This is a genomic window from Ruegeria alba, assembly GCF_022321465.1.
Lineage (GTDB): Bacteria > Pseudomonadota > Alphaproteobacteria > Rhodobacterales > Rhodobacteraceae > Ruegeria_B > Ruegeria_B alba.
This window is the reverse complement of the sequence record NZ_JAKOEM010000001.1, coordinates 675,497-732,192: the sequence shown is the minus strand read 5'-3', so window position 1 is coordinate 732,192 and position 56,696 is coordinate 675,497. Positions and strand designations below refer to the sequence as shown.

Genomic DNA, 56,696 nt, shown 5'->3' with positions numbered 1-56,696 from the left:
TTCTGAAAGAGAGAGGCCTCAGGCACCTTCGGGCTTGTGCGCCGGGGCGGCTGCGGCCGGGTTCGCGCCGGGCTTTGCTGCGCGACCGGGGTTCAGCGGATCGTCCTGACGCTGTACCGAACCTTCGAAATGAGCACCGCTCTCGATCGCGATGGTCTTGTGGATGATGTCGCCTTCGACCCGTGCGGTCGAGGTCAGGCGCACCTTGAGGCCCCGAACCCGGCCCACGATCCGGCCATTGATCACCACGTCGTCGGCGGTCACTTCCCCCTTGATGGTGGCGGTCTCACCGATGGTCAGCAGATGCGCGCGGATATCGCCCTCGACCGAGCCTTCGACCTGGATGTCACCAGAGGTCTTGATATTGCCGGTGATATGCAGATCCGAGGAGAGGATCGAGGCCGGTGGCTTGGGCTTGGGCGCAGCTGCCTTGTAATCGCTCGGAGCGGGTGCGGCAGGAGCCACAGGCGCAGCGGGTTTGGCCGCCTCGGGGGCCTTGGGGGCGGGCTCGTTGATTTTGCTCTTAGAAAACATTGCGTGAAGCCTTGATGTAAGTCATGGGGTTAACGGGTCTTCCGTTGACATGCACCTCGTAGTGCAGATGCGTCCCGGTGGACCGACCGGTGCTACCCATATCAGCAATATGATCCCCGCGCGAGACCCTTTGGCCGACCTTTACACGGAGTTGCGAGTTATGGGCGTAATAGGTCTCGATCCCGAAGGCGTGGCGGATCTTGATCAGCTTGCCAAACCCCGACTGCCAGCCCGCATGGGTGACCACGCCATCGGCGGTCGCATGGATGTCGGTGCCGTGCTTGCCCGCGAAATCCGACCCGTTATGCATGCGTTTGCCGCCTGTCTTGGGGTCGCGCCGATAGCCGTAACCGCTGGTAAAACGCACCGCGGCGCGGACCGGCGACGCAAAGGGCGCCTGCTCGGCTGCGATCCGGTAAAGGTTCAGCTGATCCATCTGCTGAAGCAGTTCATTCGCGCGAAGTTCGTCGGCTGAGGGTTCCTCACCGCGCGTGCTGAAGGACAAAGGGGTAAGCGGCCCGCCCTGGCCGCTATAGCCGCGCCGCACTTCTTCGATAATGCGGTCGGTGGGCATGCCGGCGCTGCGGAACATCTTGTCCAGCGGCTCCAGCGAAATCGTCATTGCCTCTTCAAGCTGGCGGAAGATCTGGTCGTTGCGCTCTTCCATCAACTTGATTTCAAGCTCCAGCTCGGCACGCGCATCAAGCGCCGACTGCGCGTCGGCGCGAATCCTGTCGCGTTCTTCGGCGGTGCGTTCCAGTGCGGCGGCCATGAAATCCATCTGCGCGGGCACTTCGGCGGCCACCTGCTGCACGGCGGCTGACCCTTCGGTGTTTGCGTGCAGCCGCTTCAACTCTGCCCGCGCGACCTCGCGTTGTTTCATCGTCGAGCGCAGTGTGGTCTGGATCACTTCGACACCGGTTTCCAACTCGCGCCGACGGTTCTCCGAGGCGAGCAGCTCTGTCTGCATCGCCGAAATCTGGGTCAGCGCCGCGTTGAACCGTTGTTGTGCGGCGACTGCCTCCTCGGCGCGGGCGTCACGTTCGCGCGACAGCTCGTTCAGGCGCTCCTGATACGTAGCCTGGTCGCGCTTGGCTTGTTCGCGGAAATTTCCCGCGCCGATACTGTCCATCAGCAGGATCGCGGTGGCGACAATCGTCCAGGCCACCAGCAGCGTTGCGCCGCCAAAGGCGATCAACTGAGTTTCAGGCCGGAGCCTTATGAACCGTGTGTCGGTGTCGGATTTCAGAAAGACACGGCGTTCAGGAAATCTTTTTTCCAGAAACGAGTGGATTTTGATCGCCAGACGTGTTCGCACGCGCCCATCCCTTGTTGCCCCTAAGCGAGCCCCGGCAAATGAGTGAGTGGTGTCGGGGCCATAGCCCGTGTGAATACCGGCGTGGTGCCGATCGGGCAAGTTTCTTTACCAGATGAGGGGAAAGCGCGCCCATCGCGGTCCGGTTTCGGCGAAAAACCGCCGAAACCATGCGTTTGCATGGGGTAATCCGGCTAGATACCCCGTTCGCGCTGGGGTGTTTCCTCGGCCAGCGGCCAGTAGAAATCGGGCGGGAGTCCCGCCTCGGCGCGTTTTTCCTCGTTGAAGGGGGGCTTCAGCGCGCCGTGGAAATAGCGCCGGACAAGCGCGTGGAACGCGTCCTTGGGATCGGTATTCTCGCGCCCGCACAGGAAGTGGAACCATTTCGAGCCATAGGCCACATGACCCACTTCCTCGGCATAGATCACCTCGAGCGCGGCGACCGCCTGCGTCAGCCCGGCCTTGCGGAAAATGTCGATCATCCCCGGCGTCACATCCAGCCCGCGCGCTTCGAGCACCATGGGCACCACCGCCAGCCGGCCCATCAGATCCTCGGCGGTATCCTCGGCGGCGCGCCACATGCCGGCATGGGCCGGAAGGGCGCCATAATGGCTGCCGATATTCTCAAGAACATCGCAGACCATATTGAAATGCTTGGATTCCTCGTCCGCGCATTTCACCCAGTCGTCGTAGAACCCAACCGGCATCGGTACATGGCCGAAGCGCGCGATGATGTCCCAGTGCAGATCGACCGCGTTCAGTTCGATATGCGCGACCGCATGCAACAGTGCGATGCGCCCGGCCTCGGACCCCGGACGCCTGCGGGGCACGTCGCGGGGGCTGAGCAGTTCGGGCCGCTCGGGCCGGGCGGGATGCAGCGGCGGGTGCGCAGTGCCCACCGCGATCGGGTCGGCTTCACCCTTACGGGCGGCAAACCAGGCGCTCGCGTGGCGGCGCGACAGCTCGGTCTTGGCGCGTCCGTCGGCGGTGGTCAGCACCTCGACGGCCATTTCGGTCAGGGTCAGGCTCACAGGGCGCGCACCGCGTCCAGCACCTCGTCCACATGACCGGCAACCTTGACCTTGCGCCAGACGCGCGCGATCCGGCCCTCGGCGTCGATCAGAAAGGTCGACCGTTCGATCCCCATGGATTTCTTGCCATACATGTTCTTTTCCACCCAAACGCCGTAGCGCTCGCAAACATCGCTTTCGGCATCGGACAGCAGCGGCGTGGTCAGCCCGTGCTTGGCGACGAATTTGTCATGTTTGGCCACCGTATCGCGCGAAATGCCCAACACCTGAGCACCGGCATCGGCAAAGGCCTGCAAATTCTCGGAAAAGCCGATGGATTCCTTGGTGCAGCCCGGAGTATCATCGCGGGGATAGAAGAACAGAACAACCGCGCGACCGCGCAGGTCGGACAGGCTGATCGCGCCGCCGCCATCGCGGGGAAGCGTGAATTCGGGGGCAATATCTGTGACGTCGGGCATCTGGGCACTCCGGCTGGGTTTCATGACTAGGTTACGCGCATAATAGGTCGCGGCGGAGAAGTTGGAAGACATCGACAAGACCTCGGGCGGGGACAAACCCGGAAAACCACGCCGCAGCCGGCGTCGGGTGACGTTGCTGTGGGCGATGCGCGGCACCGTGCTGCTGGTGTTTCTGGCGGTCTTTTCCGGGTTGATGCTGTTGGGCCAGACCCTTCAGGCGCCACCCTGGCTGCAAGCGCGGGTCGAGACGCGGCTGACCCAGGCGCTGGACGGGGTCAGCATCCGGTTTGGCGGCGTCTACTTCGTGATCAACAAAGGCTGGCGTCCGCGTCTGCGCCTGCGCGATCTCGAACTTTCCGATGCGGGTGGCCGGGTGATCGCCCGGCTTGCGGATGCCGAGGCCAGTCTGGCGATGCGGCCCTTGTTGCGCGGTCAGGTCCAGCCCAAGCGGATCGTGCTGAATGGCGCCTCGGCCGCGCTGCGGCGCGATGCCCAGGGACAGTTCTCGCTGTCGCTGGGCGGGCAGGGTGGCGGTTCGGTGGGACAGGCGCCGACATTCGGGCAATTGCTGGAATCCTTCGATGCCGTGTTCCTGCTCCCGCAGCTTGACGCGCTCAGCTCGGTTGAGCTGACGGCAGTGTCGCTCGACTACGAAGACTTGCGCCAGGGGCGCGGCTGGACGCTGGATGGCGGCCAGGTTCTGGTTACCCGAGGTGGCGGCGACCTGCGCATCGCCACCGAGTTCTCGCTGCTCAGCGGGCGCGACTATGCCAGCCGGTTCGAGGCCAACTATACCAGCACGCTGGGTGAACCCTCGGCCAGTTTCGGTGTTTCGATCGAGGATCTGGCCGCCGCCGATATCGCGGCCCAGGCGCCCGCGCTGGCCTGGTTGCAGGTGCTGGACGCGCCGATCTCGGGCGCCTTGCGCGGTGGCTTCGACGCGGCGGGTGCGCTGACGCCGATTTCGGCCACGCTCCAGATCGGGCGCGGGGCGCTGCAACCCAACCCGAACACTCGGCCGATTCCCTTCGCCTCGGCGCGCACCTATTTCACCTATGACCCGGCCGATCAGCGGCTGAGCTTTGCCGAGGTGGCGGTGGACAGCGCCTGGGGCGCGGCCCAGGCGGATGGGGTCGCTTATCTCGATGGGGTGGAGCATGGGCGGCTCGACCGGCTGGTGGGACAGTTCGGCCTGCATGGTCTGCGGGTCAATCCCGCCGGGGTCTATCCCGAACCGCTGACAGTCGACCGGGCCGAGGTCGATTTCCAGATGACCCTCAACCCGTTCCGCCTGCGGATCGGGCGAATGGATGTGATCGACGATGGCCGGACCCTGCGGCTGGACGGAGATCTGGGGGCCGCGCCCGAGGGCTGGCAACTGGCGCTCGACGCGCAACTGGACGCGATCACCCCGGCGCAGGTCCTGTCCTATTGGCCGGAAACCGTTGCGCCGAAACCGCGCGAATGGGTGTCCGATAACCTGGTCGAGGCGCAGCTGAGCGATCTCGACCTCGCGCTCAGGCTCCGGCCCGGGGCGCCGCCTGACCTCTACGCCGATTTCGACTTTGCCGAAGCGCAGATCCGCTATGCCAAGACGCTGCCGCCGTTGACCCGGGCGCGGGGTCAGGCCAGCCTGCTGGGTGGCCGTTTCGCGGTGACCGCCGATGCGGGCGTGGTGGTGACCGCCGAGGGGGGCGAGATCGACGCCACCGGCACCTCGTTCATCATTCCTGATATCGGCATTCGCAAATCGGCGCCGGGCATTGCCCGGATCACGGCGAGCGGGCCGGTCACGGCCGCACTGTCGCTGTTGAACGAGCCGCCGCTCAGCATCCTCGACAAGGCCAATCTGCCCGTCGATCTGGCGCAGGGGCACACGCGCCTGTCGGGAACTTTGGCGCTGCCGCTCAAGGACAGGGTCACGATCGCCGATATGGAGTTTCACCTTGCCGGTGTGCTCGAGGACGTGGCGAGCGAGGTTCTGGTGCCCGGCACGCCCGTTTCGGCGCCCCGGCTGGAACTGACAGGGGACCAGACCAGAATCGCGCTTCAGGGGTCGGGTCTTTTCGGTACGGTCCCGGTGTCGATGCGCTGGCAGCAGCCGTTGGGGCAGGGCCAGCGCAGCAACCTGACCGGACGCATTGCGCTGACCCCCGATCTGGTGCGCGAGCAACGGCTGGGCCTGCCCGATGGCATGGTGGCAGGGGCTGGCGAGGCGCAGTTCAACCTTGGCATCGGCGGCGGCGAGCCGCTGCGGCTTGAGGCGCAGTCGGACCTGGCGGGGGTGCGCCTGTCACTGCCGGAACTGGGCTGGTCGAAACCTCCCGGCAGCACGGGCCGGATGGCGCTGGTCGCGACGCTCGGGCAGGGCGGACAGGTCGAAGCGATCGAGCTAGAGGCCGCCGGCTTGCGCATGCGGGGCAGCGTCGAGTTCAAGCCCGACCGCAGTTTCGAGCGCGCCCGTTTTACCTCTTTCGAGCTTGGCGACTGGTTGGCTGTGCCGGTCGAACTCATCGGTCGCGGTTCCGGGGCAGCACCCGACATCTCGGTGCAGGGTGGCACGCTGGACCTGCGCCGCGCCCGGTTCGGCAGCGGATCGTCGGGTGGTGCCGGCGGCGGCGCGGCACCGGCGGTGAATCTCGTTCTCGACCGGTTGCAGGTCTCCGACAGCATGACGCTGACCGGTATGCGCGGCAGTTTCTCTACCGGCGGCGGGCTGAACGGTCGGTTCACCGGGGCGCTGAACGGGCAGGTGCCGATCACGGGGCAGATGATCGGGCGCGGTGCCCGCAGCGCGGTGTTCCTTCAGGCCGAGGATGCGGGCGCGGTGTTTCGCGCTGCCGGGATCCTCGACCAGGCGCATGGCGGCAGCTTTCAACTGGCGCTGGAGCCGGTCGGGGGCGAAGGCAATTACGACGCGCAACTCAGGGTGCGCAACACGCGGGTGCGCGACGCCCCCGCCATGGCCGCGCTCTTGAACGCGGTGTCGCTGGTGGGGTTGCTTGACGAAATGTCGGGGCAGGGCATCCTGTTTGGCGAAATTGACGGCAAGATGCGGCTGACGCCCAGAACGCTGACGATTCTCGAAGGCAGCGCCGTCGGCCCGTCAATCGGGGTGTCGATCAACGGGACCGTGGATACGGAAAACCGGGTTCTGGACCTGCGCGGCGTGGTCTCGCCCATCTATCTGCTCAATGCGATCGGCAGCGTGCTGACCCGCAAGGGAGAGGGGCTGATCGGGTTCAACTATACCCTGACCGGGCCGATGCAGCGGCCTCAGGTCTTTGTCAATCCGCTCTCGGGGCTGACGCCCGGCTTTCTGCGCGACATGATCCGCGCGCCCGCGCCCAGCCTGCCGGCGGTGCCCGAGGAAAATGCCGCCCCCGCGCCCACCGCCCCTGCGGGCACGCCCGCCCCCGCGCCGCAACCCGCCCCGGCGCCGCGACCCGCGCCGTCGCACGGCGGCGATCGCTAGAGCGGTCGTCGGCATGACAGACGAATTGCCTGTGGTCAAAGCACGTGGCGCGCTCTATAGGCGCGGGCCATGAAGCTCAGCGATTTCGATTTCGACCTGCCCGACGACCTGATTGCCACGCGGCCCGCCCAGCCGCGATCCTCTGCGCGCCTGCTGGTGGCGCGGGGCGCTGCGATCACCGATGCGGTGGTGCGCGATCTGCCCGACTGGCTGCGTCCGGGCGACCGGCTGGTGCTCAATGACACGCGGGTGATCCCCGCACGGCTGAGCGGCACCCGCCAGCGCCAGAGCGCGCAAGGGCCGGTCACGGCCCGGATCGAGGTGACCTTGCTGGAACCGCGCGCCGATGGTGGCTGGAGCGCGTTGGCGAAACCTCTGCGCAAGTTGCGTGAGGGGGAAACCATCAGCTTTTCCAGCGAGCTGTCGGCGGATGTTGAAGTGATCAAGGACGGGCAGGCGCATCTGCGGTTCAACCTGACCGGCCCCGATTTCGACGCCGCGCTGGCCCAGGCGGGTGCGATGCCGTTGCCGCCCTATATCGCCGCAAAACGCCCTGCCGACGAGCAGGACAAGACCGATTACCAGACCGTCTGGGCCCGCCATTCCGGCGCGGTGGCAGCGCCCACCGCCTCGTTGCATTTCGACGAGGCGCTGCTGGCGGCGCTGGCCGCGCGCGGCGTCACCTTTACTCACGTTACCCTGCATGTGGGCGCGGGTACCTTCCTGCCGGTCAAGGTCGAGGACGTGACCACCCACAAGATGCATGCCGAATGGGGCCGGGTCAGTGCCGAGGCCGCGGCCGAGATCGCCGCCACCAAGGCGGCGGGCGGGCGGGTGATTCCGGTTGGCACCACCGCGCTGCGCCTGATCGAAAGCGCCGCGCGCGGCGGCCGGATCGCGCCCTGGGAGGGCGAGACCGATATCTTTATCTATCCCGGCTTTGCGTTCCGCGTCGCCGACGGGCTGATGACCAATTTTCACCTGCCCAAATCGACGCTGCTGATGCTGGTCTCGGCCCTGATGGGGCAGGATCGCATACGCGAAATCTATGCCCATGCGGTGGCACATCGCTATCGGTTCTTCTCTTATGGGGATGCGTCGCTTTTGCTGCCGGGCTAGGCGATAACGGATGAGACCCGGACCCGTTTGTCATGGACAAGCAGAGGTTCGACCCTTGATACTTTGGGCCGAGAGCCCGCAACCGCACAAAGGCAATCACGATGCTTCAGGTTCTTTCCAGCGCATGGGCGCTGCTTTTGGGCATTGGCCTGTTGATGGTAGGCAACGGTCTGCAGGGTACCCTCTTGGGTGTGCGGGGCGAGATCGAGGGGTTTTCCACCTTCGAGATGTCGCTGGTGATGTCGGCCTATTTCGTCGGTTTCCTGGGCGGCTCGCGCATGGCGCCCGAGATGATCCGCCGGGTCGGGCATGTGCGGGTGTTCGCGGCGCTGGCCTCGTTCATCTCGGCGGTGATGATCCTCTATCCCGCCTTTGCCAATACCTATGTCTGGATGCTGGGGCGGGTGATCATCGGGTTCTGTTTTTCGGGCGTTTATGTCACGGCCGAAAGCTGGCTGAACAATGCCGCCGACAACACCAACCGGGGCAAGGCGCTGTCGCTCTACATGATCGTGCAGATGACCGGCATCATCGTGGCCCAGGGGCTGATCCAGGTGGGTGACCCGGGCGGTTACGAGGCATTCATCATCGCCTCGATCGTGGTTTCGATCTCGTTTGGACCGATCCTGCTGTCGATCTCGCCGACGCCGGCCTTTGACAGCACCAAACCGATGAGCCTGAAGGCACTGATGCAGACCTCTCCGCTGGGCTGTGTCGGCATGTTCCTGCTGGGGGGCGTGTTCTCGGCCCAATTCGGGATGAGCGCGGTCTATGCCGCCAATGTGGGGCTGACGCTGTCGCAACTGTCAATCTTTGTCGCCACCTTTTACGTGGGCGCACTGGTGGTGCAGTACCCGCTGGGCTGGCTGTCGGACCGGATGGACCGGAGGGTGCTGATCCTGTTTGTGGCGCTGGTCGGGGGCGGTGGCGCCATGCTGGGCGCGGTGATGGGGGGGCGGTTCGAGTTCCTGCTGCTGGCGGCGCTGATCATCGGTGGGCTGTCCAACCCGCTTTATTCTCTGCTGATCGCCTATACCAACGACTATCTCGACTATGACGATATGCCGGCGGCCTCGGGCGGGCTGGTGTTCATCAACGGTCTGGGCGCCATCGCCGGTCCGGTCACCACCGGCTGGTTGATGTCGGACGGGGTGTTCGGTCCGCCGGGCTTTTTCTTCTTCATCGCGGCGCTGATGTTCGCCACAGCCGCATATGCCGCTTATCGCGCGACTCAGCGACCCTCGACCCCGGTCGAGGAGACCAGTTCGATGGCGTACATGTATCCAACCGCCTCGCCAGTGGCGATCGAGATGGCGCAAGAAGTGGCATTCGAGGCCGATCAGGGCGGGGAAGAGGAGAAATAGGCGATTTTTCCCCTTGCTTCGTGACGCATTGTTGCAAATCGTTACTGTTACAGAATTTTAAAAAAGCGTTTAATCCCCATTAACCTGGGGACAAAGGAGAGTGGAGACAGACCGATGGTCGGCCCCGAAGACGTATTGAAATTCTGGCTGGACGAGGTGGGTCCGGCTGGATGGTATATTCAGGACGAGGCGCTTGACGCCCGGATCCGGGACAAGTTCCAGACCACGTGGGACGCAGCGGCAGAGGGCAGGTTCTCGCTGTGGCTCACCTATCCCAGCGGGGTTCTGGCCTATATCATCCTCACCGATCAGTTCCCCCGCAACATGTTCCGTGGATCGGGACAGGCCTTTGCAACCGACCGGGCGGCATTGATGGCGGCCAAATGTGCGGTGGACAAGAGCTGGGATCTGAAGATCGACGAACCGGCGCGGCAATTCTTCTACCTGCCGATGATGCATTCCGAAAACCTGTGCGATCAGGAACGCTGTGTGCGGCTGATGTGCCAGCGGATGCCCGAATCAGGTGCATCGAACCTGTTGCATGCACGCGCCCATCGCGAGGTGATCCGCAAGTTCGGACGTTTCCCCTATCGCAATCAGGCGCTTGACCGGGCCAGCACCCAGAGCGAGGCCGACTATGTCTCGCATGGCGGATATGGCGCCACGGTGCAGCAGTTGCAGCGCAAGGCGAGCTAGGTTCAGGCGCCGTCCGACGCCGGCTGACAGCCGCGAAGTTCCGAGAGGCCGCGCACCAGACGGTCGGCGGCGGTTTCAAAGGCGCGATCCAGCAATTGATCGGGCAGGGTGGCCAGATTGGTCATCCGCGCCTGCATCCCCTCCAGGCGTGTTTCCAGCCCATCGAGGCGGTTTTTAAGCCGCTCTGCCGCCTCGGTGCCCTGTGCGGCGCCCAGATCGGCGCGGAGGCCGGAAAGCTCGGCCCGGACCCCGGCGACCTCATCCCGCAGCGGTGCCAGCTCGGCGATCCCGGCGGAAACGCGCTCACTCACCGTGTCCACGGTCGCCATCATCCGCCAGCCCAGGAACAGGCAAAGCGCCACCAGGATCAGCGTTGCATTCAGAAATGCCAGAAACAGGTCCTTGAGGGTTTTCTTCACGTCCGCTCTCCACATCGCCGGTCCTGCCCTCGGTTCTAGCGCAAAGACCGGTGCCGGTATAGGCTGGCATGGCGGGTGTATCGCCGCTGTCCCTGCGTCACATTTGTCGCGGAGGAGGACTGTTGATGTGTGCAAAAAATTAGTTTAATGGTAAACTAGTTTTCAGAGCGGGTCTGGCCGAGGGAAGAACATGGCTGAAAAATCCTATGACGTGATCGTAATCGGTGCCGGGCCGGGGGGCTATGTGGCCGCCATCCGTGCAGCGCAGCTGGGGCTCAAGACCTGTGTGGTCGAGCGCGAGCATCTGGGCGGCATCTGCCTCAACTGGGGCTGTATCCCGACCAAGGCGCTGCTGCGCTCGTCCGAAGTGTTCCATCTCATGGAGCGCGCGAAGGAGTTCGGGCTGAAGGCCGACAATATCGGCTATGACCTCGACGCGGTGGTGAAACGCTCGCGCGGGGTGGCCAAGCAGCTTTCGGGCGGCATCGGCCACCTGATGAAGAAGAACAAGATCGACGTGGTGATGGGCGAGGCTACGATCCCGGCCAAGGGCAAGGTGTCGGTCAAGACCGACAAGGGCGCGCAGGATCTGACCGCCAAGAACATCGTTCTGGCCACCGGCGCCCGCGCACGCGAGTTGCCGGGGCTCGAGGCGGACGGCGATCTGGTCTGGACCTACAAGCACGCGCTGCAACCGGTGCGGATGCCCAAGAAACTGCTGGTGATCGGCTCGGGCGCCATCGGCATCGAATTCGCCAGCTTCTACAACACGCTGGGCGCCGACACGACCGTGGTCGAGGTGATGGACCGTGTTCTGCCGGTGGAAGACGCCGAAATCAGCGCCTTTGCCAAGAAGAGCTTTGTCAAGCAAGGGATGAAGATCATGGAGAAATCCATGGTCAAGCAGCTCGACCGCACCAAGGGCAAGGTGACCGCCCATATCGAGACTGGCGGCAAGGTCGAGAAGATGGAGTTCGACACCGTGATTTCTGCCGTGGGCATCGTCGGTAACGTGGAAAACCTCGGGCTCGAAGCGCTGGGGGTCAAGATCGACCGCACCCATGTGGTGACCGACGCCTATTGCCGCACCGGGGTCGAGGGGCTTTATGCCATCGGCGATATCGCCGGCGCACCCTGGCTGGCGCACAAGGCGTCTCACGAGGGCGTCATGGTGGCCGAACTGATTGCGGGCAAGCACGCCCACCCGGTCAAACCCGAAAGCATCGCGGGCTGCACCTATTGCCACCCGCAGGTGGCATCGGTCGGCTATACCGAGGCCAAGGCCAAGGAGCTGGGATACGACATCAAGGTCGGCCGCTTCCCCTTCATCGGCAATGGCAAGGCGATTGCCCTGGGTGAGGCCGAAGGCATGGTCAAGACCATCTTCGACGCCAAGACCGGCGAGCTGTTGGGGGCCCATATGGTCGGCGCCGAGGTGACCGAGATGATCCAGGGCTATGTTGTGGGCCGACAGCTGGAGACCACCGAGGAGGACCTGATGCACACGGTCTTCCCGCACCCGACGCTGAGCGAGATGATGCACGAAAGCGTTCTCGACGCATACGGTCGCGTCATTCACATGTAAGATCGATAATTTGTGAAACGAAATTGACCCTCTCCCAGTCACCTGGGAGAGGTTTTTTTGTTTCGTGATCGTGGTTTTGAGGTAGGCAATGATCTGACAGCCCAGAACCGAGGGAGACATGGAGCAGCGAGGGTGCGTCAGGTTCAACCAGAGGCATCTCGCAGAGTCCGATTTTCGGGGAGCGGGCCTGCCGATCCGATCAGACTCGTTCTATCCGGCCGCCAGCGCGAGCCCAGTGCGCCAAGCCTCCCAAGTTGTGCACCTCGGTAAATCCCAGAGACAACAACAGTTTGCGCGCCCGGGCGGAGCGCCCACCCGAGGCGCAATAAACCGCGATACGCTCTGCGCCCTCCAGCCGCGGTTCGAATTCCGGGTGGCGGCGATCGGCACGCGCGCTCAACTGCATAAGCGGAATATGCAGAGCACCGGCGGCCTTTCCGGTGGCGGCCAGCTCGCCCGTTTCGCGCACGTCGATCAGCAGCAGGTCACCGCGGCTGGCCGCCTCGACCGCCTCGCTGACGCTAAGGCCGGGCTGGGCGGGTTTGCGGAAAAAGAACATCTGGAATCTGTCCGAGTGATTGCGGGTTTTCGCCAATTTAACATTCAATCAATTGAATGCAATGTCAAAACCTTTGCATCTTACATTTGTTCCCTTTACGTTCTGTTAATCGGGTTGGAGACTCACGGCGCTTCGCCTATCTCTGTGGCATTGGGTCCGAGGGCAGTTCATGGCTGAGCAGAAGTTCATCGAGGTACGCGGCGCGCGCGAGCATAATCTCAAGGGGATCGACGTGGATATTCCGCGCGATCAGCTGGTGGTGATCACCGGCCTTTCCGGTTCGGGCAAGTCGAGCCTGGCCTTTGACACGATCTATGCCGAAGGGCAGCGGCGCTATGTCGAAAGCCTGTCGGCCTATGCGCGCCAGTTCCTGGACATGATGGAAAAGCCGGATGTGGACCATATCAGCGGTCTGTCCCCGGCGATTTCCATTGAGCAAAAGACCACCAGCAAGAACCCGCGGTCGACCGTCGGTACGGTGACCGAGATCTACGACTATATGCGTCTGTTGTTCGCGCGCGCGGGCACGCCCTATAGCCCGGCCACCGGCCTGCCCATCGAGGCGCAGCAGGTGCAGGACATGGTTGATCGCATCATGGCGATGGAGGAGGGCACGCGCGGCTATCTGCTGGCCCCCATCGTGCGCGATCGCAAGGGCGAATACCGCAAGGAATTCCTGGAGCTGCGCAAGCAGGGCTTTCAGCGGGTCAAGGTAGATGGTCAGTTCTACGAGCTGGACGAGCCGCCGACGCTGGACAAGAAATTCCGCCACGATATCGACGTGGTGGTCGACCGCATCGTGGTGCGCGAAGGGTTGGAAACCCGGCTGGCCGACAGCCTGCGCACCGCGCTCGACCTCGCCTCGGGCATTGCCATCCTGGAAACCGCACCCAGTGAGGGCGAGCCTGAGCGCATCACCTTTTCCGAGAATTTCGCCTGTCCGGTCTCAGGCTTTACCATCCCCGAGATCGAACCCCGCCTGTTCTCGTTCAACGCGCCTTATGGTGCCTGCCCGAAATGCGACGGTCTGGGGGTCGAGCTGTTCTTTGACGAACGCCTCGTGGTGCCCGATCAGAGCCTCAAGGTCTATGACGGTGCGCTGGCGCCCTGGCGCAAGGGCAAGTCGCCTTATTTCCTGCAAACCATCGAGGCCATCGCCCGCCATTACCAGTTCGACAAGAACACCCCTTGGAAGGATCTGCCCGAAAAGGTGCAGCAGGTGTTTTTGCGTGGCTCGGGCGACGAGGAAATCCAGTTCCGTTATGACGAGGGCGGCCGCGTCTATCAGGTCACCCGCAGTTTCGAAGGCGTCATTCCCAACATGGAGCGCCGCTATCGCGAGACCGACAGCAACTGGATCCGCGAGGAATTCGAGCAGTACCAGAACAACCGCCCCTGCGGTGCCTGCGGCGGCTTCCGGCTGAAACCCGAGGCGCTGGCGGTCAAGATCGCGGGCCTGCATGTGGGTGAGGTGGTGCAGATGTCGATCAAGGAGGCCTATGCCTGGATCGACACCGCACCCGCCGCGCTGAGCGCGCAAAAGAACGAGATCGCACGCGCCATCCTCAAGGAAATCCGCGAGCGGCTGGGTTTCCTGAATAACGTGGGTTTGGAATATCTTACGCTGTCGCGTTCAAGTGGCACCCTGTCGGGGGGCGAAAGTCAGCGCATCCGATTGGCCAGCCAGATCGGCTCGGGCCTCACCGGCGTGCTCTATGTTCTCGACGAGCCGTCCATCGGCTTGCACCAGCGCGACAATGACCGGCTGCTGACCACGCTCAAGAACCTGCGGGATCAGGGCAATACGGTGATCGTGGTGGAACACGACGAAGAGGCGATCCGCGAGGCGGATTACGTGTTCGACATCGGCCCCGGTGCGGGTGTGCATGGTGGGCAGGTGGTCAGCCACGGCACGCCCGTCCAGATCGCCGCCGATGCGGCCTCGGTCACCGGGCAATACTTGTCGGGCAGCCGCGAGATATCGGTCCCGGCCGAGCGCCGCCCGGGCAATGGTAAGAAGCTGACCGTGGTCAAGGCCACCGGCAACAACCTGCGCGAGGTCACCGCCGATTTCCCGCTGGGCAAGTTCGTCTGCGTCACCGGCGTGTCGGGCGGGGGCAAGTCGACGCTGACCATCGAGACCCTGTTCAAGACCGCCTCCATGCGCCTGAACGGTGCCCGCCAGACGCCCGCGCCCTGCGAGACCATCAAGGGGCTCGAATTCCTCGACAAGGTGATCGACATCGACCAGCGCCCCATCGGGCGCACCCCGCGGTCAAACCCCGCCACCTATACCGGCGCCTTCACGCCGATCCGCGACTGGTTCGCGGGCCTGCCCGAGGCCAAAGCGCGCGGCTACAAGCCGGGGCGGTTCAGCTTCAACGTCAAGGGCGGCCGGTGCGAGGCCTGCCAGGGTGACGGTGTCATCAAGATCGAGATGCATTTCCTGCCCGATGTCTATGTCACCTGCGAAACCTGCAAGGGCGCGCGCTATAACCGCGAGACGCTGGAGGTGAAGTTTAAGGGTAAGAGTATCGCCGATGTGCTTGATATGACTGTGGAAGATGCGCAGGAGTTCTTCAAGGCGGTGCCGTCGATCCGCGAGAAGATGGACGCGCTCTCCCGCGTTGGTCTGGGTTACATCAAGGTCGGACAGCAGGCCACGACCCTCTCGGGTGGCGAGGCGCAGCGGGTGAAGCTTAGCAAGGAACTCAGCCGCCGCTCGACGGGTCGTACGCTCTATATCCTCGACGAACCCACCACGGGCCTGCATTTCGAGGATGTGCGCAAACTGCTCGAAGTGCTGCATGAACTGGTCGAACAGGGCAACACGGTGGTGGTGATCGAACACAATCTGGACGTGGTCAAAACCGCCGACTGGATCATCGACATCGGCCCCGAGGGCGGCGATGGCGGTGGCATGATCGTGGCCGAGGGCACGCCCGAGGACGTGGCCAATGCCGAGCGCAGCCATACCGGGCGCTACCTGAAACCGATGCTGAACTCTGAGCGGGTGGCGGCGGAATAACCGCCGCCGGTCCTGACAGGCTCAGACGGGGTGCATCCGGGCCTGCCTTTCGCGCAGGTACAGAACCCGCGCCGCAAAGGCGCAAAGCCCGATACAGCCAGTGCAGAGCGTCAACACCAACCAGGGCGCTGGGGTCATCCCCAGCGCTCTTGCCTCGCGCGCAAGCAGGGCAAATCCGATGCCGACGGCGATCAGCAGGTCAAGCCAAACCTGCAGTCCCCACAGGTTCTGCACGTGGTTATCCCAGAACCCCAAAGGGCCTTCAGAGGCGACGGTCCAGAGCGAGTAGACCAGAAAGGCGGCGGACACGACCGCCGGTAGCCGCCACAGGCCGGGCAGGGGCCGGTCAAGTGGTTTCAGCACGGCAATGCCAAACAGGATAAGGGCAGTCGCCCCGGCGAGGGCGGCAAGGGAAAGCAGGTTCATCACGATCTCCAGTCTGTATCACGCCCGCACATTGCGTCCGACCGGCGTCGCAAAACAATTACCTGAGGGGTAAGTGAAATCCGCGCCCGATCCCCTATGCTGGGACAAGCGGAGGGCAGGGATGTCGGATTCATTCGGAGATGTGCTGCGGGAATGGCGCCAGCTGCGCCGGATGAGCCAGATGGAACTGGGCCTGTCGGCAGGTGTCTCACCGCGCCATGTCTCGTTTCTCGAAACCGGCCGCGCCCGGCCCAGTCGGGGGATGGTGCTGCGCCTCTGTGACGAGCTGGAGGTGCCCGGCAGCGCCCGCAACCGCTGGCTGACCTCGGCGGGGCTGGCGCCCGCCTATCACAGTCGGGCAGGCGATGCGCCCGAAATGGCGCCCCTGATCCAGGCGGTGGACTGGATGCTCAGCCGTCATGCGCCTTATCCGGCGATGGCAGTGGATCGGCACTGGTGCCTCAAGGCGATGAACAAACCCGCCCAGGCAATGTTCGCGGCCACCGGGCTGGGCGCGAGCGACAGCCTGATCGACGCGTTGCTGGACAATCCCGCCCTGGCGGCGGCACTGGAAAACCGGGCCGAGGTCGAACGGCTCAGCCTGACGCGTCTGCGCACCGAGCTGGCGCATTTTGGCCACGACCCGGTGCTGGAACGGGCAGTGGCGCGGCTGGCGGACAGGGTCGCGACCCAGCCCGGCACCGCAGGCGATCCGATGCCCGTTGTGATCCCGGCCCGCTACCGTCTGGGCGAGGCGGTGCTCTCCTTCTTCACCACGATCACCCAGTTCGGCGCCACCGGAGATATTGCCATGTCCGAACTCAGGATCGAGATGTTCTTTCCCGCCGATGACGCCACCCGGCACGCTGTACAGGTGCTCTGGGGGACTGCAACGCCCGGAGATTGAGACACGGCGCCTTTGCGCTATGATCTGAGCGGGGATCAGAGGAGGAAAGCCATGCGCAAGTTGCAGACCCAGGGCGTGCACCACATCACCCTGACCGGTGCCGACCGGCAGAGCACGATAGATTTCTGGGAGGGGGTGCTGGGCATGCCCTTTGTCTTTGACCAGCCCAATCTCGACAACCCGGACGAAGGCCATGTCTATTTCGATCCGGGCGACGGGCGGTTGATCACTGTCTTTACCAACGAGACGCGCAAGGGCACGCCCGACCGCACGCCCACCGATCCGGGTTGCGTGCATCACATCGCCTTCAACGTGTCACAGGCGACCTTCTGGCAGGCGGTCGAACGTCTGGACGAACGCGGCATCGAGCATTCCGGCCCGCGCGACCGGGGGTTCATGGATTCGATCTATTTCAAGGATCCGCTGGGCCTCCTGATCGAACTGGCCAGCTACCGGTTCGAGCCGCCGGTGGGTTGCACCCATGCCGATGTGCTGATCCGCGCGCACCGGATCCGGGTGGCGCGCGGTGACTACAATATCGACCGCATCCATCTGGCCGATGCAATCGAGGCGCTGGTGAGCGACCGGCAGGACAGCCTGTCCAAGGATCGGGGACCGAAAAACCCCTGGTAAGCTCGGGGGCGGTACGTCAATTTCCTTGCTGACACCGCCCCCTTTGGCGGTCCATGCTGTGTGCGATCGCTCCCGAGTTGAAAGGACGCCTGATGGCAACGCGGAAACGGCCCAACATCCTGCTGGTCATGGCCGATCAGATGACGCCCTTCATGCTCGAGGCCTGCGGCGGCACCGGTGCGCGCACCCGTCATCTGAGCCGGCTGGCCGACCGCGCGGTGCAGTTCACCAATGCCTATACGCCCAGCCCGATCTGTGTGCCGGCCCGATCCTGTTTCATGACCGGGCTCTATACCTCGACCACGGGCTGTTACGACAATGGCGACCCCTATCACAGTTTCCTTCCCACCTTTGCCCATTACCTGACCAATGCGGGCTATGAAACGGTGCTGTCGGGCAAGATGCATTTCATCGGCGCCGACCAGTTGCACGGGTTTCAGCGGCGTCTGAACCCCGATATCTACCCTTCGGGGTTCCTGTGGTCCTATCCGCTGCCGCCCGAAGGGGACTCCTCGTTCCAGGCCTTTGATTTCACGCCGCAATACCTGGCCGAGAATATCGGGCCCGGCTGGTCGAAAGAGCTGCAATACGACGAGGAGACCCAGTTTCGGGCGCTGGAATACCTGCGCCACGCCCCGGACAGTCCCTGGATGCTCACCGTCTCCTTTACCAACCCGCATCCGCCCTATGTGGTGCCGCGCGCCTATTGGGAGATGTACAAGGACGCCGATATCCCGCTGCCGGACTATCCGGGTGACATGGACGCGCGCTATTCCGAGTTCGATCACGCGCTGCGGCGCTGGCACGGCCTGCATCAGCGCGGCCACGAGATTCGCGACCCCCGGAACCTGATCGCCATGCGGCGCGGCTTTGCGGCGCTGGCCCATTATGTCGACGACAAGATCGGTGCGTTGCTCGAGGTGCTCGACGAGACCGGTCAGCGCGACGAGACGGTGATCATCGTCACTTCGGATCATGGCGAGATGCTCGGTGAAAAGGGGCTGATCCAGAAGCGCAGCCTTTACGAATGGTCGGCACGCATCCCGCTGATCATCGACCTGCCCGGCGCCACGCCCGGCCGGATCGACACGCCGGTGTCGCTGCTGGACCTGCCGGCCACGCTGATCGAGTTGGCCGGTCAGACACCGGTCGCGCCGCTCGAGGGGCGATCCCTGCTGGGCGCGGTGCTGGGGCAGGAGCTGGACACCGTGCCCATCGTCTCGGAATACCATGGCGAGGGCATCATGCGGCCCAGTTTCATGGTGCGGCTGGGGGACTGGAAATATCACTACTGCCACGGTTCGGCGCCGCAGCTCTACAATCTGGCCGAGGACCCGGGCGAATGGAACAACCGCGCCGGAGAGCGGGACCTTGCCGAAACCGAGGCGCGGCTCGACCGGGTGATCACCGGCGGCAATTTCGATCTGGAGCGGATCGCGCGCGAGGTCTGGGAGCGGCTGCCGCTCAAACAGGTGGTCAACGCCGCCATGCAGCGCAACGGCACCGCCTGGGATTATCGTCCCGACCCGGATACGGGCCGGAATTATGTTCGCTCTTAAAGGTCAGTTCAGGATGTCTGCCACAGCCCCGATCAGGTTCAGCACCTTGTGAGTGTCGCGATCGACCTGATAGACATAGTCGCCCGCCCGCACGTAATAGCCATTCTGCTTCAGACCATAGCGATAGGGGTCGTCGATGCGGAAATAGTCGCGCGAAATAAGGTCGCCGATGCCATAGCGCGCCTTCACCTGTCCCGGCGGCACACAAGGCACCGCCTTCTTTGCCAGGCCCGGCGGACAATGCACCGAGGCGCTCGGATTGGTGGGCTGGATCACCTTGACCTTGTTCCCGCCAGTCTGGCTGCCCTTGCCTTTGCCCTGACCATTGCCGTTCCCGGCCAGAACCGGTGCCGCCGACAGGGTCAGGCCCACGATCAGCATCACGGATGTCATTCGTTTCATGCGCTTCCCTTTCCGTTGCGACGGCAATCCTGCCTGTTCTGGATCCAAGATGGTGACTATGCCAGCCCGCCGCCAGCCGATACGCGAGAACCCGCCGGTGCAGACACCGACGGGTCTGGCTTCTTTCTGGTCCGAAATACTCCGGGGTGAATTGGCCGCAGGCCAAGAGGGGCAGCGCCCCTCAGCCACGCCCGCGTTTTTCGAACCGGGGCAGCATGGCGCTGAAATCCATACCCTTGCCATCCTCTTCCTCGACGAACCGGGCGTATAGCGCCTCGGCCAGCTGACCCATCGGCGTATCCGCATCGGCGCTGCCGGCGGCCTGCTGGCTCAGCCGCAGATCCTTGAGCATCAGTTCGGCGGCGAAACCGGGCTTGTAGTCGTTGTCGGCGGGCGATAGCGGCCCCACTCCCGGCGCCGGGCAATAGGCGTTCATCGTCCAGCTATAACCCGACGAGGTCGAAACCACGTCGAACATCTTCTGCCGGTCCAGCCCCAGCTTGTCGGCCAGCGCAAAGGCTTCGCAAGTGGCGATCATGGTGACGCCCAGGATCATGTTGTTGCAGATCTTGGCGGCCTGTCCGGCGCCTGCAACGCCGCAATGCACGGCCTTCTGTCCCATGATGTCGAACAGAGGCTTGGCCTTGTCGAACGCCGCCTCCGAGCCGCCCGCCATGAAGGTCAGCGTACCCGCCGCCGCGCCACCAATGCCGCCCGAGACCGGCGCGTCGACCGCCAGCAGTCCGGCCGCCTCGGCATCCGCCGCGACCGCGCGGGCGCTGTCCACGTCGACCGTCGAGCAATCGACCAGCGCCGCGCCCGCCGTCATCGCCGGGATCACCTCGGCCGCAACGGCGCGCAGGATCTGGCCGTTGGGCAACATGGTCACCACCACATCGGCGCCGCGCGCGGCCTCGGACGCGCTGGCCGCGCGGGTCACACCCGCCACCTCGACCGGCGCCATGTCGAACCCGGTCACCTCGTGACCTGCCTTGGCCAGGTTGGCCGCCATCGGCGCCCCCATATTGCCCAGACCGATAAAGCCGATTTTCATGCCTATTCCTCCTCGAATGTCAGCGCCTCGGCGCCCAGCGGCTGCAACATGGCCGATACCGCCACCGCAGGCACCGTCAGGTCGGCATATTGCCAGCGCGGATTGCGATCCTTGTCGATGATCTGGGCGCGGATCCCTTCCAGGAAATCGCCCTTTTCCATCGCACGATAGGTGAAGCGGTATTCCAGCTCCAGCGCCTTGCGGATGCTCAGCGTCGCGCCGCGCAACCGGTGCAGCATCTCCACCGTGCAGGCCATGGACAGCGGCGAGTTCCGCTCGAGGCCGGCGAGAATTTTCGTCGAAAATTCTCCGCCATCGCCCCTGAGCGAGGTCAGGATATCCCCCAGCGTTTCGCCGCCGAAATGGCGGTCGATCTCCGCCTGCATGGCGCGCAACTCACCCGGCGGCGGGGTTTGGGCATGCGTGGCCAGAACCGCCGGATCGCCCGAGGCCTCGAGCATCTCGATCAGCCCTTCCCAGTCACCTTGCGGGATGTAGAGATCGGCAAAACCCGCAAAAATCGCGTCATCCGGTCCCATCCGCCCGGCGGTGGTGCCCAGGTATTCGCCCAGCCGCCCCGGCGCCAGCGCCAGCATCAGCGTGCCGCCCACATCCGGCACCAGCCCGATGCCGCATTCGGGCATGGCGATCTTGCTGCTTTCGCCGACCACCCGGTGCGAGCCGTGACAGCCGATGCCGACACCGCCGCCCATGGTAAAGCCCTGCATGAAGCTGACCACCGGCTTGGGATACTCGAAGATCATCGCATTCATGCGATATTCGTCGCGCCAGAAGGTGCGCCCGTAACCGTAGTCACCTCGGGTGCCGGTATCATAGAGCTCGGCAATGTCGCCGCCCGCGCAAAACGCCTTGTCACCCTCGGCGTCGATGATCACCAGCGCGACGTCATCATCCTCGCGCCAGTTCCTCAGCGCCGCGTCGATCGCCATGCACATGTCATAGCTCATCGCGTTCAGCGCCTGCGGGCGGGTCAGCGTGATCCGCCCGGCGCGCCCCGTAACCCGGATGTCGATATCTGCCATCACTTCCTCAGCGGTTGGCCAGCATATGGCGGGCGGTGATCACCCGCATGATCTCGTTGGTGCCTTCCAGGATCTGGTGCACCCGCAGGTCACGCACCAGCTTCTCGATCCCGTAATCGGCAAGATAGCCGTAACCGCCATGCAGTTGCAGGCACTGATCCACCACTTTCGAACCGCTCTCGGTCACGAATTTCTTGGCCATCGCGCAGAACTTGGTGGCGTCAGGCGCCTTGTTGTCCAGCTTCCACGCCGCCTGTCGCAGGAAGGTGCGCGCCGCCTGCAACTCGATCTCCATATCCGCCAGCCGGAATTGCAGCGCCTGGAACTGGTCGATGGATTTGCCGAACGCCTTGCGCTCGCCCATATATTGCAGCGTCATGTTCAGCGCCGTCTGCGCCGCGCCCAGGCTGCATGAGGCGATATTCAGCCGCCCGCCATCCAGCCCCATCATCGCGTATTTGAACCCGTCGCCCTCGACCCCCACCAGGTTGCCCGCGGGCACCTTGCAATCGTCGAACTGCACCTGGGCGGTGGGCTGGCTCTTCCAGCCCATCTTCTGTTCCAGCGCGCCAAAGCTCAGGCCCGGCGTGCCGTCCTCGACATAGACGGTCGAGATGCCCTTGGGCCCGTCCTCGCCGGTGCGCACCATGCAGACATAGGCATCTGAATAGCCACCGCCCGAGATGAAGGCCTTGGTGCCGTTGAGCACATAACCCTCGTTGGTCTTCTCTGCCCGCGTCTTCAGCGCCGCCGCGTCCGAGCCGGACCCCGGTTCGGTCAGGCAATAGCTCAGCACCGTGTTGAGCGACAGCACATCCGGCATCACCCGCGCCTTCAACTCGTCACTGGCGAAATTGTCCAGCATCTTGGCGCACATGTTGTGGATCGACAGAAAGGCCGCGACCGACGGGCAGGCCATGCTGAGTGCCTCGAACACCAGTGTGGCATCCAGCCGGGTCAACCCGGCGCCGCCGGCCTCCTCGGACACGTAGAGCCCGCCAAAACCCAGCTCGCCCACCTGCGGCCACAGGTCCTTGGGAATGGTGCCCTCGGCCTCCCATTGCCGGGCATAGGGCGCGATATTGTCCTGCCCGAATGCGTGGGCCATGTCGAAAATCGCGGTCTGTTCCTCGGTCAGTGCAAAATCCATGACGTTTCCTCCATCGGCAGGACAGCAGAATTGAACAGTTGTTTATTTCTTACCGCCGCGCCGGTATCCGATCAAGCGTCAATGCCGCAAATACCCTATGCAGAAATGCAAAGCGCGCCGCCCCAGGCCCTTTCACTTTGCCTTAAATACTCCGGGGTGAATTGGCCGCAGGCCAAGAGGGGCAGCGCCCCTCCGCCTATAAATCCGCGTGGAACTCCTCGATCAGGTGGCGCACAACGGCACGCCCCGCATCCTCGCCCCGGGCCAGCGCCTCGGCATGGACCCGGCGTTGTCGGGTGGCCGAATTGCCATGTTCGGCGATCTGGCGCAGCCGGGCGATCTCGGGCAGGGTGCCCAGCGCCTCGGCATCCTCTGACAGCATGCCCATCAGCTCGTCCATCAGCACCGTCATCGGCTTGACCGAGCGATCGCCGAAATCGATCAGCCCTTCGCCCACACCATAACGCTGCGCGCGCCAGCGGTTCTCGCCCACCAGGAAACGGTCGTAATGGCGCCAGCGCAGGTTGCGCGCCTTCATCCGGCAGAGCATCCGCATCAGCGCCTGGTTCATCGCCGCCAGCGACAGCGCATGCTCCAGCCGGGGCTGCACATCCATGATCCGGGTTTCCAGCGTCGGGAACCGGTGCGAGGGGCGCAGGTCCCACCAGATCTTGGTGGTGTCTTCGATCACCCCCAGTTCCACCAGGATACCCGTGGTGCGCTCATACTCCGCCCAGCTTGCGAATGTGGGCGGCAGGCCGGTGCGCGGCAGGTTGTCGAAGATGGTCAGCCGGTAAGAGGACAGGCCGGTGTCTTCGCCATTCCAGAAGGGCGAGGAGGCCGACAGCGCCAGAAGATGCGGCAGGAAATAGCTGAGCTGCGGCATCAGATCGGCGCGCAGCGCCTTGTCCGCGACCCCGATATGCACATGCATGCCACAGATCAGCATCCGCCGCGCCACCCCGCCCAACGCATGTTGCAGCGCGTCATAGCGTTCCTTGCGAGTGTGGTGCTGGTCCTTCCAGCTGGCGAACGGGTGGCAGGAGACCGCGATCGGGGTCAGGTTATGCTCGGCCGCCCGTTGTGAGACGCAGGCGCGCAGACGTTTCAGGTCGTCGCGCGCGGCGGCAATGGTGGCATGGGGGCGGGTGCCGACCTCGATCTGGCATTGCAGGAATTCCGGGCTGACCTGGCCTTCGCAATCAGCCTGACAGGCCGTCATCAGCGCCTCGGGCGCCTCGGCCAGATGCAGGCTGTCGCGGTCGACCAGCAGATATTCCTCTTCGATGCCGAGTGTGAATTCCTTTTGCATGACCCCTCCACTGCCGGTTTCAGACCAGTGAACAGGCAACAGGTGGCTTTGCCAAGCAGGAATGGCGTTGGCCTGAGGGGCCGGGACGGGTAAGGAACGGGCCGGGACAGGCTGACAGAGCGGGGCGGCGGGATGAAGAAACGCAGATTTCCAAGGGTAAATGCATGGTTGTCACGCTGGGGCGTGGCGCTGAGCGATGCGCGCGAGGCGCAGGCGGAACAGGCCCGGCTGGCCGATTTCGAGGCGCGCGGCGGGTTGGAGACGGCGGCCTATGCGCTGAGCCCCGGGATGCGGACCTTCGATCTGGCGCCGCTGATCGAGGATTACGCCCAGCATGCCGACGCGCTGGCGGCGTTGCATGACCCGGCGCAGTGCCGCACCGGATACCGCAGCGGCAATGGCTATTACGACACCCCGGACGCCGAGGCGTTGTATCTGATGATCCGCCGCTATCAGCCGCGCCGGGTGATCGAGGTGGGCTGTGGCAACTCGACCCGGATCACGCGGCAGGCGGTGCTGGATGGCGGGCTGGAGACCGAGATCACCGCGATCGACCCCTGGCCGCGCGCCGATATCGCGGGTGTGGTGGACAGGTTTGAGCAAGCCCGGCTGGAAGAAGTGGATCCGGCACTGTTTGCCGGGCTCGAGGCCGACGATGTGCTGTTCATCGATTCAAGCCACCAGGTGCGGATGAGCAATGATGTGGCACATCTGTTCTGCCGCATCATCCCGGCGCTGGCGCCGGGCGTGGTCATTCATGTGCACGACGTGTTCCTGCCCTATGAATATCCCAAGCGCTTCTTTTACGACTGCCCGTCCTGGGGCGAGCAATATGTGTTGCATGCGCTGTTGCAGTCGGGCGGGTATGAGCTGCTCTGGCCCGGCTACTATCTGCAACGGGCGCGTCCCGATGCGGTCGCGGCGCTGCCGTTTCTGGCCCAGGGCCGGGCGCAGTCGCTGTGGATCCGCAAGCTATAGGGGTGAGTGCCCGGTTGTGACCAAAAGGCGCGCGCTTTGCGCGCACGCGTCTTGTTTGCGCTCGGGCCGCGCAGGCCCCGGGGCGCTGCCCCGGACCCCGGGATATTTGCGGCAAGAGGAAAGGGTCAGAGCAGGCGGACCTGGGTGCCGACCTGCACCAGTTCGTAGAGTTCCTCGACATGCTGGTTGTAGAGGCCGATACAGCCCGAGGAGCTTTGGCGTCCGATCTTGCGGGTGTCATGGGTGCCATGCACCAGATAGGCGGGCCAGGTCAGATACATGGCGCGGGTGCCCAGCGGGTTGCCGACCTCGCCGCCCTCGATCCGGACCGGCAGGGTCGGGTCGCGCTCGCGCATCGAGGCGGTGGGGGTCCAGCTGGGGTTGACGGTCTTGCGCACGACCTCGGTATATCCGCGGCGGGTCAGTTCCTCGGTCATCGGGACCGAGGAGGGATAGAGCTTGTAACTGCCATCGGCACCCCAGTAATGCACCGCGCGGCTGGTGATATCGGCCAGCAGGCAGCCGACGCCGAGTTTTTCGAAATGGTCCTGCCAGTTCTGTTGCGAGAAAGAGGAGATGTTGCGCCGCACGGGCACCTGATCGCGAATTGCGGTCTCGGTTGTCGGGAAAGCGTCGGTCGACTGCGCGCGGGCGAGCGCGGGCGCGGCAAGCGCTGCCGCGGCACCGAAAAGGGTTGCACGGCGGGTCATGCGGGTGGTGGACATGTGAAACTCCGGTTTTCCTGCCTGATTAGCCATAGGATATATTGCTGCAATCGGTGCAATGGAAAAGGGGGAAACCTGTATCCGATTGTGTCGAAACGCGGCTGCTCACGCGTTTGTCATAAGTCGAGAGCGACGGGAAGGGGGGTCCTGCGCTGGAAGGTTGGGCCGAGGCGCTCGGGGAATGGCCGCGACGCGTCGAACGCGGCGGGCCAGAGGTGGAAACGCCCCGGTCCGAAGGGGCCGGGGCGTTCCTTGTCCGGGCTTATTCCATCACGGGGATGGAAAATTCGCCGCCTTCCTTGATGCCCGAGGGCCAGCGGGCGGTGACGGTCTTGGTCCGGGTATAGAACTTGAACGCGTCGGGGCCGTGCTGGTTCAGATCGCCAAAGGCGGATTTCTTCCAGCCGCCGAAGGTGTGATAGGCCAGCGGCACCGGGATCGGCACGTTGACGCCGACCATGCCGATATTGATCCGGTTGGCGAAATCGCGCGCGGCGTCGCCGTCGCGGGTAAAGATCGCGGTACCGTTGCCGTATTCGTGGTCCATGGCAAGGCCAAGCGCCTCTTCATAGCTCTTGGCGCGCACGGTGCTGAGGACCGGGCCAAAGATCTCTTTCTTGTAGATGTCCATGTCGGGAGTGACATGGTCAAAGAGATGCGGGCCGACAAAGAAGCCGTCCTCGTAGCCCTGCAGGCTGAAATCGCGGCCATCGACCACCAGCTTGGCGCCCTGTTCCACGCCCGAGTTCACCAGGCGCAGGATGTTCTCCTTGGCGGCGGCGGTGACAACGGGGCCGTAGTCGACATCCTTGCCGGCGGTATAGGGGCCGACTTTCAGTTTTTCGATGCGGGGCACCAGTTTCTCGATCAGGCGGTCGGCGGTCTCATCGCCCACCGGCACGGCAACCGAAATGGCCATGCAGCGTTCGCCCGCGGCGCCGTAACCGGCGCCCACCAGCGCGTCGGCGGCCTGGTCCATATCGGCGTCGGGCATGATGATCATGTGGTTCTTGGCGCCGCCGAAACACTGCACGCGCTTGCCCTGGGCGCAGCCCGTGCCATAGATGTATTCGGCGATCGGGGTCGAGCCGACAAAACCGACCGACTGGATCACAGGGTTGTACAGGATCGCGTCCACCGCTTCCTTGTCGCCGTTGACGACCTGAAGGATGCCCTTGGGCAGTCCGGCCTCTTCCATCAGTTCGGCCAGCATCAGCGGCACCGACGGGTCGCGCTCGGACGGTTTCAGGATGAAGGCGTTGCCGCAGGCGATGGCGGGCGCGAACATCCACATCGGGATCATGGCGGGGAAGTTGAACGGCGTGATGCCGGCGGTCACACCCAGCGGCTGGCGCATCGAATACATGTCGATGCCGGGGCCGGCGCTGTCGGTGAACTCGCCCTTCAGCATGTGGGGGGCACCGATGCAGTATTCCACCACTTCCAGCCCGCGCTGCACGTCGCCTGCGGCGTCGGGCAGGGTCTTGCCGTGCTCGCGGCTCAGCGCCTCGGCCAGCTTGTCCATGTCGCGGTTCAGAAGGTCGACGAATTTCATCATCACCCGCGCCCGGCGCTGCGGGTTGACGGCGGCCCAGGCGGGCTGGGCAGCAGCGGCGATTTCAACCGCGCGGGCCATTTCCTCGGTCGAGGCGAGCGGGCATTTAGCCTGCACTTCGCCGGTGGCGGGGTTGAAGACATCGGCAAAGCGGCCCGAGGTGCCTTTGACATGTTCGCCGTTGATATAGTGGGTCAGTTCCTGCATGGGATCTCCTCCGGATTGGCTGGCGGCACTTTAGGCTTGCGAAAATCCCGAGAAAAGAGGCAAGATTTCAAAAGCGTTTTGCAAGAATGCAACGACGAGGGCGGGATGGATCCACATTGGGACGATATGAAGGTGTTTCTGGCGGTCGCGCGCGAGGAGAGCCTGTCGGGCGCGGGGCGTCAGCTGAAACTGGATCCCGCCACCGTCGGGCGCCGCATCGCTCGGCTGGAGGCCGCCTATGACACGCCGCTTTTTGCCAAATCGCCGCAGGGTTACACGCTGACCGCGGCGGGTGAGCGGCTGCTGTCGCATGGCGAACAGGCCGAGGCGGCGATGCGCAGCGCCTCCGAGGCGCTGGCCGGCACCACCGAGGGGCTGACCGGTCAGATCCGCATCGGTGCGCCCGATGGCAGTGCCAACTACCTTTTGCCGCAGGTCTGCGCCCAGATCAGTGACGAGAATCCGGATCTGGATATCCAGATCCTCGCCCTGCCGCGTGTCATCAACCTGTCGCGGCGCGAAGCGGACATGGCCGTCACCGTCAGCGCGCCAACGGCGGGGCATCTGCTGGTGCAGAGGATCACCGATTACCGGCTGCATATGGTGGCCTCGCGCCGCTACCTGCGCACGCATCCCCCGATCGAGACGCTGGCCGACCTGCGTGGTCACCGGATGATCGGATATATCCCCGACATGATCTTTGATCGCGAACTGGATTACCTCAACGATATCGGCATCGAGCGGGTGGCACTGGCCTCGAATTCGGTTTCGGTGCAACTGCGGCAGGCGGGGCATGGGTCGGGCATCTGCGTGGCGCATGATTTCACCCTGCCGTTCCATGGCAATCTGCGGCGCATCCTGACCGATCAGGTCAGTCTGACGCGCTCTTTCTATCTGGTCCGGCATCAGGGCGACCAGCGCAGCGAGCGGCTCAACCGCTTTGCCGAGGCGCTGACGCGTGGGATCCGCGACGAGGTAGCACGGCTTGAGGCCGACGCCACGTCTTGACAGGGCGACGCAATGGCGCAACGCTTTTGAATATGAAGAGATATTTCGGAGGTGTTGCATATGCTCGTTCAGGCCATTCTCAAGTCCAAGGCCAGTGACGGGGTCGTGACCGTCAGCGCCGCGGCCACCGTGGCTGAGGCCGCCGCGATTCTGGCAGAGAAGCGTATCGGCACCGTGGTCGTCTCGGACGATGGCGAGACGGCGCTGGGGATCCTCTCCGAGCGTGATATCGTGCGCGAACTGGCCGCCAGTGGCAGCGGTTGTCTGAGCGAAACGGTCAGCGCCTACATGACCAAGGATCTGGTGACATGTGGCCGTGATTCCAAGGTGCAGGATGTGCTGACCCAGATGACCGAGCGCCGCTTCCGCCACATGCCGGTGGTCGAGGAGGGCAAGCTGGTCGGCCTGGTCACCCTGGGCGACGTGGTCAAGGCGCAACTGGCTGAACTGGCGATGGAGAAGAACGCCCTCGAAGGCATGATCATGGGCCACTAATCGCAAACAACGCTTTCCCGCAGGTTGGAATGCTTGCACCTGCGGCAGAGATATGTTTGCTTGCGCAGCAAGATTGTTGCGCAGGAGGCCCAGATGAGAGTGGCTTTGTATCCCGGTACCTTTGATCCGATCACCCTGGGTCACGTCGATATCATCCGTCGCGCCGCTGCGCTGGTGGACAAACTGGTGATCGGGGTCGCGATCAACCGCGACAAGGGGCCGCTGTTCACGCTTGAAGAACGGGTCGCGATGATCGAGGCGGAATGCGCCGCGCTCAGCGCCGAGACCGGGACCGAGATCGTGGCGCATCCGTTCGAGAATCTGCTGATCGACTGCGCCCGCGACGTGGGCGCCCAGATCATCGTGCGCGGCCTGCGCGCGGTGGCGGATTTCGAATATGAATTCCAGATGGTCGGCATGAACCGCGCGCTGGATGACAGTGTCGAGACCGTGTTCCTGATGGCCGATGCCCGCCGCCAGGCGATTGCATCAAAGCTGGTGAAGGAAATCGCGCGGCTGGGTGGGGATGTGTCGAAATTCGTGCCTCCCCGGGTCAATGATGCCCTCAAGGAGCGGCTGGGCAGGGCGTAGGCGTTCCGCGCATTTCCACTTTGTCCTGATGATTTGAAGCGAAACGGCTGCAACCGGGCCAAACGGGCATCCGGATCGCAAAGCGGTTCGGCGCGCGCCCTATCGCCAGAAGGCCAGCCATTCGAGCAAATCGAAAAGCTTCTTGCCCAGAAACAGCATATGTTCGGTTCCGAACATGGCGAAATCCAGCATGACCGTGCCCAGCAGGATGACACCCAGCCATATGGAGATCTGATTTGTCATGATGTCCCGGCTCCGACAGAAACGCCCGCCCAGATAACCTGAGCGGGCGTCTTGTCTCAAGAGGGTCAGCGGAAATCAGCCCAGACGGCCCATCGCCACCGCCACATCGGCCATACGGACCGAGAAACCCCATTCGTTGTCGTACCAGGCCAGCACGCGCACCATGCGGTTTTCCACCACGCGGGTCTGGTCGGGGGCAAAGATCGAGCTTTCGGGGGTGTGGTTGAAATCGGTTGAGACCAGCGGCGCGGGCTCGTATCCCAGCACGCCCTTCATCGGGCCACTGGCGGCGGCCTGAACGGCGGCGTTCACCTCGTCGGCGGTCACGTCGCGCCCCGCGCGGAAGGTCAGGTCGACAGCCGAGACATTGGGCGTGGGCACCCGGATCGCCGATCCGTCCAGCCGCCCCTTGAGGTTCGGCAGCACCTCACCCAATGCCTTGGCGGCGCCGGTCGAGGTGGGGATCATCGACATCGCGGCGGCACGGGCGCGATAGAGGTCCTTGTGGCGGCGGTCCAGCGTCGGTTGGTCGCCGGTATAGGCGTGGATCGTGGTCATGATGCCGTGTTCGATGCCAAAGGCCTCGTCCAGCACCTTGGCCAGCGGCGCCAGGCAGTTGGTGGTGCAGGACCCATTCGAGATCATGGTGTCGGAGGCGGTCAGTTGGTCGTGGTTGACGCCATAGACAATGGTCTTGTCCACGTTCTTGCCGGGGGCGGACAGCAGCACCTTCTTGGCGCCGCGCTCCAGATGCACCTTGGCCTTGGCGCCATCGTTGAACTTGCCGGTGCATTCCAGCACCACGTCGCAGCCCGACCAGTCCAATTCGTTCAGGTCATAGGTCGAGAACATCTGCATGTCGCCCCGGCCCAGGTTCATGGTGCCGTCGCCGATGGTGACCTCACCCGGAAAACGACCATGCACGCTGTCATACTTGATCAGGTGGGCAGCGGTTTCCAGCGGACCGGTGGCGTTGACCTTGATCACCTCGATATCGTCGCGGCCCGAGGCTGCGATATGCGACAGGGTGCACCGACCGATACGGCCAAATCCGTTGATACCAACCTTGATGGTCATTCCGAAACTCCGACAGACGTGATTTTGACCCGCCATATAGACGGCGCGGCCAAGGGCAGAAAGGGCAAAACCGATTTATTTTTAGTGTGTTAGCGCAAACTTGGTCCGGTTGCGCTAACGCTTGCAGCCGACCGGCGATAAGATAGGGTGACCAGAACGCGGGCAGGATGAAAGGATGCAGGCATGAGCGGATTGCTGGCCCTTCTCGATGATGTGGCGGGAATTGCCAAGGTCGCGGCGGCCTCCGTCGACGATGTGGCGGCACAGGCGGCCAAGGCGGGCGCCAAGGCGGCGGGCGCGGTGATTGACGATGCGGCGGTGACGCCGAAATACGTGCACGGTTTTGCGCCCGCGCGCGAATTGCCGATCATCTGGAAGATCGCGCGCGGATCCATCCGCAACAAGTTGCTGATCCTGCTGCCTGCGGCGCTGATCCTCGCGAATTTCGCACCCTGGCTGATCGCGCCGCTGTTGATGCTGGGCGGGGCCTATCTGTGTTTCGAGGGGGCGGAAAAGGTCTATCACGTGCTGGTGCCGCATGACACCAGCCATGTGTTCAAGGAGGACGAGCCGGGCGACCCGCTGCATCTGGAGGAGGAAAAGGCCGCCGGGGCCATCAAGACCGATTTCATCCTGTCGGCCGAGATCATGACCATCATCCTCGCCGCGATTCCCGAAAGCGGTTTCTGGATGGAGGCGGCGACGCTTGCGGTGGCCGGGATCGGCATCACCGTGGCGGTCTATGGCTCGGTGGCACTGATCGTCAAGGCGGATGATGTCGGGCTTTATCTGGCTGAAAACGGTCGGCTTGGCCCCACCCGCGCCTTTGGTCGGGGGCTGGTGCGGGGGATGCCGGGCTTCATGCATCTGCTGACAGTGGTGGGCACGGCGGCGATGCTGTGGGTGGGCGGTTCGATCGTCATCCACGGGATGGAGGAACTGGGCTTTGGCTGGCTCGGCCACCATATCCATGACCTCGCCTATGCTGCCGGACATGCGGTGCCCGCAGGCTGGACCGGCGCGGTGGAATGGACCACCAAGGCGGCGCTGGACGGCATCTTTGGCCTGGCGCTTGGCTTTGTGCTGATCCCTCTGGCGACGCGTCTGATCGCGCCGCTCTGGCACGTGGTCACCGGCAAGGGAGTGGATGCCAAGGGGCACTGAGTGCCCCTTGGACAGGGTTCAGGCCATATCTTCGCCCGCCATGATCCGGGCATAGATCTCGGGGTCGGTGATCCCTTCGGAACCGATCAGCAGCACGCGGGCGCTTTCATCCAGCCCGAGCGCGGCGCTGAGCGATGCATCGCTGCGCGCGGCGATGAGCGCAGCCAGCCCGGCCACGGCGCTTTCCCCGGCTTCGACCGCCGGGTCGTTCCCCAGCGGATGCGCCAGCAGCCGCACGGTCGGCGCCACCAGCGTATCGGGGATGGTCAGGTAATCGCGGGCCTCTTCGGCCAGGATCGCCCAGGCCAGCGGCGAGGGTTCGCCGCAGGACAGGCCCGCCATGATGGTCTCTTCGGCGATTTCGACGGCGGTGGCCGCCCCGGCGCGCGCACTTTCATAAAGACAGGCGGCGCGGTCGGGTTCGACAACAACGACACGCGGCGCCGCCTCGCCCCAATGCTGCACCAGCGCGGCGGTCACCCCGGCAGCCAGCCCGCCGACACCGCCCTGAAGAAAGACATGGGTGGGCGCCCGGTCCATCTCGCGGCAGATCTCGCGCACCATCACGCCATAGCCCGCCATCACGTCGCGCGGCGGATCGGTATAGCCGGGCCACGAGGTGTCGGAGACCACGAACCAGCCATGCGCCTCGGCCTCGTCCTTGGCCCTGCGCACCGATGCGTCGTAATCGCCGTCGATGCGGATCACCTCGGCGCCCAGATCGCGCATCGCCTGCGCGCGGCCCTCGCTCACCTCGGCATGGATATAGATGCGACAGGGTGCGCCAAAGCGCTGACAGCCCCAGGCCAGCGAGCGGCCGTGGTTGCCATCGGTGGCGGAAACCAGTGTGATCCCGGCCACCGCGTCGCGATGCTTGCCCGCGCGGATATCGGCCAGTTCGACCTGCGCGCCGGTGCGGTGGGCAATCTCGCGTTGCAACACGCCGAGGGCGGCATAGGCACCGCCAAGCGCCTTGAAGCTGCCCAGGCCAAAGCGCGGGCCTTCGTGCTTGTAGCGGATCTCATCGACGCCGATCGCCCGTGCCAGCGCCGGCAGTGCCACCAGCGGGGTCGGGGCGTAACCGTCCCATTGGGTGATCTCGCCCTCGGCGGCGTCGAAATCCTGTGGCGACAGCACCCGGTGGGCGGCATCGCCCCGGGCGGGCGAACAAGAGACATGGCCCAGATGGGCGGCGGGCAGAAGGTCTTTCATTTTCAGTCCTTTCTTTGCGGCAGCCGGTCCCGCACCAGTGCCGCCCAGAAGGCGGCCCCGATCGGCAGCAGCGCGTCGTTGAAATCGTAGTCCGTGGCATGCAGGGGCTGGGCATGGGCGCCCTCGGTCCCGTTGCCCATCAGCAGGAAGCAGCCGGGTACGGCGACGGTGAAATGGGCGAAATCCTCGGAGAAACTCATCGGCTCACGGTTGCCCTCAGCCTCCAGCCCCGCCGCGCGGGCGGCGCGGCAGACCGCCTGTGCCGGTTCTGGCGCGTTCATCGTCTCGACGAACTGAGTGTCGAAGTCGACCGCGACGCGAACCCCATGCGCCGCCGCCACGCCGCGCGCGATCTGCTCCATGAAACGCTGGATCTCGGCGCGATCCTGCGGCGCGCGGGCGCGAAAATCGCCCTTGAGCGTGGCATGACCCGGCAGCACGTTGCGCTGGCCATCGGTCAGGAATTCGGTCACCGAGATCACCGCGCCCGAGGCGGGTGCCAGCTTGCGCGCGACTACGGTTTGCAGCGCGGTCACCATCTCGGCCCCCACGGTGATCGCATCGACCCCGGCCTGCGGCATCGAGGCATGGCCGCCCTGTCCGGTGATGTCGATCTGGAACAGCGTCTCGCTGTTGCAGATCAGGCCGGGCCGGGTCGAGACATGGCCGAGGGGCGCGCCGGGCAGGTTGTGGATGGCATAGACCTCGTCGATGGGAAACCGCTCCAGAACGCCCTCGTCGATCATCGCGCGCGCGCCCAGCCCGTGCTCTTCGGCGGGCTGGAACAGGAACACCACGGTGCCGTCGAAATCGGCGGCGCGCGCAAGCTCCTCGGCGGCGCCCAGCAACATGGTCATATGCCCGTCATGGCCGCAGGCATGCATCACGCCGGGAGTGGTCGAGACATGGTCATGGCTGGTGGTCTCGGTGATCGGCAGCGCGTCCATGTCGGCGCGCAGCCCGATGGCGCGATTGCCGCTGCCCGCACGCAGCACGCCGACCACGCCCGCGCCCTCGTGCACCTCGATCCCAAGATCGCGCAGATGCGCCGCCACAACCGCCTTGGTCCGGGTCTCGGCCAGGCCAAGCTCGGGGTGGCGGTGCAGGTCGTGCCTGAGTTGCGTCAGCCGCGCGGCGAAATCCATCCTGTCGACTCCGGTTGGGATTCTGACGCAGGATAGGCGGAATCTATGCGTGTGTTACATCGTGCTTCGCAGGATGCTGCTAAATTTTTTGCGCATCTTGGCTTATGGTGACCTGGTTTTTGCGTTTTCAGATCCGCGAGAGCAGGTCACGCAGGACCGCGCCATAGCGGCGGGCGATTGCGTCCTCTGCCACATGCCGACCCGCGCGCACCTGATGGCGGCCCGCCGACCAGAGATCGGTCACCACCCGGTCACCAGCGGCAAAGATCAGCCCGTCCAGCAACTGGCCCGGTTCCAGCCCGCAGAGCGCGGGCGCCCCGCTGTCGATGGCGACCAGATCGGCCAGCGCGCCGGGCGCGATCTCTCCGGCCCCGCGGTCCAGCGCGCGGGCACCGCCGCGCACGGCCCCCAGATAAAGCGCCGCGCCCGTAGAGCCTTCGGCACCGGCCAGAACGTTGCGTTCGCGGTCGCGCAGTCGCTGGGAGTATTCCAGAAGCCGCAACTCTTCGGTAAGGGAAATCAATACGTTGGAATCCGATCCTACGCCAAATGCGCCGCCCGTTTCGAAATAGGGCACCCCGTTGAAGATGCCGTCGCCCAGGTTGGCCTCGGTGATCGGGCAAAGGCCCGCAACGGCGCCGGTGGCCGCCATGGCGCGGGTCTCGGCATCGGTCATATGGGTGGCGTGGATCAAGCACCAGCGCGGCCCGACCGCCGCGTTGTTCAACAGCCAGTCGACCGGGCGGGCGCCATAGGCGGCCTCGATCTCTTCGACCTCGCGGATCTGTTCGGCGATGTGGATATGCACCGGTCCGTCCGGGTGGCGTGCCGCGACCTCGGCCAGATCGGCGGCGGATACCGCGCGCAGCGAATGCGGCGCAATGCCGACACGGGCATCGGCGGGCAGGGTGCCTGCTTGGGCGCGGGCGCCTTCGACCAGGGTGCAATAGGCGTCAAGGTCGTTGCCGAAACGCAATTGCCCCCCCGCCAGCGCCCGCCCATCGGCGCCGCCATGGGTATAGAGGACCGGCAGCAAGGTCAGGCCGATGCCGGTTTCCGCCGCTGCCTGCACGATCCGGGCCGACATCTCGGCCCTGTCGTCATAGGGCCCGCCGCCGGGGCGGTGATGCAGGTAATGGAACTCGCCCACCGCCGCATAACCCGCCTTTTGCATCTCGACAAAGGTCTGGGCGGCAATCGCCGCCACATGCTCGGGCGTCAGCCGGTCGAGAAACCGGTACATCAGTTCGCGCCAGGTCCAGAAGCTTTCCCGGCCCCGGCTGCGATACTCGGTCATTCCCGCCATCGCCCGCTGAAAGCTGTGGCTGTGCAGGTTGCCCGGCGCGGGCAACAGCGTGTCGACCCGCACATCCCCCGGCAGCGGCGCGCTGCCCGGCTCGACCGAGGCGACATGCAGCCCGTCAAGTGTGACGCGGGCGTCAGACAGCCAGCCCTTGGGGCCAAGCAGGCGATTGGCGAAAACAGTCATCCGCGCGCGCCCTAATTGCCCAGGATGCCCGGCAGGCGCAGGCCATGTTGGCGGGCGCAGTCAAGCGCGGTCTCATAGCCCGCATCGGCATGGCGCCAGACGCCGCTGGCGGGGTCGTTCCACAGCACCCGTTCCAGCCGGCGGGCGGCCTCGGGCGTGCCATCGGCGCAGATCACCACGCCCGCATGTTGGGAAAAGCCCATGCCGACGCCGCCACCGTGATGCAGGCTGACCCAGGTGGCGCCCGAGGCGGTGTTGACCAGCGCGTTCAGCAGCGGCCAGTCGCTGACCGCGTCCGAGCCGTCGCGCATCGCTTCGGTCTCGCGGTTGGGCGAGGCGACCGAGCCGCTGTCGAGGTGGTCGCGCCCGATCACCACCGGTGCCTTCAACTCGCCACTGGCCACCATCTCGTTAAAGGCAAGGCCCGCCTTGTGCCGGTCGCCCAGGCCGATCCAGCAGATGCGCGCGGGCAGGCCCTGAAAGGCGATGCGCTCCTGCGCCATGTCCAGCCAGTTGTGCAGATGGGTGTTGTCGGGAAACAGCTCCTTCATCTTGGCGTCGGTCTTCAGGATATCCTCGGGGTCGCCCGACAGGGCGCACCAGCGGAACGGGCCGATCCCCTTGCAGAACAAGGGCCGGATATAGGCGGGGACAAAACCGGGAAAGGCAAAGGCATTTTCCAGCCCCTCATCCTGCGCCACCTGGCGGATGTTGTTGCCGTAATCCAGCGTCGGCACGCCTGCGTTCCAGAAATCGACCATCGCGGCCACATGCTGTTTCATCGAGGCGCGGGCGGCTTCCTCCACCGCTTTGGGGTCGCTCTCGCGCTTGTCCTTCCATTCCGCCATGGTCCAGCCCAGCGGCAGATAGCCGTTGATCGGGTCATGGGCGCTGGTCTGGTCGGTGACGATATCGGGGCGCAGCCCGCCCGCCTGCATGCGGGCGTGGATCTCGGGGAAAATCTCGGCGGCATTGCCCAAGAGCCCCACGGATTTCGCCTCGCCCGCCTGGGTCCAGCGGTCGATCATGGCCAGCGCCTCGTCCAGCGTTTCGGCCTTTTCATCCAGGTACCTGGTGCGCAGCCGGAAGTCGATGCTGTCGGGGTTGCACTCGACCGCCAGACAGCAGGCACCCGCAAAGACGGCGGCCAGAGGTTGCGCCCCGCCCATGCCGCCCAGACCCCCGGTCAGGATCCAGCGGCCAGTCAGGTCGCCGCCGTAATGCTGGCGCCCGGCCTCGGCAAAGGTCTCATACGTGCCCTGAACGATGCCCTGGGTGCCGATATAGATCCAGGACCCGGCGGTCATCTGGCCGTACATCATCAGGCCCTTCTTATCGAGCGCGTTGAAGTGATCCCAATTGGCCCAATGCGGCACCAGGTTGGAGTTGGCGATCAGCACGCGGGGCGCGTCGGCATGGGTGCGCACCACCGCCACCGGCTTGCCGGATTGCACCACCAGCGTCTCGTCGGATTCGAGGTCTTTCAACGTGGCAACGATGGTGTCGAAATCGCTCCATGTCCGTGCCGCGCGGCCGATGCCGCCATAGACCACCAGCTCATGCGGGTTCTCGGCCACATCCGGGTGCAGGTTGTTCATCAGCATCCGCATCGCGGCCTCGGTCTGCCAGCTCTTTGCGGTCCGCTCGGGCCCGGTGGGCGGATAGACGTCGCGGGTGTTCTTGCGGTCAAGCATGATCAGGCTCCTCTGGGGCTGCTCAGGCGCCCGGACAGCGCCAGTGTTTCGAGTTGGGTCAGGATTTCGGCCAGCACCGGGCGCAGGCGGTCGGCGCGCTCGGTCCGATAGGTCCAGGGTGCGGCCTCGTCCATATAGGCGCGCTGCGCGGTTTCCATCTGGATGGCATGTTGGCCGGTCTCGGGCTGCCCGTAATGGCGGGTGGTCCAGCCGCCCTTGAAGCGGCCGTTCAGAACGGTCTGATCCGGGTCGGCGGCGCGGCAGGTTTCAAGCGTCGCCACCTCGATCTCGGGGGCGCAGGTGGTGCCATTGTTGGTGCCGATATTGAATATCGGCAGGGTGCCCGCAAACAGGAACGGAATATCGGATCGGATCGAGTGGCAATCATAGAGCACCGCCACCCCGTGCCGGTCGCGAGCGCGCTCCAGCGCCTCGGCCAGTGCGGCGTGATAGGGGGCATGATAGGTGGCGCGGCGCTCTGCGATCTCGTCGGCGTCGGGCGCTTGCCCCGGCAGCCAGATGTCATGCCCATCGAAATCGGTGGTGGGACAGAGCGTGGTGGTGTTCTGTCCGGGATAGAGCGAGACGCCAGCGGGGTCGCGATTGGCGTCGATCACATAGCGATGCACGGTCGATTTGACGATGGTCGCGCCGGGCAGCAGACCGGCATAGAGCCGGTCGATATGCCAGTCGGTATCGCTCAGCCCCTGACCGCGCGGGTTCAGCCGGGCGTGGATCGCATCGGGCACAAAGGTGCCACCATGCGGCATGCCCAGTACCACCGGGCCGTCGCCCCGGATCACCTCGACCGGCGTCATGGCCGCAGCCCGCCCATGTCGATCCCCACCGCATCGAGGAGCGTACCGACGCCGACCAGCCGCGCCGCGGTTTCGATCTCGGGCGCCATGTAACGGTCTTCCTCCAGCCGGGGCACCTCGGCGCGCAGCCGCGCGACCGCAGCTTGCAGCGCGGTGCTGGTCTGCAAGGGCGCACGGAACTCGATGCCTTGCGCGGCGCAAAGCAGCTCGACGCCCAGGATGTAATGCAGGTTGTCGACCATCCGGCCCAGCCGCACCGCCCCATGCGCCGCCATGGAGACGTGATCCTCCTGATTGGCGCTGGTGGGGGTGCTGTCGGTGACGCAGGGATTGGCCAGATGCTTGTTCTCGCTCATCAGCGCGGCGGTGGTGACTTCGGCAATCATCAGGCCGGAATTCAGCCCCGGTTTCGGGGTCAGGAAAGGCGGCAGATCGAAACTCAGCGTCGGATCCACCATCAGAGCCACCCGGCGTTGCGCGATGGCGCCGATCTCGGACAGGGCCAGTGCGATCAGGTCGGCGGCAAAGCCCACCGGCTCGGCGTGGAAATTGCCGCCCGAGACGATCATGTCCGCCTCGGCCAGCACCAGCGGGTTGTCGGTGGCGGCATTGGCCTCGATCTCCAGCGTCTGGGCGGCCTGGCGCAGCACGTCCATGGCCGCACCGGTCACCTGCGGCTGGCAGCGGATGCAATAGGGGTCCTGCACCCGGGTGTCGCCCTCGCGATGGCTTTCGCGGATCTCCGAGCCGTCGAGCAGCGCCCGCATCCGGGCGGCGGCGTCGATCTGGCCGCGATGGCCGCGCAGGGCGTGGATTTCGGGTTGCAGGGGTGCGGTCGACCCCATGATCGCATCGGTCGACAGCGCCGCCGTCACCAGCGAGGAAGTCGCCGCGCGCCAGGCACCGAACAGGCCCGCCAGCGCGAATGCGGTCGAGAACTGGGTGCCGTTGATAAAGGCCAGCCCCTCCTTTGGCCCCAGCGGAATGGGGGTCAGGCCGGCACGTGCCAATGCCACGGCGCCGGGCAGGCGTTCGCCCTGGTATTCGGCCTCGCCTGCGCCGATGATCACCGCCGTCATATGGGCCAGCGGCGCCAGATCGCCCGAGGCTCCGACAGAACCCTGCACCGGGATCACCGGGGTGACATCGCGCGCCAGCATCTCCTGAAGCAGCGTGATCAGCTCCCAGCGCACGCCCGAGGCGCCACGCCCCAGCGACAGCAGCTTCAGCACCATCATCAGCCGGGCAATGCGGCGCGGGATCGGGGCGCCGACGCCGCAGCAATGGGAAAGGATCAGGTTGCGTTGCAGGGTGGCGGTGTCCTGCGGTGCGACCTTGAGGCTGGCCAGTTTGCCAAAGCCCGTATTCACGCCATAGACCGGCGCATCGCCCGCTGCCGCCGCCTGAATGCGCGCCGCCGCCGCCTCGACCGCCTGTCGGCAGGCGGGGTCGAGCCGCGCCGGGCTTTCGTCGAAATAGATCTGCGCCAGTTGCTCGAGCGTGGCAGAGCCGGGGGTGAGGGTGAGGGCGGTCACAAGGTGCCTCCGATGATGCGTTTGTAAAGCGGGTTGAACCCGATGCGATAGGCGAGTTCCGCCGGGTGGGCCACGTCCCAGACCGCCAGATCCGCGCGCTGGCCCGGGGCCAGCGTGCCCCGGTCGGTCATTCCCAGCGCGCGCGCGGCATTGCGGGTGGTGCCGACCAGCGCCTCTTCGGGCGTCAGGCGAAACAGGGTGCAGGCCATGTTCATCGCCAACAGCAGCGAGGTCATCGGAGAGGATCCGGGGTTGGCATCGGTCGAGACCGCCATCGGCACGCCATGTTCGCGCAACAGCGCGATGGGCGGCTTTTGCGTTTCGTTCAGGGTATAGAACGCACCGGGCAGGATCACCGCCGTCATCCCGGCCCGTGCCATGGCCACCACGCCCTCCTCGTCGAGATACTCGATATGGTCGGCCGAGAGCGCGCCGTAAGAGGCGGCGAGTTTGGCCCCGCCCAGATTGGAGAGCTGTTCGGCATGCAGCTTCACCGGCAGGCCCAGATCGCGGGCCACGTCAAAGACGCGGGCGATCTGGGCAGGGTCAAAGGCGATGCCCTCACAGAACCCGTCCACCGCATCCACCAGCCCCTCGGCATGGGCGGCGCGCAGGGCGGGGATTGTCACGGTGTCGATATAGGCATCCGCCCGTCCGGCATAGTCCGCCGGCACCGCATGGGCGCCGAGAAAGCTGGTGCGGATGGTCACGTCACGGTGCTGGCCGATCGCGCGGGCGGCGCGCAGCATGCGCAGTTCGGTCTCGGTGTCCAGCCCATAGCCGGATTTCACCTCGATCACCGCCACGCCCTCGGCGATCATCGCATCGACACGGGGCAGGGCGCTGGCGACCAGCTCTGCCTCGGTGGCGGTGCGGGTGGCCGTCACGGTCGAGACGATGCCACCACCGGCGCGCGCGACCTCTTCATAGGTGGCCCCTTGCAGCCGCATTTCGAATTCCGAGGCCCGGTTGCCGCCATGCACGATATGGGTGTGACAGTCGATCAAAGCGGGCGTCATCAGCCGCCCGCCCAGATCATGCGCGGGCAGGGTGGCGAACCGCGCGGGCAGGTCGGCACGTGGCCCGGCCCACAGGATATGCCCGGCCTCGGCCACCAGCGCGGCGTCGTGGATCAGCCCATAGGGCGCGGAGTCGCCCGCCATGGTCGCGAGGGTACAGTTCTGAAACAGGGCGATTGACATTGGGGCAGCCTGGTTGGTTTGTCCCCCTCACATGTATGAGTAATAGTTTTTTATGTCCAGTCATAATATGAGGCGCGAGCGCGCTTCTCACCCTTTTTGCGCTGTTCAGCACGCGCGCCAATTTGTATACGTAAATTCCTAATTGCGCAGATTTATAAGGGCGGGGCGATGGGCGAGGAGACGCGGGTCAGCTATCAGGAGATCAAAGCCCGCGTCCTGGCGGCGATCCGCGACAATACCTGGCCGCCGGGCGCGATGCTGCCGGGCGAGGTGGCGCTGGCCGAGGAATATGGCTGCGCGCGTGCGACCGTCAACCGGGCCATGCGCGAACTGGCCGAAGAGGGGATCGTCGAGCGCAAGCGCAAGGCGGGCACGCGGGTCAAACTGGCTCCGGTCCGGCAGGCGCGTTTCGCGATCCCGGTGGTGCGCGAAGAGATCGAGAGCACAGGTGCCACCTATCGCTATGCGCTGGTCAGCCGCTCCGAAGAGGCCGCGCCGAACTGGCTCTGCGCTCAGTTGGGGCTGTCCGCACAGGACCGGGTCTTGCAACTGGTCTGCATGCACTACGCCGACGAGCGTCCCTTTCAGCTGGAACAGCGCTGGATCAACCTGAGTACCGTGCCGCAGGCGGAGCACAAGGATTTCACCCAGATCGGCCCCAATGAATGGCTGGTCAGCGAGGTGCCGTTCACCGATATCCGGCTCAGTTTCTCGGCCTGTCGGGGCAACCGCGAAACGGCCGAGTTTCTGGGCGGCAACGAGACCGACGCCCATTTCACGGTGGAGCGGGTGACCTGGCTGGGCGAGCGGCCGGTGACCTATGCCCGGCTGCTGTTCCATTCGGGCTATCGCATGACCACGATGTTATGACACGATACGACGATGGGATCTCGTCGGATTTCGTGCTAGCCGGAAGGCCGATGCCGCAATTCGATCAGAAAGCCGGACTGCCATGTCTCATTCCCTGGACGCCGCCGACCTGACCATTCTGCGCAGCCTGCAAGAGGATTGCCGGCTGGGGCTGGAAGAGCTGGCGCATCGCTGCGCGCTGTCGGTGCCTTCGGTGCAGCGTCGGTTGAAGCGGCTGCGTGAGGCAGGCTTGATCGAAAAGGAAATCGCCGTTCTCGATCCGGCGGGGTTCGATTGGAAGATGACCTTTGTGGTGATGGTCGAACTGGAGCGGGAATCGCTTCAGCAGCTCGATCTGTTTCGCAAAAGGGCCAAGGCCGAGCCGCAGGTGCAGCAATGCTACTATGTCACCGGCGAGGCGGATTTCATCCTGATCTGCACCGCACGTGACATGCAGGATTTCGAGGCGCTGACCCATCGGTTGTTCTTCGAGGATTCGAATGTCCGGCGTTTCCGCACCTCGGTGGCGATGGACCGGACCAAGGTTTCGCTCAGCCTGCCGATCTGAGCGGCGCCGTTTTCTTGCAAAGAAAACGGGACGGAAAACAGATGTTTTCCGGGCCGGAATTTCCGCGAAATTCCGGCGGTGTTGCTCTACGGAAAAGGGGCGCGGTCACCCGCGCCCCCCCCCCTGTGTCTTTTCCGGATCAGCCTCAGCCCAGCAGGTCCTTGACCTTCGCGACAGTTGCAGCGGCGGTGATGCCGAACTTCTCATAGAGCTCTTCGGCCGGGGCCGAGGCGCCAAATCCGGTCATACCGACAAAGCCCGCCTTGGCCTCGCGCCCACGCTCGCCCAGCAGCCAGCGGTCCCAGCCGCCTGCACGAACCGCGGCCTCGATGCCGACGCGGACCGGGCCTGCGGGCAGGACGCGCTTGCGATAGGCTTCGTCCTGCTCGGCAAACAGTTCCATGCACGGCATCGACACCACGCGGGTGCCGATACCCTCGGCCTCGAGCGCTGCGCGGGCCTGCATGGCGATCTCGACCTCGGAGCCGGTGGCGATCAGGATCGCCTGACGCTTGCCCGCGCTTGCATCGGCCAGCACATAGGCGCCCTGCGCGCTGAGGTTCTTGGTCTTGTGCTCGGTGCGCAGTGTCGGCAGGTTCTGGCGCGTCAGCGACAGGACCGAGGGGCTCTGCTGGAAGGTTAGTGCAAGTTCCCAGGCCTCGGCTGTTTCCACCGTGTCGGCGGGGCGGAACACATAGGTGTTGGGCGTGGCCCGGCTGATCGCCAGATGCTCCACCGGCTGGTGGGTCGGGCCGTCCTCGCCCAGGCCGATCGAGTCATGCGTCATCACAAAGACCGACGGGATCTTCATCAGCGCGGCCAGGCGCATCGCCGGGCGGGCATAGTCGGTAAAGCACATGAAGGTGCCGCCATAGGGGCGGATGCCACCATGCAGCGCCATGCCGTTCATCGCCGCCGCCATGCCGTGTTCGCGAATACCCCAGTGGATATAGCGTCCCTTGCGGTTTTCCGGCAGGAAGATGCCCAGATCGGCGGTCTTGGTGTTGTTCGAGCCGGTCAGGTCGGCCGAGCCGCCGACGGTCTCGGTCATGATCGGGTTCACGACCTTCAGCACCTCTTCCGAGCTTTTGCGGGTGGCCCATTTGGGCTGCTCTTCCGAGACCTGCTTTTTCAGCGCGCGGATGGCACCGGCCAGCTTCTTGGGCGCCTCGAACGCATAGGCGCGGGTGAATTCGGCCTGCTTGCGCTCGCTCAGCTCGGCAAAGCGGGCCTGCCAGGCGGCGCGTTCGGCGGCGCCGCGGCTGCCGATGGCTTCCCAGGCGGATTTCACGTCCGAAGGCACCTCGAAGGGTCCATGTGCCCAGCCATAGGCCTCTTTCGCGGCCAGAAGCTGGCCCTGGTCGGTCAGCGCGCCATGACCCTTAGAGGTGTCCTGTGCCGCGTGGCCCAGCGCGATATGGGTCTTGCAGGCGATCATCGTGGGCTTTTTCGAACCCTTGGCCTGGGTCAGGGCGGCGTCGATGGCGGCCGGGTCGTGACCGTCGATCTCGATCACATGCCAGCCCGAGGCGGCAAAGCGGCGGACCTGATCGGTGCGGTCGGCGATATCGACGGTACCGTCGATGGTGATGTTGTTGTTGTCCCACAGGACGACCAGCTTGCTCAGCTCCAGACGCCCGGCAAGGCCGATGGCCTCCTGGCTGACGCCCTCCATCAGGCAGCCGTCACCGGCGATCACATAGGTGTAATGGTCGACGACCTTCTTGCCGTACTGCGCGCGCTGGATTTCCTCGGCGATGGCAAAGCCCACGGCGTTCGAGATGCCCTGACCCAGAGGGCCGGTGGTGGTCTCGATTCCCTTGGCCAGGAAATTCTCGGGGTGGCCGGCAGTCTTGGCACCCATCTGGCGGAAGTTTTTGATCTCCTCCAGCGTGATCTCGGGATTGCCGGTGAGATAGAGCAGCGAATAGAGCAGCATCGAACCATGGCCGGCCGACAGGATGAACCGGTCGCGGTCGGGCCATGTGGGGGTGGCGGCGTCGAATTTCAGGTGCTTTTCGAACAGCACGGTGGCGACATCGGCCATGCCCATCGGCATGCCGGAATGGCCGGAATTCGCCGCCGCGATGGCATCCAGCGTCAGGGCGCGGATGGCGGTGGCCTTGGTCCAGTGGTCGGGGTTCGCAGTGCGCAGCGCAATCAGGTCCACGAGGCTTTGTCCTTTGGGTTTCGGGCGGGTTTTGCGCTCAATACCACTCACCCCTCAAAGTTCAAGCCAAACAGGTTTTTTGTCGGAGACGCTACATCAGAAGCCGCCGACAAGTCGTTGAAAGCAAAGATGGGGGTATTTTCCCCGTCATTTGGTTAGACTACTGCTATCCATTCCGGCATCCGATTCGGTCGGCATCATTGCCGCGCCGTTCCGGGTCCGGAAAAGAGAAGCAAGAACAACACGCGCATCACGAGGGTGAGGGCATGAGCCAGATCGAGGAACTGCACAGCCGCATTTCGGTCGCGATGGAGCGGATCGGAGCCGGGGTCGAAGCCCTGGCGATGCCGCAAGAGGCAGCGCCGCCATCGGAATCCGTCGAAGCCGATAATGATCTGATCGCTGCGCTGGAAGACGAACGGCTCGCTAATGCGCAGTTGCAAGAGCGACTGAAGGCGATCAAGTCCAAATATGAGGTCGAAATCCAGGCGCTGCAAGCTGAGGCCGCAGCAGCGCCGATGCCCGTCGAGGATGAAGGCGAGCTTGACAGGCTGCGAGCGGATCTGGCCGAGGCCACCGCCAAGCTGGTGGCGGCCGAGGCGGCCCGGGCAGAGCTGGCCGAGGCCAAGGCGGCGCTGGAGGCCGAAGACCAGAGCACGCTGTTGCGCGCAGAGATCGACGCGCTCAAGGCCGAGCTCGACGCGGTCGAGGATGTTGAGGCGCTCAAGGCCGAGATCGAGGATCTGCGCTCCCAGGCCGGCAACAGCGCGGTCGAGGATGAACTGCGCACCGAGATCGAGGCTCTGAAATCCGAACTGGGCCAGTCCGAACGAGTCTCGGAGTTGAGCTCTGAGTTGGAGATGCTGCGCGCCGAACGGGTCAGCCATGGTGCGGCAATGTCGCGACTGGATGGCGATCTGCAACGGCTGCGCAAGGCCAATGATCAGCTGCGCAAGGCACTGTCGGATCTGCGCGCCGCCAACGAGGCCGGGGTGGGCGAGCCGCACCTGATCAATGCGGCGATGCTGGCCGAACTGGAGGCTCTGCGCGCTCAACGTGCCACCGATGCGGCCGAGGTTCAGGCGGTGCTGAGCAAACTGGGGCCGCTGCTGACGTCGGCGAACCTGGCGGAAGGAGAGGATGAATAATGCCCGAAGTGACAATTCATATCGGCGGCCGCGCCTTCGAGGTTTCCTGTCAGGAAGGCGAGGAGAGCTTTCTGCATTCGGCTGCCAAGATGCTGGATGACGAGGCGCAGGTGCTGTCGGACCAGATCGGGAGGATGCCCGAGGCTCGGATGCTGCTGATGGCCGGGCTGATGCTGGCCGACAAGACTGCCGCAGTCGAAGACAAGATCGGCGTAGTCGAAGCCCGGTTGGCCGAGCGCGAGGCCGAACTGGAAGCGCTGAAATCCGCACCCGCACCCGCGCCCGAGCGGGTTGAGGTGGCAGTGATCCCGCCCTCGGTCACCGATACTTTGGCGGAACTGGCGGCCCGCGCCGAGGCGCTGGCCGACCGGATCGAAGAAAAGGTGGTAGGCTGAGGCCGGGCCAAGATATCGCGGATATCTTGTAAAAAGCGCCCCTTGGGGCGCTTTTTTGACAGGATTTCAGGGGAAATCCTGTTGCAAAGTCTTTCCAAGACTTTGCTTGCGGTTGCCGTAAGGGCGTTCAGGCGTTGGCGGCGCGGATCTTGTCGGCGGCGTCCTTGTCATAGGCCACGCCGTTCTCTTCCAACAGCGTGTCCAACTCGCCTGACAGGGTCATTTCGGTGATGATGTCGCAGCCGCCCACGAACTCGCCTTTGACATAAAGCTGCGGGATGGTCGGCCAGTCGGAATAGTCCTTGATGCCCTGGCGGATCTCGTCATCGGCCAGCACGTTCACATCCTGATAGGCCACGCCCATGTAGTTGAGCACGCCGGCCACGCGGCTGGAAAACCCGCATTGCGGCATTTCCTTGGTGCCCTTCATGTAGAGCACCACATCGTTGGCTTTGACGGTTTCGTCGATACGGGTCTTTGCGTCGGTCATTGATGCGTTTCCTTCTGCGCCACGCGGGGTGGCAGAACTGTCTGTTTCCGGCGCCCAACGCCTATTCGGGCGCCTTGGTGGTCAGGGCCAGCGCGTGCAGCTTGCCGCTGTCGATTTCGGGCTTCACCGCCGCGTTGACGGCACGCTGTTGCTGGATCCGGCTCTGGCCACGAAAGCTTTCGTCCACCACCTCGGCGGCCCAATGATTGCCGTCGCCTGCTAGGTCGGTGATGGTGATTTTTGCCTTGGGGAAGTTGGCGCGGATCAGCGCCTCGATTTCATGGGCTTCCATGGCCATGTTATATACTCCAGATGTCTTGCCCCCAGATGTAGAGCGCCGGACCGGGGCGCGCAAGTCACCCCCGCAGTTGCCACTGGAAAAGCGCGCCCCGGAGGCGCGCGTTGGGGCCGGGGCGCTTCTCAGGCGACCACGGCTGCAAAGCTGGTGCGGAAGGTGGCGGCCAAGTCCGCCAGCGGTGCCTCGGAGCCGCCGATGCGCACGGTGTCGCCGGTGAAGCGGCCGACCGAAGTGACCGTCACGCCCGCCTGCGCCGCCGCCGACATCAGCGCCTCGGCCTGATCGAAATTGCAGGCGACCAGATAGCGGGCCTGATCTTCGCCGAACAGGAATTCGGTCGGGGCCTCGTCCAGGTGGACGCCGACGCCGGCCGTCTCGGCAAGTTCAAACGCTGCCAGTGCCAGGCCGCCATCACCCAGATCGGTGCAGGCCTTGATCAGCGCGCGGTTGGCGCGGATGAACTCTCCGTTGCGGCGCTCGGCCTCCAGATCCACGTGGGGCGCATCGCCATCCTCGCGGTTGAACACCTCGGCCAACAGTGCCGATTGGCCCAGATGGCCGGTGGTCTCGCCGATCACCAGCGCCACATGGCCCTCGCGGACCTCCTTGCCGATGATCTCGTCGGTCGAGGCCAAGAGGCCAACGGCGCCGATCGTTGGGGTGGGCAGGATCGCGGTGCCATCGGTCTCGTTATAGAGCGAGACGTTACCCGAGACGATGGGCATGTCGAGCGCGGCACAGGCGGCGCCGATCCCCTTGATGGCGCCGACGAACTGGCCCATGATCTCGGGCTTTTCGGGATTACCGAAATTCAGGTTGTCGGTGGTGGCCAGCGGCAGCGCGCCCACGGCGGTCAGGTTGCGATAGGCCTCGGCCACCGCCTGTTTGCCACCCTCGATGGGGTTGGCGCGGACATAGCGGGGCGTCACGTCGCTGGTAAAGGCCAGCGCCTTGTCGGTGCCGTGCACGCGCACGATCCCGGCGCCCAGGCCCGGCGTGCGGGCGCTGTCGGCCATGACCATGGTATCGTATTGTTCATAGACCCACTGCTTGCCGCCATAGTTGGGCGAGGCCAGCAGCGCGCGCAGCCCGTCGACCGGGTCGATCTGGGGTACTTCGGCCAGCGGCTCGGCGGCCGGGGTCGGCACCCAGGGGCGGTCGTATTCCGGGGCGGTCGAAGACAGTTTCGACAGCACCAGATCGGCTTTCACCTCTCCGTGATGCATGATGAGGAAGCGGTCTTCGGCGATGGTTTCGCCCACGATGGCGAAATCCAGATCCCATTTCTCGAACACGGCGCGGGCCTCGGCCTCAAGCTCGGGCTTCAATACCATCAGCATCCGTTCCTGGGATTCCGACAGCATCATCTCGTAGGCGGTCATGTTCTCTTCGCGCTGGGGCACGTTTTCCAAGTCCAGACGCACGCCCAGACCGCCCTTGTCGCCCATTTCCACCGCCGAACAGGTCAAGCCCGCGGCGCCCATGTCCTGGATCGAGATCACGGCGCCGGTCTGCATCAGCTCCAGCGTCGCCTCCATCAGGCGTTTCTCGGTGAACGGGTCGCCCACCTGCACGGTGGGGCGCTTTTCCTCGATCGTGTCGTCGAACTCGGCGCTGGCCATGGTGGCGCCGCCGACGCCGTCGCGCCCGGTCTTGGCACCGAGATAGACCACCGGCATGCCGACACCCGAGGCAGCGGAGTAGAAGATCTTGTCGCTGTCGGCCAGACCGGCGGCAAAGGCGTTCACAAGGCAGTTGCCGTTATAGGCAGGGTGAAAGCGCACCTCACCGCCCACACAGGGAACCCCGAAACAGTTGCCATAGCCGCCGATGCCCTCGACCACGCCATTGACCAGTTGCCGGGTCTTGGGGTGCGCGGGCTCGCCAAAGGACAGCGCGTTCATCGAGGCAATGGGGCGTGCACCCATGGTAAACACGTCACGCAGGATGCCGCCTACGCCGGTGGCCGCGCCCTGGTAGGGCTCGATATAGGAGGGGTGGTTGTGGCTCTCCATCTTGAAGACCACCGCCTGACCGTCGCCGATATCGACTACGCCCGCGTTCTCGCCCGGACCACAGATCACCTGCGGACCGCTGGTGGGCAGGGTGCGCAGCCATTTCTTGGAGGATTTGTAGGAACAATGCTCGTTCCACATGGCCGAGAAGATGCCCAGCTCGGTAAAGGTCGGTTCGCGCCCGATGATCTCGAGGATCATGTCGTATTCCTCGGGCTTCAGCCCGTGCGCGGCGATCAGGTCCGGAGTGATTGCGGGCTCTTGCATCTGGTGTCGTTCCCCCGTGAAAGTTGAGATGCCTTTAACGGATATCCGAAGGAGGGGGAAGAGGGGGACGCCGGTCAGACCCGCGACCTGTTCGCGCCTGCTCAGCGGATGAGGCCAACAGGTTTCGAAACCGGAGCGACGGCGCGCGGATTGCACTTGCGCGCTGTTTTGCGGATTTTGCGAACAAGCACAGCGGGCGCGGAGGAAAACCGGTTCTGCACTCTAACCTGCCCGGGGCGGCGGGCGGCGCACAGGGCAATCGTCCGTCGCGATACAAGGGTTGCCGATTGAAAAACGCAAAAGGCGAAACCGAGGGGGCTCGCCCTTTTTGCTTGAGTATCAAGCGATTGAATGGCTCCGGCGGTAGGGATCGAACCTACGACCAATTGATTAACAGTCAACTGCTCTACCGCTGAGCTACGCCGGAACGGTTCGCGCCGTATAGCAATCCCGATTCAGCGCGTCCAGAGGGGGAGGAGAAAATTCGTCGAATTTTCTCACGCGCTCAGCCGGGGCGGTTTTCCAGGGTGGATTCAATCAGCTCGTCGAAATCTGCGGCGTCGCGGATGGCGCCGATCTGTTCGGCGGTGACGGTGATCCCCCAGTTGCGGGCCATGGCGCGATAGCGGGGCTGGCGATGGGCCAGCGCCTGGGCATAGGTCCAGCGGATAAAGGCGTCGGGGTCAACTTCGTCGGGCGCGCAATCGTTCTCGGCCAGATAGGCCTCCCACACCCGGGACAGGAATTCCGGCTGATAGGACATCGGTTTGGGCGCCTTGTCGAAACGGCGGATCAGCTCGGCGGTATGCGCCTCGGACCCTTCGATCCAGATCATCAGCGTGTGCTTGGACAATTCGTTCAGGACCTGATCGCGCGGATCCTCGGGGTCGACCCATTCGCAGATCGAGCCACCGGTATCGCAGATGAAATGCGGATAGCCATAGAGACGCTGCGCCCGGTCGATGAAATACTCGGTGTCGAGCAGGGCATAGATCTCGGCATGGCGGAACTGGTCCTGGCGCCGGCGGTATTCGGCGATGGGCAGGCCGCCTTTGCCGGGCGCGCCGGGCTTGCCCAGATAGGTCGAGACCGGGGTCAGGTTCTCGAATGAGATGTTCGAGCCGATATAGATCGAATCCGACATCAGGAGATCGCGCAGGAAGGGCACCTTCATTGCCTCGGCCTTGGCATTGTCGGTGATGAACTCGCCCATATAGCGGGTGCCGATGCGGTAATCGATCGAGTAGTGGAACCAGTCGCCGTTGTCGCGCAACCGGTTCGAGACATGGGTCTTGCCCAGGCCCGACATGCCGAAAAAGAGCACTTTCTTGCGGCTGGCCTCGCGCCAGTCCCGAGCCGAGCCGTAGATCATCCCGCCCTCATCCTTGCTGTTCTGGCCCTTGCTAATGGGCGCGGCGGGCGGGGTCAATCGTGGCGGCGCGGGCGGCGGTTCAGCACCATCAGGCCAAGGGCCAGCAGGGCAAGGCCACCAAAGGCATTGGCCGGCAGCGCCTCGGATCGTATCCAGGCACCCAGGCCAATAGCCACCGGCGGGATTACCAGCGTGACCAGCATCAGGTTCCCCGCACCGGCCATAGCCAAAACCCGGTAATAAAGCAGATAGGCCCCCGCCGTGGCGACCAGCGCGTAATATCCGATCGCCGCCCAGGTCACCGGTTGCAGCGACAGGGTGACCGGCCCGTCGATCAGCAGCGCGGCAGGCAACAGGATCAGGCTCGACCCGGTCAGCATTCCGGCAGCGGCCAGTTGCGGTGGCAACCCGCTCAGCCGGGCGCGCGCCCAGGCCCCGGCCAGTGCATAGGAAAGCGTGCCCGCCAGCACCGCCAGCTGCGCGGTCGAGCGCGGGTCGAGCCGGGTCAGATGCTCTGGCCCGATGGTCACCACGACGCCGGCAAAGCCGATGCTCACCCCCAGCAGGCGCCGGGGCGTCAACCGCTCGTCGGCAAAGACCGCTGCCGCGACCAGCACGCCAAAGATCGCGGTGCTGGCATTCAGGATCGAGGTGAGCCCGGTCTCGATATGCAACTGGCCCCAGGCCATCAGGCCAAAGGGGATCACGTTGTTCAAAAGCCCCATCACCAGAAAGGCGCCCCAGATGCGGGGATCGCGCGGCAGCGCGATGCGGCTGGCCCAGACCACCAGCCACAACAGCAGGGCAGCCCAGAACGTCCGGTGCAGCACTGCCGTGACCACCGGCACCTCGTCCAGCGCGATGCGGATCGCCAGGAAGGACGCGCCCCAGATCAGGCCAAGCAGCAACAGCTCGGCCCAGGCGCGTGGGGACAGGGTTTTCTGATCGTTCATGCCCTGTTGTGCCCGACCCCGCGCCCCCGCGCGACCCGATTCCTGCGCCTTGATCAGTTCAGCGCATAGGTGATCTGGAACCCGACGCTCCAGGCGCTGTTGCCGGTAAAGCGGGCGCCGTTGTTGGTGGTGGCATCGCCCAGATCGGTATAGCGCACGCCGCCCGAAATCTTGGCCTTGTCCAGCGAATAGGTGCCGCCCAGTCCGATGCTCCAGAACCCGTCGGTGGGGCCGAGATCGGACAGGCTGTCGCCCGAGCGCCGCTCGTATCCCAAAGTCACCGCGCCCGAGAAAGCCTCGGAGAATTTCCGCCCGATGCCCAGCGAATAGGTCACCGTATCGCTGTCGTAGTCGACCAGGTTGCTAAGCGGCGGATAATTGGGCGGGTTATAGACCAGCGCGGTCCAGTCGACCCAGCGCACGCTGCCAAAGAGAAGCGTGTCGGCGGCGATGCCGGTCTGGAAATCCAGGTTCACCGATTGCGGCGTGCTGATCGTGCTGGTCGAGGGCAGGGTGGCCACAAAGCCCGGCGGTGCGGGCGGCGGCGGGTTCAGGCTCTCGCTTTGTTGCAGGGTATGGTCGATGGCCGAGTTATAGGTCAGCGCCACCCTTGCGGCGATATCGGGCCGCTCCCAAGCGACGCCCACGACATAGCCGTAATCGACCGGGCTGTCGGTGGTCACGCGATATCCGGCAGCGGCGGGAACGGTGACGCTGGCCTCGGCCCGCTGGGCGCGCAGGCCGCCGATCACGCTCAGCCCCCGGTCAAAGCGATAGCGGAACACGGCGGTCAGCGCGTCGGTATCGGCCTTGGCCCTGAGCACATCGCGGCGCCCGCCCGGTACCGGGTTTTGCGATAGCGGATAGGCGGCGTCATAGGTGATGTCGGCGCCAAAGGGCTGGTCATAGATCAGCGCGAAATCCAGCCGGTCGGTCAGTGCTTTCTTATAGGCGAAATGCGGCAGGACAAAGCTGTTGGCCACATTGCCCGAGGGCACACCGCCCAGGCTGCCGCTGACGCGGGGGTCGGTCCAGCCGAGGCGAAACTGGACCGCATCGCCCTCTTCAAAGAGGATGTTGATGCCCTGGCCTGACCGGTCAAGGCCGCCCGCCTGTGCCGCCACCGTCAGGGCGCACAAAGCCAGCGCACCCGAAAGCGCGTATCTCATTGATCTCTCCCAGATATCTCCGTCCCGCGCAGGTGAGTGGCTGCGGGGATTTCCCATTGTGGTGAGATCAAGTTATGGGGGTGTACAGATCGGTCAACTCTTGACGATGGGTCAGCTCGCGCCGGATTGAGAGAGCGTTACCGCGCCGTGTTCCGGGTCTCGGCAAGGATATTGAGGTAGTTGCCGGCAAAGATCACCGCGGCGCCGACGAAAACCCAGATATCCAGTGCCTCGCCATAGAGCAGCATGCCGACCACGGCGATGGTGGGCAGGCGGGCAAAATCGATAGGGACGACCACGGTGGCGGGGGCAATGGCCAGCGCGTTGGTGATGCAAAAATGCGCCAGCAGACCGGCCAGCCCCACCAGCACCAGATAGGGCGCGGTGCCGAGCGTGGGCAGTGCAATCTGACCGTCATGGCCCGAGGCCACCAGCCCCAGCACCGCCTGCATGATCGTCAGCCAGAACATGATGCAGCCGATACTGGCAAGCCGTGTGAGCTTTTTCGTGGAAATCGTTGTCATGGCAAAGAAAATCGCCGACAGCGCCGCCGTGACAATTCCGATATTGAGACTGCTGGCGCCGGGGCGGGCAACGATCAGGATCCCGATGAAGCCGATGACCGCCGCGGCCACGCGCACCCGTGTCATTCGTTCACCCAAAAGCAGCGGTGACAGCAGGATGACCCAAAGCGGCTGGGTGAATTCCAGCGCAAAGACCTGTGCCAGCGGGATCACGGTGACGGCAAAGAACCACAGGTTCTGGCCGGTGAAATGCACCGCATTGCGCAGCGCGTGCAGACCCAGCGCGCGGGTGCTGACCTGATGCCATTTACCGCTGAAGGTGAGCGCCAGCGACACCACCAGCACGCCCACAAAGCTGCGATACATCATGATTTCGAATGTATCATGCACGGCGCTCAACTCGCGCCCGGCCACCGCCATCGCCGAGAACGAGGCGATGGCACCGGTCATCCATAGCGCGGCGCGGGCGATGGGGCTCATGCCGCTATCGGGCAGGCCGCGTGGGGGGCATGGTCACTCCCACTCGATGGTTCCCGGAGGTTTCGAGGTGATGTCATAGGTGCAGCGGTTGATGCCCTTGACCTCGTTGATGATCCGGGTAGCGGTTTCCCCCAGGAACTCGTGGGTGAACGGGTAGTAATCGGCGGTCATGCCATCGACCGACGTCACCGCCCGCAGGGCGCAGGCGTAATCATAGGTGCGCCCGTCGCCCATGACGCCGACGGTACGGACGGGAAGGATCGCAACGAAGGCCTGCCAGATCTCGTCATAGAGCCCGTGTTTGCGGATCTGGTCGATATAGATCGCGTCGGCCTCGCGCAGGATCTCCAGCTTTTCGCGGGTGATCTCACCGGGGCAGCGGATGGCCAGGCCCGGCCCGGGGAAGGGGTGCCGACCGATGAACGACTGGGGCAGGCCCAGTTCGCGGCCCAGCGCGCGGACCTCGTCCTTGAACAGCTCGCGCAGCGGCTCGACCAGTTTCAGACCCATCTTTTCCGGCAAGCCGCCCACATTGTGGTGGCTCTTGATCGTCACCGAGGGGCCACCCGAGAAGCTGACCGATTCGATCACGTCGGGGTAAAGCGTGCCCTGGGCGAGGAATTCGGCGCCCTCGATGGTGTCGGCATGTTTCTGGAACACGTCGATGAAAAGCTTGCCGATGATCTTGCGCTTGGTTTCCGGGTCGGACTGGCCGTCAAGCTCGCCCAGGAACAGGTCGGATTCGTCGGCATGGATGAGCTGGATGTTGTAGTTGTCGCGGAACATGCCGACGACCTCGGCCGCCTCGTTCTTGCGCAACAGCCCGTGATCGACAAAGACGCAGGTGAGCTGGTCGCCGATCGCCTCGTGAATGAGGATCGCGGCGACGGAACTGTCGACACCACCCGAGAGGCCGCAGATGACTTTCTTGTCGCCCACCTGCTCGCGGATCTTGCGGATCATCTCTTCGCGATAGGCGCCCATGGTCCAGTCGCCCTTGAACCCCGCCAGACGCACGAAGTTTTCGTAGAGCTTTGCGCCGTTCGGGGTGTGGTGCACCTCGGGGTGGAACTGCACCGCATAGAAATGCCGGCTGGTGTCGGCGGTGATGGCAAAGGGCGCGCCGGGAGAGGTGCCGTAGACCTCGAACCCGGGGGCGATTTCGGCCACGTGGTCGCCATGGCTCATCCAGACCTGTTCGCGGCCGTCGGCGAACCAGCCGTCGAGAATGTCGAGCGTGCCCTTGGGCGTGACATAGGCGCGGCCAAACTCGGCGGTGCCGTGGCCGGATTCGACGCGGCCGCCGAGCTGGGTCATCATCGTCTGCTGGCCATAGCAGATCCCCAGGATCGGCACGCCATAGTCGAAGATTTCCTGCGGCGCGCGGGGGCTGCCTTCGCGCGTGACGCTGTCGGGTCCGCCCGAGAAGATCACCGCCCGTGGCGCCATCTCGCGCACGAAGTCCATGGTGACATTCTGATAGGGGTGGATTTCGCAATAGACGTTCAGCTCGCGCAGGCGGCGCGCAATCAGCTGCGTTACCTGGCTGCCGAAGTCGATGATCAGAAGGCGGTCGTGGGATGTCTGGCTCATGTCAGGCTCTTAGGGCGCGGTCTGGCATTGCGCAAGAGGTGGCGCCGGAAAACGGCGCGTTTTCCGGGCCGTTTTCCATATGGAAAACGGTGCCGCGCCGGATCGGCGTGGCGCGCTGTCGCTCAAAGGCGCGTTACATGTCGCTTTTCCCCCCAGAGCGCCGCAATCCACGTTCGAAATCGGCAAGCGCCTGATAAAAGACAGTCCACGCTAACCAATCACCCAGGGGATCAACCATGGAAGAGGCAATGACCCGGCGACGCGCCCGGGGCGGCGGTGGTGCCGCCCGCCGTGCCGAACGCTCGGCGGTTGTGATCGAGACCGCCAAATACATCGAACGCAACATCCCCAATTTCGAGGTGCTCAACGAAGAGGCGCTCGAAATCATCGAGGCGAATGCCGAGACGGTGCTGGCCGAGATCGGTGTCAACTTCGTCAACAACCCCGCAGCACTGGAGCGCTGGCGCGCGGCCGGGGCCGAGGTCGAGGATGAGCGGGTGCGCATCCCCCGCGGGCTGGCGCGCAAGCTTTGCTCCACCGCCCCCAGCCAGTTCACCCAGCATGCCCGTAATCCCGAGAAATCGGTGGTTATCGGCGGTCGCAATCTGGTTCTGGCACCGGTTTATGGCCCGCCCTTCGTGCGTGACGCACAAGGTGGGCGCCGCTATGCGACCATGGCCGATTTCGAGAAATTCGTGAAGCTGGCCTATATGTCGAAATGGCTGCACCATTCCGGCGGCACCGTGTGCGAACCCACCGACATTCCGGTGAACAAGCGTCACCTGGACATGCTGATGGCGCATATGACATTGAGCGACAAGCCGTTCATGGGGTCTGTCACCGCGCCGGAGCGGGCGCAGGATTCGGTCGAGATGTGCGAGATCCTGTTCGGCAAGGAGTTCGTGCGCGACAACACGGTGATGACCTCGCTGGTCAACATCAACTCGCCGATGACCTTCGACGACATCATGATGGGCGCGCTCGAGGTCTATGCGGCCAGCAACCAGGCCTGCATCATCTCTCCGTTCATCGTCGGCGGCGCAATGGCGCCGGTGTCGGTGGCGGGTACGCTGACCCAGGTTCTCGCCGAGGTTCTGGCCGGTGTCGCCTATAGCCAGTTGATCCGCCCCGGCGCGCCGGTGATCTTTGGTGCCTTCGTGTCGTCGATCGACATGAATTCGGGCGCGCCCACCTTTGG

General features: G+C 64.5%; 51 protein-coding genes and 1 tRNA gene (1 of these 52 cut by a window edge). 19 read left to right on the top strand and 33 right to left on the bottom strand.

From position 1 onward, the window contains the following. Positions 1 to 18 precede the first annotated feature (18 nt). The 4 genes from MB818_RS03495 to MB818_RS03480 form a co-directional block, all read right to left on the bottom strand. A complete protein-coding gene (locus tag MB818_RS03495) occupies positions 19 to 534 on the bottom strand; it encodes a bactofilin family protein (RefSeq protein ID WP_234136955.1) in 516 nt (171 codons plus the stop codon). Continuing rightward, positions 524 to 1,852, bottom strand: coding sequence for a DUF5930 domain-containing protein (locus tag MB818_RS03490; RefSeq protein WP_234136954.1), 1,329 nt, complete (start codon positions 1,850 to 1,852; stop codon positions 524 to 526). The genes MB818_RS03495 and MB818_RS03490 overlap by 11 nt, the downstream gene beginning before the upstream one ends. Before the next feature lie 191 nt (positions 1,853 to 2,043). Continuing rightward, positions 2,044 to 2,859: a ferritin-like domain-containing protein gene (locus MB818_RS03485; protein ID WP_234137025.1), complete on the bottom strand. Its 816-nt coding sequence runs from the start codon at positions 2,857 to 2,859 to the stop codon at positions 2,044 to 2,046. A 17-nt stretch (positions 2,860 to 2,876) separates the two neighbouring features. After that, the gene (locus MB818_RS03480; protein ID WP_234136953.1) at positions 2,877 to 3,338 is read right to left on the bottom strand and encodes a peroxiredoxin; all 462 of its coding nucleotides are present in this window, start codon (positions 3,336 to 3,338) and stop codon (positions 2,877 to 2,879) included. Between the two features lie 61 nt (positions 3,339 to 3,399). Between MB818_RS03480 and MB818_RS22015 the strand changes: the two genes are divergently transcribed. The 4 genes from MB818_RS22015 to MB818_RS03455 all read left to right on the top strand — a co-directional run bounded on the left by MB818_RS22015 (position 3,400) and on the right by MB818_RS03455 (position 9,992). Then, positions 3,400 to 6,813 (top strand): YhdP family protein, encoded by a 3,414-nt coding sequence (locus tag MB818_RS22015; RefSeq protein ID WP_304622092.1) that lies wholly within the window; start codon positions 3,400 to 3,402, stop codon positions 6,811 to 6,813. A 69-nt stretch (positions 6,814 to 6,882) separates the two neighbouring features. Further along, complete coding sequence (gene queA, locus MB818_RS03465; RefSeq protein WP_234162640.1) at positions 6,883 to 7,932, top strand: tRNA preQ1(34) S-adenosylmethionine ribosyltransferase-isomerase QueA; 1,050 nt, start codon at positions 6,883 to 6,885, stop codon at positions 7,930 to 7,932. 101 nt (positions 7,933 to 8,033) lie between these two features. After that, the gene (locus MB818_RS03460; RefSeq protein WP_234143953.1) at positions 8,034 to 9,296 is read left to right on the top strand and encodes an MFS transporter; all 1,263 of its coding nucleotides are present in this window, start codon (positions 8,034 to 8,036) and stop codon (positions 9,294 to 9,296) included. Positions 9,297 to 9,410: 114 nt separating this feature from the next. After that, positions 9,411 to 9,992 carry a DUF924 family protein gene (locus tag MB818_RS03455; protein ID WP_234136947.1) on the top strand — a complete coding sequence of 194 codons (582 nt, stop codon included), beginning with the start codon at positions 9,411 to 9,413 and terminating at the stop codon, positions 9,990 to 9,992. A gap of 2 nt (positions 9,993 to 9,994) precedes the next feature. Here MB818_RS03455 and MB818_RS03450 read toward each other — a convergent pair whose 3' ends face one another. Further along, positions 9,995 to 10,411 (bottom strand): hypothetical protein, encoded by a 417-nt coding sequence (locus MB818_RS03450; RefSeq protein ID WP_234168947.1) that lies wholly within the window; start codon positions 10,409 to 10,411, stop codon positions 9,995 to 9,997. Between the two features lie 190 nt (positions 10,412 to 10,601). Here MB818_RS03450 and lpdA point away from each other — a divergent pair, with 190 nt between their 5' ends. Further along, a complete protein-coding gene (gene lpdA, locus MB818_RS03445) occupies positions 10,602 to 11,996 on the top strand; it encodes a dihydrolipoyl dehydrogenase (RefSeq protein WP_234166427.1) in 1,395 nt (464 codons plus the stop codon). A gap of 199 nt (positions 11,997 to 12,195) precedes the next feature. On the opposite strand, the gene MB818_RS03440 is transcribed toward lpdA, so the two are convergent. Then, complete coding sequence (locus MB818_RS03440; protein ID WP_234136944.1) at positions 12,196 to 12,555, bottom strand: rhodanese-like domain-containing protein; 360 nt, start codon at positions 12,553 to 12,555, stop codon at positions 12,196 to 12,198. A gap of 169 nt (positions 12,556 to 12,724) precedes the next feature. Between MB818_RS03440 and uvrA the strand changes: the two genes are divergently transcribed. Beyond that, entirely contained in the window at positions 12,725 to 15,583 is a 2,859-nt protein-coding gene (gene uvrA / locus MB818_RS03435; RefSeq protein WP_234217344.1) for an excinuclease ABC subunit UvrA, read from the top strand. A gap of 21 nt (positions 15,584 to 15,604) precedes the next feature. Here uvrA and MB818_RS03430 read toward each other — a convergent pair whose 3' ends face one another. After that, complete coding sequence (locus tag MB818_RS03430) at positions 15,605 to 16,009, bottom strand: hypothetical protein (protein ID WP_234217345.1); 405 nt, start codon at positions 16,007 to 16,009, stop codon at positions 15,605 to 15,607. A gap of 121 nt (positions 16,010 to 16,130) precedes the next feature. On the opposite strand from MB818_RS03430, the gene MB818_RS03425 reads away from it, so the two are divergent. From MB818_RS03425 to MB818_RS03415, 3 genes are all read left to right on the top strand, one after another. Then, entirely contained in the window at positions 16,131 to 16,916 is a 786-nt protein-coding gene (locus MB818_RS03425; RefSeq protein ID WP_234217346.1) for a helix-turn-helix transcriptional regulator, read from the top strand. Positions 16,917 to 16,967: 51 nt separating this feature from the next. Then, positions 16,968 to 17,549 (top strand): VOC family protein, encoded by a 582-nt coding sequence (locus tag MB818_RS03420; RefSeq protein ID WP_234136937.1) that lies wholly within the window; start codon positions 16,968 to 16,970, stop codon positions 17,547 to 17,549. 92 nt (positions 17,550 to 17,641) lie between these two features. Continuing rightward, positions 17,642 to 19,108 (top strand): sulfatase-like hydrolase/transferase, encoded by a 1,467-nt coding sequence (locus MB818_RS03415; protein WP_234175562.1) that lies wholly within the window; start codon positions 17,642 to 17,644, stop codon positions 19,106 to 19,108. A gap of 3 nt (positions 19,109 to 19,111) precedes the next feature. Here the strand turns inward: MB818_RS03415 and MB818_RS03410 are convergent, their stop codons facing one another. The 5 genes from MB818_RS03410 to MB818_RS03390 all read right to left on the bottom strand — a co-directional run bounded on the left by MB818_RS03410 (position 19,112) and on the right by MB818_RS03390 (position 24,069). Then, positions 19,112 to 19,501, bottom strand: a complete 390-nt coding sequence (locus MB818_RS03410; RefSeq protein WP_234217347.1) for a hypothetical protein — start codon at positions 19,499 to 19,501, stop codon at positions 19,112 to 19,114. Positions 19,502 to 19,691: 190 nt separating this feature from the next. Beyond that, positions 19,692 to 20,564, bottom strand: coding sequence for a 3-hydroxyisobutyrate dehydrogenase (mmsB, locus tag MB818_RS03405; protein ID WP_238903957.1), 873 nt, complete (start codon positions 20,562 to 20,564; stop codon positions 19,692 to 19,694). Between the two features lie 2 nt (positions 20,565 to 20,566). Then, positions 20,567 to 21,607, bottom strand: a complete 1,041-nt coding sequence (locus MB818_RS03400; protein WP_234143975.1) for an enoyl-CoA hydratase/isomerase family protein — start codon at positions 21,605 to 21,607, stop codon at positions 20,567 to 20,569. A 7-nt stretch (positions 21,608 to 21,614) separates the two neighbouring features. Further along, positions 21,615 to 22,757 (bottom strand): acyl-CoA dehydrogenase family protein, encoded by a 1,143-nt coding sequence (locus tag MB818_RS03395; RefSeq protein ID WP_238903955.1) that lies wholly within the window; start codon positions 22,755 to 22,757, stop codon positions 21,615 to 21,617. Between the two features lie 196 nt (positions 22,758 to 22,953). Then, the gene (locus MB818_RS03390; RefSeq protein WP_234136930.1) at positions 22,954 to 24,069 is read right to left on the bottom strand and encodes a carboxylate-amine ligase; all 1,116 of its coding nucleotides are present in this window, start codon (positions 24,067 to 24,069) and stop codon (positions 22,954 to 22,956) included. A gap of 168 nt (positions 24,070 to 24,237) precedes the next feature. Between MB818_RS03390 and MB818_RS03385 the strand changes: the two genes are divergently transcribed. After that, positions 24,238 to 25,047, top strand: coding sequence for a class I SAM-dependent methyltransferase (locus MB818_RS03385; RefSeq protein WP_238903953.1), 810 nt, complete (start codon positions 24,238 to 24,240; stop codon positions 25,045 to 25,047). Between the two features lie 125 nt (positions 25,048 to 25,172). Here MB818_RS03385 and MB818_RS03380 read toward each other — a convergent pair whose 3' ends face one another. Both MB818_RS03380 and MB818_RS03375 read right to left on the bottom strand, forming a co-directional pair. Next, entirely contained in the window at positions 25,173 to 25,772 is a 600-nt protein-coding gene (locus tag MB818_RS03380; protein ID WP_234136927.1) for a L,D-transpeptidase, read from the bottom strand. Positions 25,773 to 26,034: 262 nt separating this feature from the next. Next, on the bottom strand, positions 26,035 to 27,534 hold the full coding sequence (locus MB818_RS03375; RefSeq protein ID WP_234136926.1) for a CoA-acylating methylmalonate-semialdehyde dehydrogenase: 1,500 nt from the start codon (positions 27,532 to 27,534) through the stop codon (positions 26,035 to 26,037). 105 nt (positions 27,535 to 27,639) lie between these two features. Between MB818_RS03375 and MB818_RS03370 the strand changes: the two genes are divergently transcribed. From MB818_RS03370 to coaD, 3 genes are all read left to right on the top strand, one after another. After that, on the top strand, positions 27,640 to 28,542 hold the full coding sequence (locus MB818_RS03370; protein ID WP_234143983.1) for a LysR family transcriptional regulator: 903 nt from the start codon (positions 27,640 to 27,642) through the stop codon (positions 28,540 to 28,542). Between the two features lie 60 nt (positions 28,543 to 28,602). After that, positions 28,603 to 29,037 (top strand): CBS domain-containing protein, encoded by a 435-nt coding sequence (locus MB818_RS03365; RefSeq protein WP_234136924.1) that lies wholly within the window; start codon positions 28,603 to 28,605, stop codon positions 29,035 to 29,037. Between the two features lie 93 nt (positions 29,038 to 29,130). Beyond that, complete coding sequence (coaD, locus tag MB818_RS03360; protein ID WP_011047922.1) at positions 29,131 to 29,628, top strand: pantetheine-phosphate adenylyltransferase; 498 nt, start codon at positions 29,131 to 29,133, stop codon at positions 29,626 to 29,628. Positions 29,629 to 29,727: 99 nt separating this feature from the next. Here the strand turns inward: coaD and MB818_RS03355 are convergent, their stop codons facing one another. Beyond that, complete coding sequence (locus MB818_RS03355; protein ID WP_234166440.1) at positions 29,728 to 29,871, bottom strand: hypothetical protein; 144 nt, start codon at positions 29,869 to 29,871, stop codon at positions 29,728 to 29,730. 75 nt (positions 29,872 to 29,946) lie between these two features. Continuing rightward, complete coding sequence (gene gap / locus MB818_RS03350) at positions 29,947 to 30,948, bottom strand: type I glyceraldehyde-3-phosphate dehydrogenase (RefSeq protein WP_238903951.1); 1,002 nt, start codon at positions 30,946 to 30,948, stop codon at positions 29,947 to 29,949. A 183-nt stretch (positions 30,949 to 31,131) separates the two neighbouring features. Here gap and MB818_RS03345 point away from each other — a divergent pair, with 183 nt between their 5' ends. Then, on the top strand, positions 31,132 to 32,112 hold the full coding sequence (locus MB818_RS03345) for a DUF808 domain-containing protein (RefSeq protein ID WP_238903948.1): 981 nt from the start codon (positions 31,132 to 31,134) through the stop codon (positions 32,110 to 32,112). Positions 32,113 to 32,130: 18 nt separating this feature from the next. On the opposite strand, the gene MB818_RS03340 is transcribed toward MB818_RS03345, so the two are convergent. From MB818_RS03340 to hutI, 7 genes are all read right to left on the bottom strand, one after another. Beyond that, complete coding sequence (locus MB818_RS03340) at positions 32,131 to 33,324, bottom strand: diaminopropionate ammonia-lyase (protein ID WP_238903946.1); 1,194 nt, start codon at positions 33,322 to 33,324, stop codon at positions 32,131 to 32,133. A gap of 2 nt (positions 33,325 to 33,326) precedes the next feature. Beyond that, a complete protein-coding gene (locus tag MB818_RS03335; protein ID WP_238903944.1) occupies positions 33,327 to 34,469 on the bottom strand; it encodes an amidohydrolase in 1,143 nt (380 codons plus the stop codon). A gap of 127 nt (positions 34,470 to 34,596) precedes the next feature. Beyond that, a complete protein-coding gene (locus MB818_RS03330; protein ID WP_238903942.1) occupies positions 34,597 to 35,958 on the bottom strand; it encodes a formimidoylglutamate deiminase in 1,362 nt (453 codons plus the stop codon). A gap of 11 nt (positions 35,959 to 35,969) precedes the next feature. Next, positions 35,970 to 37,652, bottom strand: coding sequence for a urocanate hydratase (hutU, locus tag MB818_RS03325; protein ID WP_238903940.1), 1,683 nt, complete (start codon positions 37,650 to 37,652; stop codon positions 35,970 to 35,972). Between the two features lie 2 nt (positions 37,653 to 37,654). Further along, a complete protein-coding gene (gene hutG, locus MB818_RS03320) occupies positions 37,655 to 38,470 on the bottom strand; it encodes an N-formylglutamate deformylase (protein WP_238903938.1) in 816 nt (271 codons plus the stop codon). After that, positions 38,467 to 40,005: a histidine ammonia-lyase gene (hutH, locus tag MB818_RS03315; RefSeq protein ID WP_238903936.1), complete on the bottom strand. Its 1,539-nt coding sequence runs from the start codon at positions 40,003 to 40,005 to the stop codon at positions 38,467 to 38,469. Before hutH ends, hutG begins: the two co-directional genes overlap by 4 nt. Next, complete coding sequence (hutI, locus tag MB818_RS03310; protein WP_238903934.1) at positions 40,002 to 41,207, bottom strand: imidazolonepropionase; 1,206 nt, start codon at positions 41,205 to 41,207, stop codon at positions 40,002 to 40,004. Before hutI ends, hutH begins: the two co-directional genes overlap by 4 nt. 168 nt (positions 41,208 to 41,375) lie before the next feature. Here hutI and hutC point away from each other — a divergent pair, with 168 nt between their 5' ends. Together hutC and MB818_RS03300 are read left to right on the top strand one after the other, a co-directional pair. Next, on the top strand, positions 41,376 to 42,077 hold the full coding sequence (gene hutC, locus MB818_RS03305; protein WP_238903932.1) for a histidine utilization transcriptional repressor HutC: 702 nt from the start codon (positions 41,376 to 41,378) through the stop codon (positions 42,075 to 42,077). An 82-nt stretch (positions 42,078 to 42,159) separates the two neighbouring features. Then, entirely contained in the window at positions 42,160 to 42,624 is a 465-nt protein-coding gene (locus MB818_RS03300; RefSeq protein ID WP_234217358.1) for an Lrp/AsnC family transcriptional regulator, read from the top strand. A 145-nt stretch (positions 42,625 to 42,769) separates the two neighbouring features. Here the strand turns inward: MB818_RS03300 and tkt are convergent, their stop codons facing one another. Then, positions 42,770 to 44,794: a transketolase gene (gene tkt / locus MB818_RS03295; protein WP_234136908.1), complete on the bottom strand. Its 2,025-nt coding sequence runs from the start codon at positions 44,792 to 44,794 to the stop codon at positions 42,770 to 42,772. A 266-nt stretch (positions 44,795 to 45,060) separates the two neighbouring features. Here tkt and MB818_RS03290 point away from each other — a divergent pair, with 266 nt between their 5' ends. Both MB818_RS03290 and MB818_RS03285 read left to right on the top strand, forming a co-directional pair. Then, on the top strand, positions 45,061 to 45,942 hold the full coding sequence (locus tag MB818_RS03290; protein ID WP_238903930.1) for a hypothetical protein: 882 nt from the start codon (positions 45,061 to 45,063) through the stop codon (positions 45,940 to 45,942). After that, positions 45,942 to 46,337, top strand: a complete 396-nt coding sequence (locus MB818_RS03285; protein WP_234166451.1) for a cell division protein ZapA — start codon at positions 45,942 to 45,944, stop codon at positions 46,335 to 46,337. The genes MB818_RS03290 and MB818_RS03285 overlap by 1 nt, the downstream gene beginning before the upstream one ends. Before the next feature lie 127 nt (positions 46,338 to 46,464). On the opposite strand, the gene grxD is transcribed toward MB818_RS03285, so the two are convergent. The 9 genes from grxD to guaA form a co-directional block, all read right to left on the bottom strand. Beyond that, positions 46,465 to 46,827, bottom strand: coding sequence for a Grx4 family monothiol glutaredoxin (grxD, locus tag MB818_RS03280; RefSeq protein WP_234136905.1), 363 nt, complete (start codon positions 46,825 to 46,827; stop codon positions 46,465 to 46,467). Between the two features lie 61 nt (positions 46,828 to 46,888). Then, on the bottom strand, positions 46,889 to 47,125 hold the full coding sequence (locus MB818_RS03275; RefSeq protein WP_234136903.1) for a BolA/IbaG family iron-sulfur metabolism protein: 237 nt from the start codon (positions 47,123 to 47,125) through the stop codon (positions 46,889 to 46,891). A 122-nt stretch (positions 47,126 to 47,247) separates the two neighbouring features. After that, a complete protein-coding gene (gene purL / locus MB818_RS03270; protein ID WP_238903928.1) occupies positions 47,248 to 49,407 on the bottom strand; it encodes a phosphoribosylformylglycinamidine synthase subunit PurL in 2,160 nt (719 codons plus the stop codon). Between the two features lie 352 nt (positions 49,408 to 49,759). Further along, a tRNA-Asn gene (locus MB818_RS03265) sits at positions 49,760 to 49,834 on the bottom strand. A gap of 78 nt (positions 49,835 to 49,912) precedes the next feature. Beyond that, on the bottom strand, positions 49,913 to 50,779 hold the full coding sequence (locus MB818_RS03260; protein ID WP_234175584.1) for an ATPase: 867 nt from the start codon (positions 50,777 to 50,779) through the stop codon (positions 49,913 to 49,915). A 53-nt stretch (positions 50,780 to 50,832) separates the two neighbouring features. Next, complete coding sequence (locus MB818_RS03255) at positions 50,833 to 51,732, bottom strand: DMT family transporter (protein WP_238903926.1); 900 nt, start codon at positions 51,730 to 51,732, stop codon at positions 50,833 to 50,835. A gap of 53 nt (positions 51,733 to 51,785) precedes the next feature. After that, positions 51,786 to 52,901, bottom strand: coding sequence for an OmpP1/FadL family transporter (locus tag MB818_RS03250; protein WP_238903924.1), 1,116 nt, complete (start codon positions 52,899 to 52,901; stop codon positions 51,786 to 51,788). A 137-nt stretch (positions 52,902 to 53,038) separates the two neighbouring features. Next, complete coding sequence (locus tag MB818_RS03245; RefSeq protein ID WP_234136897.1) at positions 53,039 to 53,905, bottom strand: DMT family transporter; 867 nt, start codon at positions 53,903 to 53,905, stop codon at positions 53,039 to 53,041. Positions 53,906 to 53,938: 33 nt separating this feature from the next. Further along, positions 53,939 to 55,498 (bottom strand): glutamine-hydrolyzing GMP synthase, encoded by a 1,560-nt coding sequence (gene guaA, locus MB818_RS03240; RefSeq protein ID WP_234136896.1) that lies wholly within the window; start codon positions 55,496 to 55,498, stop codon positions 53,939 to 53,941. Between the two features lie 236 nt (positions 55,499 to 55,734). On the opposite strand from guaA, the gene MB818_RS03235 reads away from it, so the two are divergent. Further along, positions 55,735 to 56,696: the 5' portion of a trimethylamine methyltransferase family protein gene (locus MB818_RS03235; RefSeq protein ID WP_234136895.1), read on the top strand. The gene runs 583 nt beyond the window's last position; the window shows 962 of its 1,545 coding nt (coding positions 1-962); the start codon lies at positions 55,735 to 55,737; the stop codon falls past the right edge of the window.

Excerpts from the sequence above, each read along its gene's own strand:
- MB818_RS03495 (WP_234136955.1), bottom strand. The coding sequence starts at position 534 with ATGTTTTCTAAGAGCAAAATCAACGAGCCCGCCCCCAAGGCCCCCGAG.
- MB818_RS03485 (WP_234137025.1), bottom strand. The coding sequence starts at position 2,859 with ATGGCCGTCGAGGTGCTGACCACCGCCGACGGACGCGCCAAGACCGAG.
- MB818_RS03480 (WP_234136953.1), bottom strand. The coding sequence starts at position 3,338 with ATGCCCGACGTCACAGATATTGCCCCCGAATTCACGCTTCCCCGCGAT.
- queA (WP_234162640.1), top strand. The coding sequence starts at position 6,883 with ATGAAGCTCAGCGATTTCGATTTCGACCTGCCCGACGACCTGATTGCC.
- MB818_RS03460 (WP_234143953.1), top strand. The coding sequence starts at position 8,034 with ATGCTTCAGGTTCTTTCCAGCGCATGGGCGCTGCTTTTGGGCATTGGC.
- MB818_RS03455 (WP_234136947.1), top strand. The coding sequence starts at position 9,411 with ATGGTCGGCCCCGAAGACGTATTGAAATTCTGGCTGGACGAGGTGGGT.
- lpdA (WP_234166427.1), top strand. The coding sequence starts at position 10,602 with ATGGCTGAAAAATCCTATGACGTGATCGTAATCGGTGCCGGGCCGGGG.
- MB818_RS03440 (WP_234136944.1), bottom strand. The coding sequence starts at position 12,555 with ATGTTCTTTTTCCGCAAACCCGCCCAGCCCGGCCTTAGCGTCAGCGAG.
- uvrA (WP_234217344.1), top strand. The coding sequence starts at position 12,725 with ATGGCTGAGCAGAAGTTCATCGAGGTACGCGGCGCGCGCGAGCATAAT.
- MB818_RS03430 (WP_234217345.1), bottom strand. The coding sequence starts at position 16,009 with ATGAACCTGCTTTCCCTTGCCGCCCTCGCCGGGGCGACTGCCCTTATC.
- MB818_RS03425 (WP_234217346.1), top strand. The coding sequence starts at position 16,131 with ATGTCGGATTCATTCGGAGATGTGCTGCGGGAATGGCGCCAGCTGCGC.
- MB818_RS03420 (WP_234136937.1), top strand. The coding sequence starts at position 16,968 with ATGCGCAAGTTGCAGACCCAGGGCGTGCACCACATCACCCTGACCGGT.
- MB818_RS03415 (WP_234175562.1), top strand. The coding sequence starts at position 17,642 with ATGGCAACGCGGAAACGGCCCAACATCCTGCTGGTCATGGCCGATCAG.
- MB818_RS03410 (WP_234217347.1), bottom strand. The coding sequence starts at position 19,501 with ATGACATCCGTGATGCTGATCGTGGGCCTGACCCTGTCGGCGGCACCG.
- mmsB (WP_238903957.1), bottom strand. The coding sequence starts at position 20,564 with ATGAAAATCGGCTTTATCGGTCTGGGCAATATGGGGGCGCCGATGGCG.
- MB818_RS03400 (WP_234143975.1), bottom strand. The coding sequence starts at position 21,607 with ATGGCAGATATCGACATCCGGGTTACGGGGCGCGCCGGGCGGATCACG.
- MB818_RS03395 (WP_238903955.1), bottom strand. The coding sequence starts at position 22,757 with ATGGATTTTGCACTGACCGAGGAACAGACCGCGATTTTCGACATGGCC.
- MB818_RS03390 (WP_234136930.1), bottom strand. The coding sequence starts at position 24,069 with ATGCAAAAGGAATTCACACTCGGCATCGAAGAGGAATATCTGCTGGTC.
- MB818_RS03380 (WP_234136927.1), bottom strand. The coding sequence starts at position 25,772 with ATGTCCACCACCCGCATGACCCGCCGTGCAACCCTTTTCGGTGCCGCG.
- MB818_RS03375 (WP_234136926.1), bottom strand. The coding sequence starts at position 27,534 with ATGCAGGAACTGACCCACTATATCAACGGCGAACATGTCAAAGGCACC.
- MB818_RS03370 (WP_234143983.1), top strand. The coding sequence starts at position 27,640 with ATGGATCCACATTGGGACGATATGAAGGTGTTTCTGGCGGTCGCGCGC.
- MB818_RS03365 (WP_234136924.1), top strand. The coding sequence starts at position 28,603 with ATGCTCGTTCAGGCCATTCTCAAGTCCAAGGCCAGTGACGGGGTCGTG.
- coaD (WP_011047922.1), top strand. The coding sequence starts at position 29,131 with ATGAGAGTGGCTTTGTATCCCGGTACCTTTGATCCGATCACCCTGGGT.
- MB818_RS03355 (WP_234166440.1), bottom strand. The coding sequence starts at position 29,871 with ATGACAAATCAGATCTCCATATGGCTGGGTGTCATCCTGCTGGGCACG.
- gap (WP_238903951.1), bottom strand. The coding sequence starts at position 30,948 with ATGACCATCAAGGTTGGTATCAACGGATTTGGCCGTATCGGTCGGTGC.
- MB818_RS03345 (WP_238903948.1), top strand. The coding sequence starts at position 31,132 with ATGAGCGGATTGCTGGCCCTTCTCGATGATGTGGCGGGAATTGCCAAG.
- MB818_RS03340 (WP_238903946.1), bottom strand. The coding sequence starts at position 33,324 with ATGAAAGACCTTCTGCCCGCCGCCCATCTGGGCCATGTCTCTTGTTCG.
- MB818_RS03335 (WP_238903944.1), bottom strand. The coding sequence starts at position 34,469 with ATGGATTTCGCCGCGCGGCTGACGCAACTCAGGCACGACCTGCACCGC.
- MB818_RS03330 (WP_238903942.1), bottom strand. The coding sequence starts at position 35,958 with ATGACTGTTTTCGCCAATCGCCTGCTTGGCCCCAAGGGCTGGCTGTCT.
- hutU (WP_238903940.1), bottom strand. The coding sequence starts at position 37,652 with ATGCTTGACCGCAAGAACACCCGCGACGTCTATCCGCCCACCGGGCCC.
- hutG (WP_238903938.1), bottom strand. The coding sequence starts at position 38,470 with ATGACGCCGGTCGAGGTGATCCGGGGCGACGGCCCGGTGGTACTGGGC.
- hutI (WP_238903934.1), bottom strand. The coding sequence starts at position 41,207 with ATGTCAATCGCCCTGTTTCAGAACTGTACCCTCGCGACCATGGCGGGC.
- hutC (WP_238903932.1), top strand. The coding sequence starts at position 41,376 with ATGGGCGAGGAGACGCGGGTCAGCTATCAGGAGATCAAAGCCCGCGTC.
- MB818_RS03300 (WP_234217358.1), top strand. The coding sequence starts at position 42,160 with ATGTCTCATTCCCTGGACGCCGCCGACCTGACCATTCTGCGCAGCCTG.
- MB818_RS03290 (WP_238903930.1), top strand. The coding sequence starts at position 45,061 with ATGAGCCAGATCGAGGAACTGCACAGCCGCATTTCGGTCGCGATGGAG.
- MB818_RS03285 (WP_234166451.1), top strand. The coding sequence starts at position 45,942 with ATGCCCGAAGTGACAATTCATATCGGCGGCCGCGCCTTCGAGGTTTCC.
- grxD (WP_234136905.1), bottom strand. The coding sequence starts at position 46,827 with ATGACCGACGCAAAGACCCGTATCGACGAAACCGTCAAAGCCAACGAT.
- MB818_RS03275 (WP_234136903.1), bottom strand. The coding sequence starts at position 47,125 with ATGGCCATGGAAGCCCATGAAATCGAGGCGCTGATCCGCGCCAACTTC.
- purL (WP_238903928.1), bottom strand. The coding sequence starts at position 49,407 with ATGCAAGAGCCCGCAATCACTCCGGACCTGATCGCCGCGCACGGGCTG.
- MB818_RS03260 (WP_234175584.1), bottom strand. The coding sequence starts at position 50,779 with ATGATCTACGGCTCGGCTCGGGACTGGCGCGAGGCCAGCCGCAAGAAA.
- MB818_RS03255 (WP_238903926.1), bottom strand. The coding sequence starts at position 51,732 with ATGAACGATCAGAAAACCCTGTCCCCACGCGCCTGGGCCGAGCTGTTG.
- MB818_RS03250 (WP_238903924.1), bottom strand. The coding sequence starts at position 52,901 with ATGAGATACGCGCTTTCGGGTGCGCTGGCTTTGTGCGCCCTGACGGTG.
- MB818_RS03245 (WP_234136897.1), bottom strand. The coding sequence starts at position 53,905 with ATGAGCCCCATCGCCCGCGCCGCGCTATGGATGACCGGTGCCATCGCC.
- guaA (WP_234136896.1), bottom strand. The coding sequence starts at position 55,498 with ATGAGCCAGACATCCCACGACCGCCTTCTGATCATCGACTTCGGCAGC.